Raw genomic sequence first — 46,590 nt, 5'->3', positions numbered from 1 at the left:
GCAACCGGCACGCCGAGCGAATTATAGATAAAGGCAAAGAACAGGTTTTCGCGAATATTGCCCATCGTCGCGCGGCTCAGCCGCTGCGCGCGGGCGACACCGCGAAGATCGCCTTTGACCAGGGTGACACTGGCGCTCTCCATGGCCACATCTGTACCGGTTCCCATGGCTATTCCGATATCCGCTTGAGCAAGGGCAGGCGCGTCATTGATGCCGTCGCCGCACATGGCGACGACCGCACCTTTCGATTGGAGTTCGCGCACGATCCGGTTTTTGTCTTCTGGTGACACATCGGCCTCTACCTCATCAATGCCGATTTGGCGTGCAACCGCTTGTGCTGTTGCCAGGCTGTCGCCTGTCAGCATGACGACTTTCATGCCAGCCTTGTGCAAGGCGGCTATGGCTTCAGGGGTCGTTTCTTTGATTGGATCGGCGACACCAATCAGGCCCGCCGGTTTGCCGTCCAGAGCGGCGAACATCACCGTCTGGCCGTCGCGGCGATAGGTTTCAGCATGGGCTTTCAGTGTTTCGTCAAAAGCACCGACCCGGCGCATCATCTTGGCGTTGCCGATGGCGAAAAGCTTTCCATCGACCCGGCCCTGCGCGCCTTCTCCGGTGACTGATTCAAAATCGGTCGACTTCAGGCGCGCTGCGCCGCGCTCTTCGGCCCCGTTGACGATGGCTTGCGCAAGAGGGTGCTCGCTCCCGCGTTCAATCGCGGCAGCGTAAGCCAGGAAGTCTGCTTCTGCGAGACCACTCGCAGGCTCGACTGTCACAAGTTTGGGGTGGCCCTCTGTCAAAGTGCCGGTCTTATCGACGACGATCGTGTCGACTTTTTCAAACGTCTCGAGCGCTTCAGCATTTTTGATCAGAATGCCGCTCTGTGCGCCCTTTCCTGTGGCGACCATAATTGACATCGGCGTTGCAAGGCCAAGCGCGCAGGGACACGCAATAATTAACACAGCCACGGCGTTGACGATCGCAAAAGCCATGGCCGGGTGAGGCCCAAAAATCGCCCAGACGATGAAAGTGATAATCGCGATCACGACGACGGCCGGGACAAACAGGCCGGCCACTGTGTCGGCGAGCTTCTGGATGGGCGCGCGTGAGCGCTGAGCTTCGGCGACCATGCGTACGATTTGCGATAGCATTGTATCTTCGCCGACGCGCGTCGCGGCCATGACGAGTGATCCGGTGCCGTTAACTGTACCGCCGGTAATCGGATCCCCTGCTGCTTTCTCGACTGGAATAGGTTCTCCAGTGATCATGGACTCGTCGACATTCGAACGCCCTTCAACAACTTCGCCGTCGACAGGTACTTTTTCGCCTGGCCGGACCCGTAGCCGGTCACCGCTCTGGACATCGTCGACGGAAACCTCTTCTTCCTGTCCGTCCGCCACGATTCGGTTTGCTGTCGGCGGGGTGAGTTCCAGGAGCGCGCGGATTGCTCCCGATGTTGCGCTTCGGGCTCGCAGCTCAAGAACCTGCCCGAGCAATACGAGCGTCGTGATCACCGCGGCCGCTTCATAATATACAGCGACTTCGCCAGCCTCATTGCGAAATGCGTGCGGAAAGATGCCTGGCAAAGCTGTTGCAACAAGCGAGAAGACAAAAGCAACGCCTACGCCGAGAGAGATAAGGGTGAACATGTTGAGGTTCATCGTCCGTACCGACCGAACACCACGGACGAAGAATGGCCATCCGCCCCAGAGGACGACAGGAGCCGCCAGCACGAATTGAGCCCATTGGGACCAACCGGCGGGCAAAAGCCCTTCGAGGGGTTTGCCGGAGATCAGGTCACCCATGGCGTAAATGGCAAGCGGGATGGTGAAGATGGCGCTGATCCAGAATCTACGGGTCATATCGTCGAGTTCTGAAGTGTCTTCTTCGCCTACGACAACACCTTCTGGCTCCAGCGCCATGCCGCAGATAGGGCACCCGGAGTTTCGGACGTCGCGAACGTTTGGATGCATCGGGCATGTATAGACCGTGCCTGTGTAGCCCTGCGGGACGAGATCATATTTGCCGTCCGCGCCGGCATCGGCGTCTCCGCCACCATGGCAACAATCATGATCATCCCCGTGGTGGTGATCATGATGTCCATGCTCGTGATGTTTATGATCGGTATTGGTCATATCCGCCCCTCCGGGGTTTGGCTTCAGTGTCACTCTTAAAGGTCAACGCCCGGGTTGGGCGGCTGATCTTTAATGGAGTTCTTGCATTAGGCTTTTTGGCGATTGAACAGCCGGTAGAGCGGTACGAAGACAAGCGCGATATACCAGCCGTAAACGTAGGACTCGATGAGGCCGAGGAAGAAGCTTGAAACCGAAATGAATTCAAATCCGGGTAGGAGCTCTTCCCACGCACCGTGCATGTGGAGACTAGGCGGTGCGACCAACCCCCATGCGATACAGAGCGTAAACGTGATGGCGAGAAAAATGGATAGGGCGTGCCCAGTGGGGATGAGGCGCATGGTGTTTTCCTTCTCTTTGGTTGTTGCCGCCACATAATTCGTGCGACAGCGATGCGTTGCTTCGAAAATGAGTTAATACCCATAGGGGGTATTGGTTACTCCGTATATATACTTAGGGCCCGCATCGTTGTCTTGAGCAAGACAAGCGCGCCGACCAATCCGCGTTGGGTGAGGGATCAGCTGAGATCATCGACGGACACCTCCAAACCCGACAGGCCAATTTTTGGGGTCACCCCGAACCATTGTTGCAGTCGGCGAGTGAAATGCGCCTGGTCAGCAAAACCGCCCGCGGCCGCTGCATCAGCGAGACTGGACGACGCCTCCATTGCCTTAGCGGCGCCGAGCAATTGCAACCATTGCAATAGGTTGCTGGGCGGAACACCGAAGTCCGCCTTGACGATCTCTCGCAGCCGAGTTGGAGACAGCGCGAGCTCGCGCGCCAGAGCGGCGGGATTGGCGAGTGCGCGAACGTTGCCAAGGGCTTTTTGTAGGCGTGAATCTATGGCCGAACCAGGCAACCGGCCCGCGAACCTTTTCGCCCAATCGCGCGCCTGATTAGTGTCGGTGATGTGCTCCAGAGCGGCTGATAGATCATCCGAAAGGCAGGCAGGCTGATTGCATTGCTGATCGTTTCGAATTCCGGAAAAGCGCGGGTCAATATAGATCGAGCGCGTCAGGCGTCCCTCAGGACCGATGGAATGGGTCTGCCCAGTAGGGATGTGAATAGCCTTGCCGGTCGGGGCTACTATCTCTGAGTTTGTCGTCACCACGACTGCGCCATCCAGCCCGAGTATGGCCTGATGTGCCAAATGAGCATGTGCCGTGTTCTTGCCAAGGCGAGCGTCGAGCGCGGCCCAGCCGACCCCGATGGCCAACGCGCCAGACCAGGGCGCCGCGCTCATTTCAATCTCCCCTGAGTGTCAGGCTCGGTTGCTTTAAGAAAAGCGTAGATCGCTGTTTCGCATTGACCGCACGCGGTCCCGAGCCTGTTCGGGCTGTTGCTCGTCGTTTCCAGCGAGGCTCTTTCAAGGCCTCTGAAAATACCTGCCATCGCTCGTAGTGCCCTGAGGAGATTTTCTCGGCGGTGTTCGATCGACTTCGCAAATGCCTCAGAAAGAAGAATGCACACCTCGGCCGTCATGAATGCCATTTCTGCAAACTTAGTTGCGGGTGTGTTTTCAGATGCGCTGCTTATAAGCTTCTCAAATTGGCTTTGAGCCCGAAGCAATGTTTCAATCAGTGAATGCGACGCGGAGGTCATGCGGCCACCTCCGGCGATACGGTTTTTTGGTTTATCGAGCGGGCGCGCAGCTTCAGAGCAAGCACTGGCTTTTCGATGACATGCCACGAAGTGGCCGCGACGAGCAGAATGAGCGGCGCGGTCATTATAGCCAGGACAGCGGGGCTAACATCTGGTTGTCCAACCAGAAATACCTGCAAAAGCGGGTAGTGCCAGATATAAATCCCGTACGAATAGTCCGGAATTTTGGCGATGCGGACGGACGCACGTTTTGGCAATCCAGCTCGAAGCATTAGGCTTGTGAGGGCAAGGGTCGCAAACAATTCGCCGAGGGGGCCGCCGCCAAGGAGCGCGAACGCTGCAATCAGACCTGCGACCGCCAAGAGGGGCGGTCTGCGCAAAATAGGCCACTGCCAAAGCGTCATTCCGAGCAGAAAGGCCGATGAGAGGCGGAGCAAGGACATCACGCTCGGCGGGAGCGCACTCGTATCGATGAACAAAGGCGCGCTAAGATAGACCGATTGCACAAGCAAGAAGACGCTAAGAACACGCCATGGGCCGTTGACGGTGCCAAACATGAACGCGATGCCCGCTAGGATGTACGCTGCTAGCTCGAACCGAATGGTCCAGAGCGGCCCGTTAAAGTCGGTTTCCAAATTCTGAGAGAATATCTGTGCGGGCGCGCTGTCGGGATCGCCAAGCGCCAAGACTTTGTAGGTGTATTGCCAGGTCTCCGGCTGAAACAATGATCCGCCGCCCTCGGCCGAATAGACAGGCGCGAAGACGAGGACAAAAGCCGCAAGTATAATCACCAGAGCTGGGTAGATCCGCAGAAACCGTGAAACTGCATAAGCCTTCATATCGCGCCTTGTATGAAGACTCTTGGCAATCAAGAGGCCTGACAGGACGAAGAACCCGTTCACGGCCATATAGCTGGCAGTCCATTCGTGGATGCGAAACGGTTCGAACCCTGTCGTGAGGAGCCAGATATGACCGAGTACTACAGCGATCGCCAACACCCACCGCACCGCGGTGAAGTGGTTTTGACCCATCAGCGGGTCCGCAAGCTGTGTTTGGCCACCCCCAGCCATTTATCAGTGCTCGTGATCTTCGGTGATCGGCGCGGATGACCAATGGACATGGTGAATCTTCCAGACCCCAGCGTCGCGTTTGAGAACCATGGTTTCCATAGCTTGGCGGTGCACGGGCTCGCCTCTATAGGCGCCATTAATCTCCGATTGAGAGATCACCGTAGCGATATCGCTATTCTCGAGAATGTTTCGGTCTTTGAGATCGAATGAAACCGCGGCTGTATAAGCCATGTCTGCGGGCATATGATGGCCGGCATACTCTTCGAATGAGCGCTCGGCGCCGCCGCCCTCAGCGATCACGACGTCGGGGGAAAACAGCGCGCGCAGCGCCGCCTCATCACCTGCTTTTAACGCTTCGCCGAAAGCGTCAGCGACGCTCGCCGGCGATCCAGCTTGTGGCGCGGGTGTTGTGGACGGGCTGTCTCCATCATGGTGCCCATCACTATTGTCATGACTGATTGGAGCGACGTCGTGATGGCCATCGGAGTTTTCATGGGCAGCCGCGGTCGGCGCTAAATCTGGCATGGGATCCATATCATGATCTGCCGTGACGCCGCCGCCGCCATGATCATGGTCGTGGCCATCTCCTGTCACCTGCGGCAGGCTTTTGACCCCAAGGCCGTAGCCATAGACGATTTTGCCGCCCCACCAGGCCGTGACGGTTAAGGCGAGCGCGGCCGCAGCCAAGCCTGTGACGAAAATGCCTGAGGCGGCTTTTGCTCTTCCCGTCCATCGCCAGGCCGCCAATAGGAGGATGGCGAGGCCGGATGGTACAGCCCAGTTGCGGTGGGTGGTCATCGCTGCATGCGACGGCGCGTCATGATCTACCGTGTAATAGGCTTGAAATCCTGCCGCGATTGTCAGCACGATTGCGATCGCACTAAAGGCCAGCATCCAGTCCGCGGCCGGGCGCAGAGTCTCTCGCCATCGCTCGACAGGCGAAAAGGCGGCCAACACATAAGAGGCCAAAGCCGTGAGGCTAAGCGCATAGGCAAAATGCACCAGAATCGGATGCAGGTTCGGTTCAATCAAATCGCCCAAAAGCGCCTCCCAGTTAGCCATATGCGTGAGCGTCGCTATCTTCAGCGACTGGCATTGTCTGGGTGATACGCCGGACACTTGCCTGACCCCTCAAGAATTGTGGGGTCTGCAAGCGGCGTTAGCTCAGGTCTTTCATGCGACGATCAAATTCTTCCTTGTCTATTTCGCCGCGCGCATATCGTCGCCGGAGGATATCGACCGGGTCGTTGGACTTGGAGTCCGCCCCGTCCCGATTGATGGTCGCACGCACAGCGACATAGATCAGCAATGCCAGGACGCCCCAAAAAATCAGCGCGCCAAGATTGCCGAAAATCATATGCCCCATATCGGCCAATTTAGATCTCCATCATGTTTAGAACCAGGTTCGCACACCGACGAGCAATGCCGTTTGATCTTTTTCGCCTCCAGACGCCTCAATGAAGTCTGCGGTATCGCCAATAGCGCTTTGCCATTCGACGCCAATATATGGCGCGAATTCGCGAACAATTTCGTAGCGAAGGCGCAGGCCGGCATCAACGCTGGTTAAACCAGAACTGAGTTGCAGGTCAGGCATATCCTGAGCAGAAAGGCTCGCTTCTAAGCGGGGTTGAAGGATCAGACGCTGGGTTAGCAGCAACTCATATTCGGCCTCGACCCGTGCCGTGACGTCGCCTTCGGTGCTCACAAAAGCAGCAGCGTCAGCTTCAAACCAATGTCCAGCCCGCACTTTATGGGCCAGTTTGAAGTAGGGTTTCTGGGGGAAGGACAGGACAGTCATGACCTAATACCCATATGGGGTATACTCAATATCATCGCCGCTTGCCGATTGCATTTCAACTTGGCCAGCACGCGGCAGTTTGGATTTCCTCCTTATCGCGGCGCACGAGAGGACGAGTGCGTGTGAATGACCTGCCAGGTGCCGGCGACCTTGCGGAACAGCACCGTTTGTTTCCCGATACGCTCCAGGCGTTCGCCATTGGAGCTGAACGTTCCACTGATCGCTGTGTCCGCGACAGCCCATGCAAAGTCACTTCCCTCGAATTGCACGTCTATATTCGAGAAGTCGAGTTCGAGATCCGGAATGGTATCTTTTTCGGGCTCGACATGATTTTCGACAAGGTCGAGCAGGCCAGTATTCTCGCCGCCTGACTCAAAGTACCGGGCGCCTGACCAGTCGAGAAAGTTCTGTCGGAACAGTTCGCCATCGCCGGTCTCCCAACCGGTTTCGATCGCGGCCATGATATCCAGGATCGCCTGTTCATCAGTCGAGACCGGTTTGGTGTCGTGATGGCCGTCGGAGTTGTCGTGTCCGGCGGGGACCGTGCCTGACATTTCTCGATCAGCTGCACCGTCGGTATGGTCGTGATCATGTCCATCGCCGCTCGCCGATGATCCATCCATCGTGTCGGATGGAGGCGCTCCGTGAGCGTCTTGATGATCGTCTGTTGAATTTACGGTGCCTTGGTCGCCATGACCGGCTCCGCCGCCATGATCATGATCGTGGCCTGGCCCGCTGGCTTCAGGAAGGGTCTGCACGCCAAGTCCGTACTTGTAGACAATTGTGCCTCCCCACCACGCTGTAACCGTCAAAAGACCTGCCACCGCCAGGGCACTGATCGCAAATACCGGGCCGGGCGACGAGGCCCTTCTCAGCCAGCGCCAACCGGCGAGGGCCAGTAATGCGAGGCCCGTGGGAACAGCCCAGTTGCGATGGGTTGTCATCGCTTCATGGGACGGCGCATCGTGAGCAACGCTGTAATAGGCCTGAAACCCGGCCGCGATGGTGGCCAGAACCGCCAAGGCAGCCAATGCCAGCATCCAGTCGGCGGCCGGTCGAAGGCTGTCGCGCCAGCGGCCTGCAGGTACGAGGAGGCCAGCCACATATGCCAAGGCTGCAGATGTGCCGAGGGCATAGGTAAAATGCACCAGCACGGGGTGAATATTGGGTTCTATGAAACCGCCCATTTTGTTCTCCTAATACCAGGTCCGCAGGCCCACGAGAAAGACGATATCGTCGCCTTCACCGCCTGCGGCTTTGATCATGTCGCGTGTCTCACCGAAGGCGCTTTGCCATTCGACGCCGACATAAGGCGCAAACTCCCTCCTGATTTCATAACGAAGCCGCAAGCCGGCATCGAGTGTGCTAAGTCCCGCGCCCGTTTCCCTTTCCGGTATGTCCTGCGCGGAAAGATTTGCTTCGATCCGAGGCTGCAAGATCAACCGCTGGGTCAGGAGCAACTCATATTCAGCCTCGATGCGGGCCGTTACATCGCCTTTTTCACTGAGAAAGGCGGAAGCGTCGACTTCGAACCAGTAGGGCGCCAGACCATTCAGTGCGACGACCCCATGCGCGAGACTATCCGGTTCGATGTCGTAGCGAACGCCCGCCTGAACATTCCAGAAAGGCGCAACCGCGCGGGAATAGAGCGCCTGGATCTCGGCATCATCCACGCCCTCTCCATTCAGAGAGGCGCGGCCCTCGCTCTTGAACCAGAGCTTGTTGATATCGCCCCCATACCAAGCCTGTCCGTTCCAGTACAAACTGTCGCCCTCGTCAGACATCTGAGCCTCGAGCTGGTTGAAGAGGATGTAGAAGCTCTTCTGGTCTCCGCCTTCCGCAAGAACGTCCCGGCGAGCGTCCGCCATTGCATCCTCGCCGTAGATGGCGTCGGCCTGATCCCAGGGCGGGGTTTGATTTGTGTCTTCCGCGAACGCGCTGCCGGTCGCGTAGAGCGCGAAGCCGAGGAGGAGAGGGGCTGCCAAATTCGGTTTCATCATGATTTTCCCTCCCCATGGTTCATGCCGTGATGGTCCATGGGCATATTCATCTGACCTGCCGGCATTTTTTCAGCTGGTGTCGTATCGTCTGCTGGCGGAATGACGCTGACGACCTGCATCATGCCAGCGTGCATGTGGTAAAGCAGATGGCAGTGGAACGCCCAGTCACCGACATGTTCTGCGGTGATGTCGACGCTGACCCTGTCTGCAGGCTTGACCGTTACTGTGTGCTTTCGAGGCATGTGATGACCACCGCCATTCACGAGATCGAAAAACATGCCGTGCAAATGGATCGGGTGTGGCATCATTGTATCGTTTACGAGCGTCAGGCGAACACGTTCACCCTCGTAGAACTTGATTGACTCGGTTACCTCGGAGAATTTTACACCGTCGAACGACCACATGTAGCGTTCCATGTTCGACGTCAGATGAATGACAATTTCGCGGCCAGGCGGGCGATGGTCCTCATTCATGTCGAGCGCGCGAAGCTGGTTGTAGGTGAGCGTGCGGTGGGGGACATCATCAAGCCCGAGACCGGGTTCGCCCAAGCGGCTCATCGTCATGCCTGATACTTTTGCGACACCGGGGCCGCGCTCTATATCTGCTTCAATCTTGACGGGCTGGACCGCCGGACCATGAGGATCGGGCATCATCGACATGGCACCCATGTCGTGGCCTTTCATGTCGTCCCCGGCCGTCGCGGTGTCCGGACCATGATCCATTCTCCCCATGCCTGACATGCCCGCCATGTCTCCATGGGCCATTCCCATGTCCCGCATGGTCAGCATCGGCACAGCTCGAAGCGCAGGCGCATCGACCCGCATACCGGCACGCGGGCCGAGCGTGGCGACGGCCTGGCCGGAGCGGTCGATCGATTCGGCAACAAAGGCGTAGGCGCGCGCTTCGGTCGGCGCGATGATGACATCATACGTCTCGGCCACGCCCATCTGGAACTCGTCGGTCTCAACCGGCTGGACATTCAGACCGTCGGCCTGGACCACCGTCATCGGCAAGCCCGGGAGGCGGACATTGAAGAGGGTCATGGCGGAGGCGTTGATAATGCGCAGGCGAACCCGCTCGCCCGGCTGGAAGACCATATTGAAATTATCGGCCGTCGAATGGCCATTGATCAGGTAGGTGTAGGTTTCGCCGGTCACGTCTGCGAGATCGCGCGGGCTCATTCGCATCTGCCCCCACATGCCGCCAAGTCCGGTTGGGTTCGACAGGGTCGGGCGGTTGAAATTCAGGCTCTCGGCATTCTTCTTGAGCTTGTCGAAGATCCGGTGCGGATGCGTGAAACTCCAGTCGCTGAGGACGAGCACATATTCCCGGTCATAAGCCACTGGGTCTGTACCTGCCGGATCTATGACGATCGGACCGTAATGGCCGAGTTGTTCCTGCAGACCAGAATGGGAGTGATACCAGTAAGTGCCATTTTGCGGCACCTTGAACTGATATTTGAACGTTTCGCCCGGTTTGATGCCCGGGAAGCTGACGCCCGGCACGCCGTCCATATGGAAGGGGACAAGCAGTCCGTGCCAATGGATCGAAGTGTCTTCGGCAAGCCGGTTGGTGACGTTCATTGTAACGTCATCGCCCTCGCGCAACCGCAAGAGCGGACCGGGAAGTGTGCCATTGATTCCGGTTGCCATACCGACTTTGCCGTTGAGCCTGACCGGGAACTGCCCGATTTCGAGGTCGAAGCGCGTGCCCGAAAGTGAGGGCACACCAAGGTTTCCGTTGCTGGAAGATTTTGCCCAAGCGGGCAGGAGGCTGCTTGCCCCCAAGGTTGCGCCGGTGCCGAGCACCGTCTGCAACATACGTCGTCTGTTCAACATAATCGTCTCCATGAGGTGAATTTATGCAATCGGGCTGCTAATGCAGCGACGCACGAAATCAGCTCAGGGAACGCACCTTCAATGTGACTGGCGTTTGTTGCAGCAGGTAACTTCGGACCTCAGGCCAGGGCGTGCGGACATTGACGACGCGCTTCCATGCGTGTTGCCATGAGGGTGTAGCAAGCCCGATGGGCGTCGTATCGCCTAATACGTGCTGGACCGGGTTCGCCGTCTTGTCGGCTTGGGCGACCGTTGCTGTCTGAAGCTTGCAGTGATCAGTCTCATCATTGCAGGGCGCCTCAGGCCCATCGGCGGGCGCCTGGTGAGAATGAGCGGTGAACTCGGTTGCCATGCTATTCGTCGCCGACATATCGACGGGACACGCGCAGAGCACCTGCGACAGGCTGAAAAATACCGTCACGAGAGTTGCGACAACAAAGTTCATGACTACCACTTATACCCCATAGGGGTTTAAATCAAGAAAGAACCTCTGAGCACTCAAGGTTTGTCGTAACGGAGCAGGATCAACCCAGACCCGCGGGTCAGTCCCGAGCGAAAAGTTGCATGGCTACGCTCCAGCGCGAATTTGAACGGCCAGCAAATCATGTTAGCGATGTGAATGTCGTTGATAGGCAGCGTCGAACTTTGACAACACGAAAGGGCTGCACCACAGTTTGCACTACAAATTGCAAACAATCTGCACAACAAGCGAAGTTTTGAGTGCCATAGTGCGTTGAATTAATTTAATTTCAAGCACGATTACTGGGCGCGTCACTCGCGGTTCGGAATCCATTGTCGGCTCTTGGCGAAAGGGCAACCTGGTTTCGCTGCGTACGAGCTTCAATTCATAAATAAATTGGACCCCAGACCCTTTTGTTTAGTACGGATTGTGCCATTCCGGTGATTAAGAGACCTGCTTCCTCATTCTATAAAACATCGTAAAATCAATATCTTGCACCTGTGTCGAGAGTATTTATTGTCTTTGTTGTGCATGACTTTTTAATAAGAAATGTTGCATAATATGGAGCATGACCCCTATATTGTGGGTGATGGAGACAGAACATGACCGCGCTTGCAAAACTAAAAAGGAAATTGCGCCCCGGACAGGTGTACCGGCGCAAGGAGCTTGCGACCTGGTCAAACGCTGTCGATCGACATGTTGGACAGCTGCTTGACGAAGGACGCCTCGAAAAGGTTGGGGCAGGGCTCTATATGGCTCCGAAGAAAACTCGGTTCGGGCAGGCACCCGCCAAGCCGGAGAAGCTGGTTGAGTCATTCCTGGGGGATGACCGGTTTCTTATGGTTTCGCCAAACGCCTATAACAGCCTCGAATTGGGAACGACGCAGCTCTACAATGAGCCGGTAGTTTATAATCGCAAACGGCACGGCCATTTCGAGCTGGATGGCCGACGCTATGACTTCCGCATGCGGACCTCTGTTCCTTCAAACCTCAGCGAAGAATTCCTCCTGGTGGATCTGTTGCACAACCTCGATCGGCTTCCCGAGGAAAAGGCAGCAGTGCTTCCCAAGGCACTTAGGCGTGCGCGACGTATGGACCGCGCGCGACTGTCACGTGCGGTGAAGGATTTCGGATCGGCGCGGGCTGCAAGGCTCCTCAAGCCTGTATTGAACCCTGATCAGGCGTCAGCCACGTGACGCTTCTGCACGAGCTGCCTGACTTTGCCGACCTGATCGCTGTTGCTGCGCGAAACAACACCATCGACCCGGGGCTCATCGAAAAGGACTATTGGCTGATGCACTGCCTCTGGGGACTGCAGCAGCTTGACTATAAGTTTGAGCTGAAAGGCGGAACTTCGCTGTCAAAGGGATACGGCCTCATCGACCGTTTTTCGGAAGACATCGACATCCTGATCCACCCAGAGACCGACCTTCAGTATGGTCCAAACCACAATAAGCCTGCGCAGGTACAAGCGCGTCTCGAATTCTTCAACGGTCTGGCCGAAGCCATCAAAATTCCCGGCATTATCGAAGTGGTCCGCGACGAAGAGTTCGACGACACACGCCATTATCGCGGCGCGGGCATTCGATTGAAGTATGAGTCGGTGAATCCACTACCAGAAGGGCTGAAGGCAGGCATCCTGCTCGAAGTCGGGTTCGACCAGGTGGCGCCGAACCGGCCATGTACGATTTCGTCCTGGGCTTACGAACTTGCAGTCGAGAGTGGGATTGCAGACCTGACCGACACCCGCGCGGTCGATGTGCCTTGCTATGAGCCGGGCTATACTTTTGTCGAAAAGCTCCAGACCATCTCAACGAAATTCCGAAAGCAGCAGGCGGACGGCGACATGCCTGTCAATTTCATGCGCCACTATTATGACGTGTACTGCCTGCTCGCTGACGCCTCAGTGAAAGAGTTCATCGGAACAGACGCGTACAAGGACCACAAGGCCAAAAGGTTCCGCAAGGCAGATGAACCGGACCTCACCAGGAACGAAGCCTTTCTGTTGAGCGACGCAGAAACGCGAAAGGCGTACGCGGACGCTTATGCGAAGTCACGAGCGCTTTACTACAGGGAGCCTGCACTCTTTGACGATATTCTGGCGCGCATCAGCGAGCGCCTGCCGGAACTTTGAATGATCGTTGCTTGCAGGGAAATCTCTAACCTTCTGAAATAAAAGGAATTACTAGCTTACTCTTTTGTTGGGTGCGCCCTCCCGCACCCAATAGCGCCCTTGGCTTCGGCCAGGGGCGTTTTCTTTTGCCGGAAATGCCGGACACACCTCACGCCCCTGTGCTAGGCTCACGCCAGTTGCCTGAGTGATAACAAGGAGCGCTGTTGCGATGCCTGCAGATGGAGAGACAGACCTCAAGGAAACAGTTACGGAGCAAGTCCTGCTGGAACGAGCCTCCAACTGGTACGACGAACTTTCCAGCCGCGCCGACGAAATCGAGCAGGGGCGCAAGCTCCCGCAGGATATAGCCGACCGGCTGGCCGCAGACGGCTTCTATGCCATGTGCAACCCGCCCGAATGGGGCGGTGCCGGCGCGTCGCCGCTCGACTATGCCCAAACAATCGAGACGCTCGCGCGCGCAGATGCCTCGGCGGCTTGGTGCGCCTTCATTGCAACGACGGCCGCCTACAGTATGTCTTTCGCGAATACGCAGGCGGTACAGCGGCTGCTGCAAGAGCCCGGTGTGATCGCGGCCGGCATCTTTGCCCCTATAGGCCTTGCCACCCCGACGCTCCACGAGGGCGTTGACGGCTATGTCGTCAATGGCCGCTGGGCCTGGGGGTCTGGTTCGCAGAATGCGCACTGGATCAGTGCGGGGTGCTTCCTTGCGGACGAAAGCGGGAAGATCGTGCCTGATGAGAAAGGCCGTCCGCAGCATCTTTCGGCAATCTTCGCCGCAGACCAGCTGACCTTCATCGATACCTGGACAGTGACCGGATTGCAGGGAACCGGATCGACGGATTTCGAGGTCAGCGATGCCTTTGTTCCCGAAGACAGGATTGTCCGAGGGCTCGGCACGGCCCGCAGCGACGCGCCGATTTTCCGTTTCCCGGCCTTCGGCATGCTTGCCATCGGGATTGGCGCTGTGGCACTTGGCGCTGCGCGCGGCGCGCTCGACGACATCTATGAGCTTGCAGTCGGCAAGGTCCCGGCAGGCTCACGCAGCCCGCTGGCGGAAAAGTCCTCCACACACCGGGATGTCGCGCGCGCTGAGGCCTATTTGCGCCAGGGCCGCGCCTTCCTGCATGAGGCGATCGATGCGGCCTGGTACGAAGCGCAGTCTGGCGCCGTCCCTGTTGCGCTCAAGCGGGATCTCAGGCTGGCGACGACCAGCGCTGTCGAGTCGGCCAAACAATCGGTCGACCTCATCTATGAACTGGCAGGCGGAACGGCCGTTTACCGGACATCTCCCATCCAGCGCCGCTTTCGTGACGTGCACGTCGCAACCCAGCACATGATGGTCAAGCAGCAGACCTATGAACTCGCCGGCCGGCTGTTCATGAACCAGCCCACCGATACCTCGCAGCTCTGAGAGGCGGCGCGGTCATTCCTCGCGGTCGCTTTGCTTTGCGTCTTCCTGTCCCTCGCCCTCAGGCTGTGAGGGCTGATCGCTTTGGGCGTCCGGAGGGCTGTCCGTCCCGTTGCCCGGCCCGGTCGTATTGCCCGAAATGCCGGGGAAGACACCGTCATCGAAATCGCGCTTCCACTGGATGGAGATATGCTGGCCATCTTCAGTACTGGTCGCCGCTTCGACTTCGATATTTGTGACCGGTTCCCACTCGATCGCGACGCCGGGCGCGCCCGTCGCGCCCGAGCGGACTTCAAGATAGACGTCTTCCGTCAGATACTTGCCGCTCGTCACCTGCACGTCGCCATTTGTGCCGGAGCCGACATCGAACGTATCGAGGCCGAGCGCCCTCTCCAGCCCGCCAAGCAGGTCGAACCCGCCGCCACCAGACAGCTGTGCCAGCGCGGCCGCAAGCCGGGCGGCCTCGAGCCCGCTCAGCTGGGTCGGGGAACGCCCGAAGAGGACCCGCGAGAGCACCTCGTCCTCGGGCAGGGCCGGATCTGATGTAAGGGAGACTTCCGGACGGTTGATCGTGCCGTCCACGTTGAGAATTGCGGTGATATCGTCGCGCGTCTCATGTGTGGCGGAAATATCGAGCGGGGATGCGCCGATATCGGGCGACAGCCGTACGGTGCTGTCGGCAAACTGGAAGCGCTTGCCGATCAGGTCGAAACGTCCGCGAACAATCGACGCCGACCCGGTAATGACGGGCTTGCCCAGCGAACCGCGGATCTCTGCGTCCATGGACAGCTCAGCATTGACGCCGCGCCCGCGCACGTCGATCCGGCCGGGCGCTGTGAGCTGGATATCGAGCCGGGTAGCCGCCTCGTCTTCTTCCTCATCGGCCGGTGCGACCGGCTCGGAGAAATTGACGTCCAGGGTTGGCGGGCCGCCGGTCGGCAGATTCTCGATATTGATCTCGCCTTTGTCGACGGTGAGATCGCCGATGATCTCCAGGAGATCTGGCTGCTGGCGCAGCTGCATCGTGCCGCTGACGGTAGCGCGTCCCTCGCGCCGTTCAGTCACGACAAGCTGGCGCGCTTCGATGCTGACATCGCTTTGCGCGGACCCATCGACAGCCATCGTGCCGCTGCCGGTCAGCGTACCGCCTGAACGGCCTTTGGCGCTGAGGCTTGTCAGATCGACCGTGCCGCCGCCGAGCTTCGCGGCTGCATCGATCTGATTGAGCACCATGCCGAGGTCGCCATGCTCGAACTGGCCGTCGGAGAAGGCGAGAGAACCGGTGAAGCTTTCATTGAGGTCCGGCAGGCGGCCCGACATTTCGAGGTCCACGATGCCGCGCAGCAGCATGTTCGGCGGAACGATCAGTGCAGAAACGGCTTCGATCTGGCCATTGACGGACGCCTGAAAGGGAATCTCAGCATTGTCCTGCAGCTGGATGAGCGGTGCTGCCGGCATCGTCCGTACCGGGATGGTGAAATCCCACGCCGCTTCCAGGCTCTCATTGTCGCCCGCACGAATATCCGTCACGAGTTCGGTCGGGTGCAGATCTCCGGAAAGGATGAGGTCGATCGGTGGAAGCTGAGAATCAGGGCGGCCGACCGATATCAGTTCTGCGCTGAACGGCCCGGCAAGACCGCCGTCCACCTCGTCGAAGGCAACATCGATATTTAGGGTGCCATCCAGGCCGGGGCGGCCTGCAATGATGAGCAGTGGCGCAATCTTGAGATTTTCCCCGTTCAGGCGGATGGCCGTCTCGCCGCGTGCAGTCACATTGGGGCTGAGCGTTCCGCCGAGTGCGGCGAAGCGGGCGCTGGCTTCGAAACCATCGTCATATTGCGTATACCGGATCGGATCCTGCGTGGTCAGTCCGATATCGCCAAGAACGGCCGACAGGGACGTTGTAAGATCGAGTTGTCCGCTTGTCAGTCCGCTCAGCTTGCCGTCCATGTTGAAAGCTGTCTCATAGCTCAGCGCATCAATCCTGGTACTGCCCTCGAGCTCGGCGACAAAGTCGATATCGTCCGGTGTCCCGTTGGCGCGCAGAACGAAGGCATCAGCTTCTGTCGGCCCGAAGGCAACGGTCTGGAGCGAGGCATCGAGGACCAGCTGTTCGCCGGCGATTTGCGCATCGGCGGATACAGACCGTGCCGGCAGGCCCGGTGGCAGGTCCCCGCTAAGGGCCAGCTCGCCGCGAATCTCCCCAATCCTGCCACCGCGTCCCGACAGGTTCGCAACGGCTTCAAGTTCGCCCCACTGGCCTTCAAACCCGCTGACTTGCCAGCGGGCACCGTCGAGCGAGAAGGCGGTCGATAGCGATATCGGTCCATTGTTGGAGGTCTCCGACTCCAGCTCTGCATCGGCTGACAGCTTTCCTTGGCCATAGCGCCCGTCGGCCAGCAGGCTGATATTGCTGAACCGGATACTGGAGTTCGCCAGAGAAGGCGCCGTGAGGCGGGTGTCGAAGGCGAGGTCCGAGAACGGACCGTTGAGGCTTGTACGCCCGCTCACGCTCTCCAGCCGCAGCCCGGCGAAACTGGCCTCGCCCGCACTCAGGTCGGCATCGGCTGAGAGGACGCCTCCGCTCAGCTGGCCGGCACCATCGAGCCGCAGCGTGCCCGAGCGCAGCGAAAAGGCAGACAGTTGCACGCCGCCGCCGGCGAACGCCCCGCGCGCGGAAATACGGGCCGTTCCGTCGCTCCACTGGTTGAGCGGCGTTGGCAGGGAGCCAAACCGGGTCAGCTGCGAGTTCAGCGAGAAACCTGTGCGTCCGGGGCCAGCCCGGTCCGCCTTGAACTGGCCATTCAGCTTGACCGGTCTTGCGAGATTGGCGGCGGCGCCATCGATGGAAAAACTCCCGGCAAGATTTGCCGTGAAGGCCGGGCTGAACCGCAGCGTGCCCGCAGCGCTCACCCGGCCGGCCTTGCCGTTGACAATGGTCTCGCGCAGGTCGAGCGAGCGGTTTTCGAGGCTGTACAGCGCGTTCAGCTTGAGCGTTGGCTGCGCGCCGGCAACCCGCCCCGCGACGCCCGGAAGGACGGCGCTCTCGCCGGATAGCGTGGAGCGGATGAGAACGGTGGGCCTGTCGTAAACCGCGCTCAGAGGACCTGACACCATATCGGCTTCGAAGGACGGCACATCGACGCCCGTCGCCTCGATATTGCCCTCGAACCGGGCCGCGCCGTCGCCATAGACCAAGACGCCGTCCAGTAGGGCCCGGTCGACCTTGATGCTTTCGCGCCCGGCATAACGTGTTGGCTCGTCGACGGTCAGCTGTACATCGGCGCTGTAGGCGCCGTCCTGGGGCGGGCCAGCCTGGGCGCGCAGCTTCAGGCCCTCGGCACTGGCAGTGAGGTCCAGCAAGGCGCGGTCCTCCTCATCTCTGAGCAGGCTGCCTTCAATTGTCAGCGTATCGCCGAGCGTGTTCGAAATCGCGCGGGCAAGCGGATGGCGGCCGGGATAGGCGACCAGGTCAAACGCAATCGCGTCCTCCTGGGTGCCAGCGTCTGCCGTGATCGCCGGTTCATCATCGATTGTGATCCTCGCATCGCCCGACCAGTCGTCGCGCGTGCCATTCGCGGTCAGCTGCGCAGCGATGGATTGGCCGGGCTCAAGCCGGGCGAGGGATGCGAACAGTCCTCCGGCCGGTCCGTCCAGGTCCAGCGTGCCCTGCAGGCGCAGATCGTGCGACCAGGTCAGGTCCGCAGTCAGCGTATCCCCGTCTCCCTCGGTCGGCAGGACAGAGAGTTTTGTGTTGCCGCCATCCTGGCCGACTCGGCCCTGGCCATTGATTTCGAGGCTGAGCGCGCGCGGCAGGACACCGGCCTCGGTGCGCAATTCACCGATCCGCAGCTTGTCCAGCTCGCCAGCACGTAGCGGCATCGACCCACCGCCGTCGGATGATGATCCGCTGGAGACAATGTGCGGGCGCCGCTGGACATGGATAAGATCAGCTTCCAGCGTTTCGACAAGCAGGGCTCGCTTGCGCAGGGCGAGTGGTTTCCAGTCCGCCAGGACATTCTCGGCGACCAGCCACACGCCTTCATCATCAGAAACTGACAGACGCCTGATCCTGAACGTGCCGAGCAGGTCCCCGGAAAGGCCTTCGAGTTCGATATCCTGGCCGGAGGGATCGGCGGCTTCGATACGTTTCTCGACAAACTGGCGGCCGAACTCCGATTGTGCAGCAAAGCGCAGGGCGAGCAGGAAGGCCAGCACAAGGCCAAGCAGCGCGCCAAGGGCGATCAGGCTCCATTTCAGGATGGGCCTGCGCTTTCTGTCCTTGGTGGGGGCGGTCTCGTCGCTCATCAGAAGGCCTGCCCGAATGAGATGTAGATCTGGACCGGGTCATCGAAGTCCGACGGGTTGAGCGGGGCCGCGATATCCAGACGGATCGGACCTGCAGGCGTGTTGTAGCGAAGCCCGATACCGGCGCCGAACTTCGCGTCGTCGAAATTGGAGAACTCGTCGGTTGAAACGCTGCCGGCATCAACGAAGGCCACGAGGCCTATGTTCTTTCGCCAGGCAAAGCGTGCTTCCAGCGATGCCTCGACGACCGACTTGCCGCCCAGCGGCGTGTTGTCCGCTCCGCGCGGGCCAATCGCCTGGTAGGCAAAACCCCGAACGCTGCCGCCGCCGCCGGAATAGAAACGGTCGTCCACCGGAATGTCGGCCGCGTTCGCACCGAGCACGGCGCCCGCCTTGAATCGTCCGGCGAGGACAAAACGCTTGTCCTCGTCGAAAGGAACATAAGCGCTGACCTGACCGACCGAGCGCACATAGGGATTGGACTCGTCGCCAAAGGTATAGCTCGGCTCTACCCGGCCATTGATCCGCCAGCCTTCGCGTGGGTCCAGTACGCTGTCGCTCTTGTCGAGGCGCGCATCGGTGAAGACAGAGAAAATCTGAAGGTCGCGTTCGCCCAGCTCGTCCTGCTCGCGCACCAACTCGGCATTGACGCCATAGGAATAGGTGAAGTCGGTGCTTCTGGCGACTTCGAAACTCGCGCCGAGCATTACGGCTTCGCGCTCATAGGCGTCGGTCGTTTCGGCAATCAGGCCGCCATTCAGGACGAGCCCGCGGCCATAACCGAATTCGTTCGGACGGCGCCAGAGGACGTTGAGCGACTGTTCAAGCTCGGCCAGGGTCAGGCTGGTAATCAGCGAGTCGCCACGCCGGCTGAGGTTGCGGCGGGCGTACTCCGCCTGCAGGCCGTAGCCTTCGGCGGTGGAATAGCTTGTCCCCAGGGCGATCGTATTGCGCTGGCGCTCAGCGACGGTCACGATCACGTCTCGCGTTTCGGTGCCATCTTCGTCGATCGCGCTCGGCTCATCAGCGAGGGACGCACGCGCCACGCGGAACAGACGCGTTTCGACCAGGCGTGTGTTGAAGGAGGAGAGCTTGCCCGGACTGTAGATCTCGCCAGCTTTATAGGGGATCAGGCGTTCCAGGTACGTCGCCTTGGTGACCATCTCATGCTCGGGCAGGATCGTCTCGCCGATGCGCACGCGCGGACCCGAGCGGACCAGATAGGTTACCTCGATTGTTTCGGCTTCCCGGTCTCCGATGACGCGCTTTTCGCGAATCTCGGCATAGGGATACCCCTGTTCGCGCAGTTGGGAGACGATCCAGCGCTCCGCATCGAGGACCCGGGCCGGAATGGCAGGCTGGCCCTGGCTCACCGGCAGGTCTGCACGGATATCGGTGGCAATCGCTTCAAGTGGGGGTGAGCCGTTGAAATCCACGGCGACCGGACCGAGCGAAAAACGCGGGCCGGGATCGATCCTCAACTGGGCTGAAGGCGGCTCGCTGCTTTCGATCCCAAGGTCGATCCGGGGGGCGTAATGGCCAAGGCTGTTCAGTGTCTTGCGGGCTGCGCTGACGGCGCGGCGGCCTTGTCGGCGGGCTTCAAGAACCGTGGTCGGACTGCTTTCGTCCGGCATGGCGCTGCGCACTTGCGACATGACCTCGTCGCTGGCGTCGTCGCCGACGAATTGCACCTGCACGGGCGCAGCCGCTGCTGGCAATGCCAGCAACGTCACAGCAGCGACAAGGACTGTTGTGCGTATCGTCATCCACTTCGAGCCGTGCTGGCACATCCGTGTTGTCTCATGCAAAATCTGCACGAGATCGGATGCACCCGGACCGGCCATTCTCTACTTCAAACCGAACCTGCCCTCCAACAACGCCTTTTCCAGTCCGGCGTTGCGAAAGGACGCTGCAAATGTAAGGCGCCCACGCGTGTTTCGCCTGCATTATCAGCAGTGAGGCACCGGTTGACCGGGGCGGTTGCGCGCAGTCGTTCATACCGACGGTCTTACGCACAAAGCTGTGTCGAAAGTCTTGAAAACATGGGTCGATTCCAAGGCAGCCGGGATTGAAGGCGTTGCCAGCAGGCCAGCAGGGCGTTAGCGGGGCCACATGACAAGCTTACCTGTCTGGGTCCATTCGGAACGATCGGCGGATGATATCGCATACCAACCGGTGGGCGATAGCGAGCAGGCGCGTGCAGCGCGGCTGATCAGTCCTGAGACCGCCCAGAACTTCCTGCACGCGCGCAATGTGATGCGCAAGCTGGTGGCCGATGAGTGCGGACTCGCGGCCGATGAGGTGCAGCTTCGTGCCTATGACGATGCTCGTTCATCGGTGAAGGGCATTGATAAGATTAGTGTTTCCTGGTCACGATCAGGTCCGCACGCCTTCGCAGCCCTGCTGCGCGACGGACGCGTCGGGGCGGATATCGAACAGCTGCGGCCGCTGAATACCGGACCAGTTTTGCAGATGATTGCAAACGAGGACGAGCGCCGCGTCCTGGAGACGCTGGGCAATGGTGATGCGGCGCTTTGCGGTTTCTACCGCCTCTGGTGCGCCAAGGAAGCGGTACTGAAATGGCGGGGAAAAGGCCTTCGCGGCGGGCCGAAATCCGTCGTGGTGCCGGGGCCTTTCATATCCGGCGAGAAACCAGACATGGATTTTGAAGAGGCGGGCCGGCAAGTGCACCTGAAGGCCATACAGCCTTCAGATGACTGGGTCGCTGTGCTGGCCTTCAGCGGCTGAAAACGGATTTGAACATCCAGCCAGCAAGCGACTTGCCGCTGGTGTGACGCTCATCGCGCATGTCGAACACCATCAGCGCGACCGTTCCGAAGGGCGCTGCCTCAATGCCTTCCTTCATCACGTCGAAGCCCATCGAGGCGTAGAATTCCCGCATGCTTGGCTCGGCCAGGATTGCGATGTAGCGGCGGTTTTCCTGCGCGACGAAGTCGAGGATGGCGCGCATGACAGGGCCGAGGGTCTTGGAGCCGCGCCGATCGGGAGCGGTGACGAGCTTGGACACGATAACCGCCCCATGGTCCGGGCGGGGCAGGGCATGACGAAGATCAAAAACCGAAAATCTTTCAGGGGCCTGCAGCGGATCAACTGGGATGACCTGCGCGCTGGAGACAAGCTCTGCGCCATCGAAAAGCGCGAAGGTGACACCGAGCGTATCGGTCTCGTCATAGAGCATGCGCGCTTCGTGGTCGGCGCCTTTCATGGCGAACTGCTTTTCGGCGCAATAGACCCTGTAGCGCAGGTGCTGAACCAGCGGGCGCGTGCGATCATCCACCACGATCAGTTCGATATTACTCATACGCATCATCCATGACGGCCCATGCGCGGGCTTTGGAATCGAAGCGCAAAGCGTAACGGTGGCGGCCATCCGGTCCAATGGCGAATGGCGGCTCGTAGCGGACTTTGCGCGGGTGGATCCCCCATTTACGGGCGAAATGTTCCTTCACGGCGACGGCCCGGACGAGCTCGCTGCCGGTTAGTCCTTCGCAGCCCCAGGCGGTGGCGACGGTGCCGGGCAGCCAGTCGCAGGCGATGACATCGGCGGGGGAAAGCCGCGTGCATGTCCCGTCAAAGCGGCTCAGCGGGGCGGGATGGTCGTTGCTGGCGCCCGTCAGAAAATCGCGCCGTTCCAGCGGGTTAAGCGTTGCAAGCGGGCCTTTCGGATAGGCCTTCTCGATCAGGTCGAGCCGTGCCCAGAGATCGCTCCCGAGGAAAGCCTCGATCGTCACGGGCAGGTCGCCGGTTGCCGGGTCGCGCTGGCCGGGGACGCCGCGGATGACGAGCGCTCCGGTCTCCGGCAGGTCAGAACAGATGATCAGGCGTTCGATGCGGACGGGATAGATCGCGCAATCCTCCACACCATCGAACCACACTTCCGGGCGCTCATGCGGCGGGCCATGGACCAGCGCATCGAGGATGACGGCGTCGAAGGCATCCCCCGGACTGGCGGCCAGCGACAGGTCCACCACCGCCTCGAATCCCCTGGCGTCACGGCGCATTTCGGTGACCGGCCTGAGGCCGGGCCCATGAAAAAGATCGGCTGTTTCATACGGGTCGGGCAGTGGTTTTCCGTGATCAGCCTCGAGCAGGCGCGGGGCAGACGGACGGGTGCGGCCGACAATTGTTCCAGAGGAGAGAATGCGGAAAGCCTGGTCGGGCTGGTCTGCATCCCGCCCCCTGAGCCGCGCAGCGCCATCCGCGCCAACATGGGCTTCGACAAACAGGCCAGCCTCCGTCACATTCGCCCACTGGCGAGGCGAAAAGCCATTGATTTCAATGGGGTAGGATTTGACGTTCCTTGTCCAGGCTTGCCGCAGCAGCATGCCGGCCTGTGAGAGAAGCGGAAGGGCCGGGACTGTATGGGTTGGGCGATGGGCACCGACCCAGGCCGGATAGGAGGGTCTTAAAACAGTACAATTCCGGTATGATTCCAGTCTGGTTCTGGCGCGAAGGCGGACGCTCATGCCGCGCATCTCGTAAATCCGCAGACCATCGACCCAGAGAGATCCCGTCCCGAGGATGATCGTCTCTTCATCCCCCGTTTCGACCCTGTCGATTTCCACGGTTGCCGTCACCTGTTTCGCCGTGGGTGTAACCTGGCCGCGATAGGTCCAGGTGACTTCTTCACCGGGCGCGATCGGTTCCCAGACGGGATGGTCGAAACGCTCCCCCAGCCCTTTCAGGTCACCGGCACGGGCGAGCAGCTGAACGAGCATGTCGAGGCCGAGAGAACCCGGCTGGACAGGATCGGAGAAGAAGTGCGCCCTGAAATACCACGCATACGGATCAACGCTCTGGCGCGCGCGGATGCGGCCGAGGCCGCTGGCCCCGCCGTCAGCCTCGAACCGGTCGATCAGGTCGAACAGGGCCAGCCGGCCGGACGAGACCGGCAGGCGGGTCGCTTCCTCGCTGGGCGGATCGGCCGGCGCGTCGAGGAAGGCCCGGGCCTCGTCGCTTGATTTCAGGCCCGCCTGTGCGGCGAGCGAGGCCTTGGTGAAGAATCCGAAGCTCGTCTCCAGCGACACCACGGGCGTTCCGTCGGCGAGCGTCGCCTCCAGCTCGAAGAAAACGATCGTCATCGGCCCGACGCGCGAGCAGCGGGTTAGTGTCGTCCGGGTGCGGATTGTCCCGTCGCCGGGTTTGATGTGCCGGGCCGTTGTGCCCCTGCCGTCGAGGTTGCGGAACCGCGTTTCGCCTGAAAGGGCAAAGCCTGAATAGGAGGCCAGCCAGCCGCAGGGCTGCAGGATGACCTCGGTCAGCACCGAGAAGGGCATCGTGCCCGAACCGCCGTCGAGGAAGTACCAGGCGTCGGGCGGCACATCGTATTCGGCAATCGCCGTCAGCCCGGCTTTCTGCTGGCCGGACGGGCCTGTGACAGAGAGGACGCGGCTGACCATGTGGTAGGGCGGTTGAGGCAAGCGTGGCACGGCGCCGCGCGTGTCGAATGGCGCATACATCGAGCCGAAGGCGTTGCTTGGTGCACCGGAGCCGCATTCGATCATGGCCGCCTCGTCACCGCGCACATCGCACTCGTCATTGACGTAGTGCGGGATGTTGGCCGCCTTTTTCATCTGCGGCCAGGCGCGGCGCAGGCGTACGCCAAAGCGCGGGCAGTAGAACACTTTCCGACCATCGGACCGTGCCAGAAGGCTTGCGAAAACAACAGGTTCTTCGCCATCGATCACCTCGTCCACAAAGACCTCATAGGTCACGTCATGGTCGGCATCGGGGATCACCTGGCCGCGGCAATAGAAGGTTGCCGCCTCGCCGGGCATGGGCTCGAAGACATGGCTGTCGCGGTCGATGGTCAGGCCCATGGCGGCGGCGGTGAATTCCAGCGCCTGTACGGCGGCTTCGGCCATCAGCGTGCCCGGCATGCAGGGGTCTTCATGGAAATGCCCGTCATAGAACCAGGCGTCCTTAGGGACCGATTGGTCCGCTTTGAGGTAACCGCGCTCCCACGGCCCGCCCTCCGGCTCGAAGGTCTCGACTGTGTCGAACAGGGCAAGCCGGCCACCCGGCAGGCGGGCTGGCCGGGTCTGCGGCGCGGCGCGCTCGAAGCCATCACCGAAGCAGCGGAAGGTATCGCCGGCACGAAAGGCCGCCACATCGGCGGCGCTGAAGGTGCGTTTCGCGCTCGGGGCCGTCCGGTCCAGAACGGGGTCTGCCGTTGGTGCTCCGTCGGTGCCGGCATCCCAGAGCACGCCCTTCGAATTGGCCAGTTCCTCATCAGTGAAGAAGCCGGCCTGGCCGTTGCGGACGGACAGCACCAGCCGGTCATCGGCATAGCCGTCATATTCGAAGAAGAACATGCGAACGCCAGAGAGTTCCGCATGCCCCTTGATCGATATCTGGAAGCGGACCGTTTCGCCGACCTTTGGCAGGCCGCCCTCATGGAAGGTCAGCTCGCAGCCGAGCAGGCGGTAAACGCGGTCCGAACAGTTCAGCATGTCCGCGCCCATCCATGAGATGAGGGCGAGATCCGCCTGTCCGGCCTCGATCAGTGGGCCGGGGCGCAGGCGCCCATCGCTGACGGCCCAGTGACCCGCGGTGACGTCGGTTTCGGTCCAGATCGTGCCCTTGCCCTGCACCAGCGCTTCGGCGTCGATGCCGGTAATCCGGTCGCAGAGCAGCAGCGGCGGGCGCGGCATGCGCACCTGCCTGCGGAACCCGTCCTGCGCTGCGAACTGGTCGCCGAAGACCTCGGAGATATTGCCCGCTGCGGCCTGTTCCAGCTCGGCGCGTGAGAAGGCAGGGCCGGTTGGCGTGCGGCGCTCAAGCGGTTGGACCGGGCGTTTTGCGACCGGTGCAGGCTTGGGGGCCACGCGGCGTAGCGGCGCGCGGTCTGGCCGGTCGAGGACCGCCGTCCCGGCGCCGCCTGCCGGGCGCGGAGCGGTCCAGTCTGTGCCGGGTGCAGGCGGCAGCACGCGGCCTGTCATGGGTTTGACCGGCGGCGGCATGAAGGGCTTCAGCGCTGTCTTTGGTGCGAGCGGCAGTTGCCTCTGGCCACCCCGCCGCCTGGGCAGGACAGGTGCGGTCGGATGCGCCGGGAAGGTCAACTCGTCTAACGCCTTTGTCCGAAGACGGATGGCATTGTTGCGGGCATCGCTGAGGCGCGTTTTCAGCCAGTCTATGTCGACACCATGCCCGGCAGCGAAGACCGTCGCCGCAACGGCTGCGATGTCGTTCTGCGCGGGCTGGCCGAACCGGTCCATGGCGACGGCCTGAACGCCCTCACCCAGCGTCTCGCGGATGGCGCCGGTCAGCGTGTCGCGCGGGCCGATCTCGATGAATGTTCGCACGCCGTCCGCATGGGCCTGCGCAAGCGTCTTCGGGAAGTTGACCTCCGCAACGGCCTGCCCGGTCAGCATGTCTGCGACCATGTCCGCGTCAGGCGTGTAGGCGCCATTGATTGCGTTGGCATAGAATCGCACGCCCTTCGGCGCCTTCGTCCTGCGATGGTGCAGCCGGCGCCAGGTCTGCTCGTAAGAAGCCATCATCGGCGTATGCACGACAAGGTCATGCGGCACGCGGATGGCCTGTCCGCCGAGCTGTTTCAGCACGCGCTGGCAGGCGCCCGCATCGCCGGCGATGACGCCGTCGCTCGGGCTGTAGAGGATGGTGAGGTCGCAGCGCGGCTCGCTCGCGAGGGCCGCACGGAAATCACGCTCGGCGGCGCGGACGCGCCACGTCTCCCAATGAACCGGTGCGTCATCCTTCCAGGCCGCCTGCGCTGTTTTGAAGGCGCCGGCGAGATCGTCGGTGTACATGCCGCTCTCGCCAATCGTGCCCATCAGCCCGTCGGCATCGGCCCACGCCCCGAAGGCGATGAGCGAATTGGTCTCGCCGGAGGAAAGCCCCATCGCAACGGATGGCTTCATGCCAAGCAGCCTGGTCAGCAAGAGATGCTGGGCCTGGGAGATCAGCGTGGTGGCGCGCAGCTGGTCGTAGGCGGGCGCGAGGTCGCTGGCGAGCAGGCGGGCAACATGCTGCGCAGCCGGGAACTTCGCCGTCATCATGGGGCCAAGCTCGGGGACACCGGCAAACAGGCCCTGACCCATTCCGGAATAGGCCGCCGCTGCGCCGGTAAAGACGAAGGCGAGATCGCCAGCCGGCTTGCCCGCGCCATAATGTATGCCATCGCCAGACGGGTCGTGCCCAGCCTTGAGAGCGGCAATAGCCTTGCTGCGCTGGTCGGCGAGGGCTGTTTCATCGTTTGCGATCAAGGCGATGCGGCACGCTCCCGATGTGCCCTGTTGGCCAATATCTATTGCCTTGGCCAGCGCTTCAGGCGTCGCGGCGCCATAGGTTTCCAGCAGCGGTGCCGGGCGCAGCAGGTCGGGGGCGGGCTTGGGGCTCGCCTTGAGCTTGAGCTTGCCGCCGGACAGCTCGATGCCGCGTGCGTCGCGGTAGAGTTCCGGGGCAAGGCCGTCGCTCTCCAGCCGGTGGCCGCGCGCGGCGAGTTCCGTTTCCACGGCCAGCCGCGCAAGCCCGCCTGCTGCATGTGAATGGCCGTAGAGCCGCTCGAGCAAAGTGTCCGGGGCCGGTTTGCCGGTGAGCTTGAGCGCCTTGAGGGTGACACCGTCCGCTTCGCCAACGCGTTTCAGGATCAGCGCCGCCGCCGCGTCTCCGCCGCTCTCGCCTGTGGCCGCTTCGTGCACCGGGTCCGCCGAGAGGTCGGCCGCAGCGACAATCGCGGCATCGATCTCTCCCGCCTCAAGCGCCCGCATGGCCAGCTCCAGCGCGCGCAGGCCGGAGGCCTCTTCCTCCATCACGGCAAAGCCCTGGGCGCGCCAGTCGCCGCGTACATTGATGCGGTTGGCCGAGACATTCGGCATCGCGCCCAGCACGTCGCCAGCCTTGAGCGGCGGGGCGACGCCATTGCGCGCGGCATCCGTCTCCGGCGTCTGCGGGTCGAGGCCGAGCCGTTTGGCAATCCGCGCGCGCAGCATCCAGCGGGCCGCTTCCGGCGCGCAGGCAAAGCCGGTGAACACGCCGACGCGAGCGCCGTCTTCCAACGGATGGCGGGCGAGGGCTTCGTCGACGGCGTCATAGAGCGCAAGCTGCTGGCCTTGTGCCGCGCCAAGCTCTGACGGCGGTGTGCGCAGCGGCTTCGGACGAGCGGTCACCTCGGACATCGGCCCGCGCGGCTGCTTCGGTGGACGCGCGAGGCGTTGCAGCACCGCCGTCACACCCCGGTCAGGCCCCATGCAGAGGCCGGTGGCGCAGATCACGGCTTCGGTCTTTGCGGCCTTGCGCTTGCGGGCCTTCGGGCGCGTGCCGTCATCGGCGGCGAGGATCAGGTGGGCATTGTTGCCGCCAAAGCCGAAATTGCTGATGGCTGCGATGCGTGGGCGATCCTTGGGCCAGGCCGCTTTTTGCGCTGGCACCGTGGTCGAGCCGGCAAACCCGTCCAGCGCTTCGCCATCGAGCCGCGTTGGCGGGATGACGCTCTCATTGATCGCAAAGCTCATCTTGATCAGGCTGGCCAGGCCGGCGGCCGTGATGAGGTGGCCGAGATTGCCTTTCAGGGAGCCGATGGGCAGGCCTTCGACACCTGCAAAATGCTTCGCCGTCGCCATCAGCTCGACCTTGTCGCCCGTCGGCGTTCCGGTGGCATGGGCCTCGATGAGGCCGATGTCGCGGGACGGATCCAAGCCAGACATCGCCCATGCCGCCGCCATCGCTTCGGCCTGTCCGCCTTCATCCGGCGCGAGCAGCGATTTGCGGCGGCCATCATTGGAGAGGCCGATGCCGCGAATGACGCCGTGTATGGTCTCGCCAACCGTGCAGTCGGCCAGCCGTTTCAGGACGACAGCGGCGGCCCCTTCCGCCGGGACGAGGCCATCGGCGCCCTTGACGAAGGGCCGCGAGCGCCCGCTCGGGCTGAGCGCATTCAGCGCCGAGAAACCCTGGTGAAGGATGAGATTGTCGGCCCCGTTCACGGCTGCTGCCACCGCGACATCGAGCGAGCGATCCTGCAGCCGGTCGCAGGCGAGTTTCACCGCATAGAGTGAGGAGGCGCAGGCGGCATCGAGGGCGAAGGCCGGCCCCTTGGCGCCGAGGGCGCGGGCCAGCAGCCGGGCCGGTCCGCCCGTATTGAATCGGTTGAACGGGTCGATGCCGGACGTGCCGTTTTCCCAGACATCGCTCGCAAAATCGCTCAGCGCGCGGCTCGGATACCCGAGATTGCCGGCGATCACACCGAGCTTCTTTCGCTTCACTTTCGGCGCGCCGGCATCAGCCCAGGCCTCGTGTCCGGCATAGAGCAGCCACTGGAAAAGCGGATCGAGACCGGCGGCATCGATCTCGCCGAGGTCAAAGGCGGATGGGTCGAAGACGGTTTCGAAACCGGAGACGAACCCACCGCGATAGCCCATGGCCTGCTGCTCACTGTCGGTGACGCCCCATTTTCCGGGCGGTGCGGGCGAGAGCAGGTCGCGATTGTCGAGGACCGCGTCCCAGAGCGCGGCAGGCGACAGCGCGCCGGGCAGGGCGCAGCCCATGCCGACAATCGCGATCGGTTCGAAGTCCCGATCAGCCATGCGCGATCTCTGATCCGACGATCAGTTCGACCGGGCAGCTGCTACCGGCGAGCACCGCATCGGCGAAGAGCCGCGCACCAGCATCACGCGGGATGAGCGCCACGCCCATTTCGGCGAACTTCGCTTTCAGGCTGTCATCGACCATGCCGCCATCCCAAGGGCCCCAGCCGATCGAGGTGACCGCGGCATCCGGATGCGCAGCCTTCAGCCAGTGCGCCATCCGGTTCAGGATCTCATTGGCCATGGCGTAGTCGGCCTGTCCGGCATTGCCGTAGCGCGCAGCGACCGAGGAAAAGAAGGCGATGGTCTTCAGCTGGCCGGTGTCGAGCACGGACATGAGCGCCTCGAGCCCGGCAATCTTCGGTGCGAACACCGTTTCGACCTGCGCACGCGTCTTCTCGCGGATCAGCTTGTCGGCCAGCACGCCCGCGCCATGGACGAGGCCGGTGACGGGCCCAAGGGTCGACTGAGTATTGTCGAGGGCCGCCTTCAGCGCGGCCGGGTCAGCCACATCCGTTGGAACGTAAAGCGCCTGTCCGCCGGCCTGTTCGATGGCCGTCAGCGTGGCGCGGATTTCGGCGCCCGAGAGCAGGGCGCGGGCTTGCTTGTTCAGGGCAGCAGGCGAGACTTTCTCTCCCTTTGCCTTGGCGCGGGCAGCCAGCGCGCCGCGCAAGGCCTTCTCATCCAGGCCCGCTTCAAGATCGTCTGGCCAGGGCGTAATCGCCGAACGCCCGAGCAGGGCAAAGCGTGCTTTCGTCCGTGCCGCCAGTTCGATGATGCAGGTCGCCGTCACACCGCGCGCGCCGCCGGTCACCAGGATGACATCCTGCGGGCCGATCAGGCCGGGCCGGTTGCCGGGCAGTGTGAGCAGGCCATCGGTGGGGACCAGCCGGCCCTGCGCCGAGAGGCCGACGCAAGGCGCCGCACCACCACTCAGCAACTCCTCGATCAGCCTGTCCGCCGCCGGCTTCAGGCCGAGTCCGGAAATATCGATATCGATGGACCGGACCGTCGCCTTCGGGAATTCGCGCATGGCCGTGCGGGCAAGGCCTGTCAGGCCGCCGCGCCAGGCGCGATGGTCGAGCGGTTGGAAGGCTCCGCCTGTGTCCTGTAGGAGGACCAGCGTGCCACCGCGGGCTTCGAAGCGCTTCGCCTCGGCCGAGAGGGCTTCGAGCGCGCCAGCGTGGCAGTCGAAGGTGGCACCGGCAAGGCCGTGGGCCAGCACCAGCGCGTCTGCTTTTCCGGAGGGCGCTGTGACCTCGCGGACCACCAGTCCGGCTTCGAGCATGGCCTGGACGAAAGCCTGCCCAATCTCGGCGTCATTGCCGACATATTCGATCAGCCGCGCGTCGCGAAGACCGGGGGTTACCCGACCGATGGCGGCTTGCGGCTCATAGTTAACAGCGCGCAGTGCCAGCGCGTCCGCGGGCTTGGCAATGTCTGCGACGGGGCGGGCAGCGCGTTCAGGCGCCGGCGCGCCCCCTAGCCAAAAAAATCGGCGATTTTCCGGATCGACCGGAGCTCTGCAATCTGTTCGGGCTCGACTTCCGGCAGGTTCGGCATCGCCTCGCGCAGGGCTGAGAGGATTTCCACCTGCTTGATGGAATCCACGCCAAGCTCGCCTTCAAGGTCCATGTCGTCTTCCAGCATTTCAGGCGGATAGCCGGTCTTGTCGGCGATCAGGCTGCGGACCAGCTCGGCCATGTCGCCTTGCGGGGCCGCGGCGGGCGCGGGCGATGGCGCGGCAGGGGCTGCTGGCGCCTGGGCCGGCGCGGCGTGGTAACCATTGCCATTCCCGTTGCCATTGGTGTGGTGGCCGTTTCCATTGCCGTTGGGCGCAGGTGCGGCGGGGCTGCCGCCGCCGGGGGCGAGGAAATCGGCAATCTTGCGGATCGTGCGCAGCTCGGCGATCTGCTCAGGCTCGACTTCCGGCAGGTCCGGCATGCTCTCGCGCAGGGCCGAGAGGATTTCGACCTGCTTGATGGAGTCGACGCCAAGCTCGCCTTCTAGATCCATGTCGGGTTCGAGCATGTCGACTGGATAGCCGGTCTTCTCGGCGACGAGGGATGCGACGAGGCCGCTGAAGTCCTGCGCAGGCGCTGCGGCTTGCGGTGCCGGGGCGGCCGCGGCTGGTGCAGCGGGCGCCGGGGCGGGCTGAGGCGTAGGCGCCGGCGGTGTTGGTGCTGGCTCGGGCGCGGCCGCAGCAGGCGCTTGCGGCTGGGCCTGCGGGGCCGGCGTTGGAGCAGGCGCCGCAGCCGGGGCAGGCGGCGGTGCGAGCTGGCGGCGTTGCTGCGGGGCGTGCTCAATGAGTTGTCCCGCCGAGGCCGCGCCAAGGAGGCTTGCACTTGCCTGCAGGTATTGCGCATGAGCCGCACGCAGTGCCTCGATATAGTCGGCATGGGCCGCGGACATATTGGCATGGATGCGCTCTGCAGCGTCGCTGGCGGGAGATGTGGGCTGGGTCACGGTGGTGGCTCCTGAGGGAGAGTGTGTCGGTGTCTGCGGTGTAGCGGCCAGGTCGGGCGAGCCGGGCTGGCTGGGCTGCGGTGCGGGTCTGGAGACCGCTTCTGGCGAGGCGCGTGTTTCAGCCTGGGCGGGCTGTGGCCGGGCCGGATTGGGCGGTGGCAGGTCTGCAGCGCCGCCAGCGGGCGGATAGGGCTTCTTGTAGTTTGCGCCGGTCAGGTCGATTGCATGTTTCGAGCGCGGTGCGCGCGGCTGGGGCGGCGGCATGTTCGCAAACAGCGCCTTGAAGTCGACCTTGTGGCCAAGCACGGCAAGCCTTCCGAGACCGGCGAGGAAGGCGGCGAGCCCGTCGCCCTTGCGGTCATCCAGCGCGACGGCGTTGGCTTTGCCCGGCAGGATCTGCCCAACCAGCGCGGTGAGCACTGTGCCGGGGCCAGCCTCGACAAAGGTCGTCACGCCGTCTTCGGCCATCGCCTCGATAATGGAGCGGAAGCGGACCGGGCTCTCGATCTGTGTCGCCAGCACGTCGCGCTGCTTGGCATAGGCGAGCGGATAGCGCTTTGCCGACACGTTCGCATAGACCGGGAAGCGCGCCTTGGCGAAGTCGACCTTGTCCAGCGCCTTGCGGAACGGATCGACCGCGCCGGCGACAATCGGCGAATGGAAGGCCGAGGCGACCGGCAGGCGGCGCGCCTTGATCCCGGCGGCCTCGATCGCGACACGCGCCGCCTCGATGGCCTGCACGGGGCCGGAGAGGACAGTCTGGGTCGGCGCATTGTCATTGGCGATAACGACGTCCGGATGGCTTTCCAGGATGGGCGCGAGGGTCTCTGCGGCAGCCTGGGTGGCGAGCATTGCGCCTTCATTAGACGCAGCAGCCTTCGCCATCAGGCTGGCGCGCTTGTGGGCGATTGTGAGTGCGTCTTTCGTACTGAGCGTGCCGGCCGCCTGCAGCGCCATGATCTCGCCGAAGCTGTGGCCGGCGGCCATGTCGGGGCTGACCCCGGCCTTGTCGAGCACGGCGAGCACGGCCAGCGATGCGGCGGCGAGGGCAGGCTGCGCGTTTTCCATCGCGGTCAGCCGGTCGGCCTGCTCGACGGCGGCTTCGGGCGTGAACGCCGAGGGCGGGAAGGCGAGATTGTGCAGCGCCTGCTTGCCGGTTTTCTTGTGGCTGGCGGCCATGTCCCAGGCGGCGCGTGCTTCGGGGAAGGCGAGCGCAAGATCCCGGCCCATGCCGACATACTGGCTACCCTGGCCGGGCATCAGGAAGGCCAGCTTGCCCGGCTTTGCAGCAGAAAGTGAGACGCTGACCCCCTTTGGAAGCGGCGCCTTTTCGGCCTGTCCCGAGCTGATTAGCCAGGCGAGCTTTCCGGCCTTCTCGGCATAATCCTCATTGTCGCTCGCGACGATGGCGGCGCGGCAGGCTGCGTCCGGATCGAAGGCGGCGTGCGTCTCCGTAGCGATGATGGCGAGGTCTTCCTCATGCTCGAGGCGCTGGGCCACGGCTTCGAGGCCGGCTTCGAGGCTGGCCGGTGTATCGCCGGAAATCATGAAGAGTTCAGATGACAGGGTGCGCTCGGGCAGCGCGGCATTCGGCCCGTCATACTCTTCAAGGGTGATATGGAAGTTCGAGCCGCCAAAGCCGAATGAGCTGACGGCGGCGCGGCGCTTGTGGTCCGATTTACGAACCCAGGGGCGCAGCTCGCGGTTGGCATAGAAGGGCGAGCCAGCCAGCGCCGGGGCGGGTGCGTCGATCTTCAGTGTTGGCGGATAGGCCTTGCGGTTGAGTGCCATTACGGTCTTCACCAGGCTGGCCGAACCGGCGGCCGCCTTGGTATGGCCGATCTGCGACTTCACAGAGCCGATGGCGCACCAGGGCTCATCGACCGCCTCGCCATCCGGCGAGAAGACGAGTTTCAACCCGGCAAGCTCCGCCGCATCCCCGGCCTTGGTGCCGGTGCCATGCGCTTCGACAAGCTCCACGGTTCGTGGATCGTACCCAGCCTGCTCGTAGGCCCGGCGCAGCGCCCTGGCCTGGCCCTCGGGCAGCGGGGCATAGATCGCGGTGGCGCGCCCGTCCGAACCGGCGCCAATCCCCTTGATGACGGCATGGATGCGGTTGCCATCGCGCTCGGCATCTTCCAGCCGGCGCAGGGCGAGAATGCCGATCCCTTCGCCCAGCATCGTGCCGTCGGCCTTGTCCGAGAACGGCCGGCAGTCTTCGGTGGGCGACAGGGCCGGCGTCTTGGAAAAGCACATATACATCAGGATGTCGTTCAGCGTGTCGACGCCGCCGGCGAGCACCATGTCACTGTCACCCGCATGCAGCTCATGCAGCGCGACCTGCACCGCTGACAGAGATGAGGCGCAGGCTGCATCGGTCACATAGTTTGCCCCGCCAAGATCCATCCGGTTAGCGATGCGTCCGGCGACGACATTGCCGAGCAGGCCCGGAAAGGTGCTTTCCTTCCACTCGGAGAAATTGGACTCGATCCGGCTGGCAATATCCTGGACCTGGTCTTCCGGCAGGCCAGCTTCGCGCAGGCCCTTGATCCAGGCTGGCCGCTGCAGGCGCCCGGACATGTGGCCGACAAGCTCGGTCGCCGAGGCGACGCCCAGCACGCAGCTGGTGCGCGAGCGGTCGATGACGCCGTTCGATGCGGCTTCGGCTTCATCCAGCGCCTGCTGGGCCACGATCAGCGCCAGAAGCTGGGCGGTATCTGTTGCCTCGATCTGGTTCGGTGGAATGCCGAAGGCGAGCGGGTCGAACCCCTTGGGCGAAAGGAAGCCGCCGCGCCGGCCATAGGTGCGGTCCTTCGTGCGCGGGTCAGCGTCGTAATAGTCCTCGATCAGCCAATGGGTCGGCGGAACCGGCCCCAGCGTGTCGACGCCCTCGGCGATATCGCGCCAGAATCCGAGCGTATCACCGCGTCCCGGAAACATGGCGCCCATTCCGACTATCGCGATATCGGCGGGCTTCTTGCTCATGCTGCTCATTCTGACCAGCCTCTCACTAATCAAAGGTTACTCAAATAGGCCTGCCTGGTAACTAAATGCTGACGCAGGCACATCGTGTCCGGTGGCGCGCAAGCCTTGCATCCTCGTTAGATGCGCCGCGCCATCCAGCAGGTTCCAGGCAATCTGGCGGACCGTCCGGTTCTCCAGCGGATCGAGCGGTGTGCCCTTCACCCACTCGTTGAACGCGCCCATGGCCGGGCCGCACCAGATCTGGAAGTCGCGAAGCCGCGCCGTCTTGCCGTCGCGGGCCCATTGCGCCCCGAAGAAGAGATAGCGGCGGAAGACAAGCGCCATCTGGCGGCGCGGGTCTGCTTCGGCGAGCGCCAGTTCCCTGGGATTGGCGCCCTGCATATAGGCTTTCGTTCGTGCCCAGGCGGCCTCGAAACTTTCACCGAGCGCAGTCTCTACAAATTTCCGTTCGTTCGGCGTGCACGCCTCGAAGCCTGCGCGCGTCTTGTAGATTTCCCACATCCGCTTGCCGCGCATCGCGAAGAGCGTACCGCGCTTGAGAACCTGTACTTCGACGCCCTGTTCGAACATGTCAGCGGCGGGCGCCATGGCGACGTCGGCCGGGCCGGCCTCGGCGAGCAGCTTGCGGCCCGCCAGCGACAGGCCGGACTCGACGGCAGCCTGATTGACCGAGCCGGTAAGAATGTAGGCCGCGCCCATCTGGAAAGCGGCGGCGGCCGCCCATGGCGTGCCGATGCCGCCGGCCAGGCCGATCCGGATATCGTTCGCGGATAGCCCATGTTCGGCGCAGACGTCTTCGCGCGTGCGTAGAAGTGACGAGAAGAGCGGCCCGGCAGGGCGGTTGTCGGTATGACCGCCGCTATCGGATTCGCCGGTGATGTCGGCCGCGACAGGGACCTGGCGGGCGAGGTCGACCTGCTCGGCCGTGATGTCGCCGGCTGCGGCGAGGTCCTGCAGCAGCTTGCTTGGTGCAGGCGCCATGAAGTGTTTCGCGACCTCAGCGCGCGACACCTTGGCGAAAACATGCGTCGACCGGGCGATGCGGCCATCGGCGCCGCGCGAAAGCCCGCGCGCACTGTAGCGGACGATCTCTTTCGACAAGGTCATGAAGGCGGATGCCGAGACGCGGGTCACGGCGCGCTCAAGAAATAGATCGACAACGGCGCGCTCATAACCGGGCTGCTGCGGCGAGTGGATGAGATTGGCGCCCCAGGCGGACGCGCCCTTGCCGAGGCCGGCTTCAATCTCGTCAAGGCCGGCGGCAATTGTCTCTGGCCGGAGGCCAGCGCTGCCATAAAAGCCGACAAGCCCGGCCCTGACGGCTTCTACGACCATGTGCGGGGTCGCGATTCCGCGCGCCATTTCGCCGACGACATAGGCAAAGCGGCTACCATGCTGGCGGGTGAAGGTTGGGTCTCCGAGCCACTCCGGGTGAACGGTGTAGGGGCCCGTCATGGCGGCGTCTTCAGCAAATGCGCGCCTGCCTTCAACCTTGCCGGTTGAGCCTTCTTTTCCCGAATGAAGTGACGGTGAGCTGATCACGTGACTTCGATTCCCCTTCTGGTTGCAAACCTATGCTGTTTTGCTGCTGCATAGCAATGCAAATTCCGCACAAGTACGGGCGGGCAGCGCCCAACTGCCGCATTTTCCGGCAGGACTGCCTGAAGGCTGCTGCATTCGTAATATCGATTACAGATTGCAGCTTGATGACACTAATTTGTCGACAAGCCCGTCATTGTTAGCCCCACGCACCGAAGGCGTGACAATTGGCGACCGAAATCCGCCGTACAAGTTCGCCCGAGAGACGAAGCGGTTCGATGATTTCCTTGTGGAGCTGATCGTAGCCGGCCGCGCTTGACCGGGCCTGCTCATAGCCCTGTTCTGACACACCGGAGATCAGGGCTGTATCGTCACGGGACGCAGGATAGATGGTTTCGAGCATGTCCACCGCGTCGTCGATCTGCAGATTGAGCACCAGGCCGACAATATCCTCGAGGCTGGTGTCATGCCGGGTGGAGAGGTTCCGGAGCCGCCCGACCAGGCTGAGCGCATACATCATCACGGCTTGCCGGATGCCATGCAATGCATGGGTTTCCAGACGCGCTTCATGGCGCGCCTCGACGGATGGTGCATCGTCGAGCGAGGCCAGCAGCTGGTCGAAATGAATGAGATCGACCGCCAGCATGTTCGTGATCCGCTTTATGCTGGTATTGGTCTCGTAGCCGGTAAGCGATTGCGCCACGCGGCGCAGCGCGTCGTCATGTTTGATCCGGCCATGCTTGGCGAGGGCCAGCCACACTTCCGGGTCGTAGACATTCGCATAGCCGCGTAGCGAGGGCAGGCTGGTCAGCATGCGGGCCTGCGTCGCCAGCAGGACAAGCGCGTGCAGGCGTGGCGAGGCGTTGATGAGGTCTTTCAGTCGCTCGGTCTCGCGCGGCATGGCCGAACCGATCCCGCAGGCCGAGTTCAGCGGAACGCCGAGCTGCTGCAGCATCGCATTGTGCGAGATGGCGCGAATGGAGGACGGGCCGGAAATCCCGCCTGCGCGCTTGACCGGCCTCGACCCGGCCTTGACCAGGAAACCGGACGCAAAGCCGCCCAGAAGCTTGGCATAGTCGCTTTCGCCGAACAGCGTCTCATGCCAGCTGCGCAGGGCGCGATAGGTGTCCCAGACAAAATCCGTATGTTCGTAGAACGGGTCGTTGCTGGCACTTTCGGTCGGCGAAAGGATGTGTTCGCAGAAGGCGGCATAGGTGGCCTGCGAAAGTTCCGGCGTGCCGAAATGCATGAAGCCGTCGCCGCCCTGAAAGCTGACCTCGTGCATCGGGTGCAGGCCGCGCCGCACGAGGCCCGCCCGGTTCCAGCGGGTCAGGAGGTGATCGAAGCGCTGCTCGAAACTGCCGGGATAGGCCCCGCGGCCCATCGACTCGCCGTGCGTGTTGAAGAAGAGCAGGCCGACGCCAGGCAGCTTTTCACCGAGCGCCCGGCCGATCAGATTGTGAATCCGCTCGATCGCCATGTTGCCGGCGATCTGGCCGATGAAGCGGCCGGAGTCCGAAAAGCCGAGCTGGATGGAGAGATAGCCGCGCGCCTTCACATAGTCGATGAAGGCCGGCTCCTCCAGCAGGCGTTCAACGAACCGTCCGCCGGTTTCAAGCGCTTCCGGCGTCTCGAAGAGTGGTGAGATGTCGAGCGCATGGTCAACACCATACTGGCGGGCCAGATGCAGGGCGCCCATGACGGTTGCGGGATTCTCGCTTTCGGCGATCAGGAACCGGATCGGGGAGTCCGCATCGATATGTTTCAGGATCTGCGCGCACATCATGAACTGGCGGCGCGCGGTCGACTGCTCGAGGAACAGGTCGGCAAAGTTCACCGGGCGGATCTGGTTTGAGCCGGCCATTTCCGACAGCTGGCTCAACGCCTGGCGCCCAAGGTCATTGTCCTCGGTCTCAAGGTTAAGGTCACGCGAGAGGACGGTGCGCACTTGGGCAGCGTTGACCCGCAGGTGGATGCGGGCGGTGCCAAGGTGCAGGGCCTCGACTTCCGCGCGGAGCACCATGAGTTCGGCAGCAGCCGCATCGGGAGTTGCCGCGTCTGCGATCAGCGCATCGAGCGCCCGGGTGATTTCGGCGGAGCTCACCAGCTTGTCGGCGCTCTCGGCGGTGAGGAAGTTTGCGGCATCGACCAGGATTTCCGGATCGAAAAGGTCGCCCTCGAACCGCTTTGCCGCCTCGGCTGTGTGGGCGCGGGCGCTGGCGAGTTTTGCGCGCAGGTCCGAGAGCTTGTCGGCAGCTGCCACCTCGGTAAGGCGCGACTCGTAATAGCCGAGCTGGGCTTCCTTTTCGTGCAGGCGCAGCGCGATGGATTGCGACCAGTGAATGTCGGTCCGGCCGTCCAGGTCATAGCCGACCCAGCTCGCAATCGTCGGCAGCACCGGGCGCAGCGCGCGCCACTGATCCGGGAAGGCCTTCTGCGCGACTTTGAGGACGCGGCCGGCATAACTGCGCGCCGCATCGCGGGCATTGGCGATGGCCAGCTGGGCTTCTTCATGTTCGCTCAGCAGGGTGATCTGGTTCGGCCAGTCCCGGTTCGGATCGTTGGCAGCGGCGCGCAGGTCATCCCGGCTGGTCTCGTCATCGCTGGAGACATACGCGGCGAAGGCTTCCCGCAGGGAGCGGGACAGCGCGAAGGTCGGGTGGGCGGTGAAGACGATCCCGCCATGCGCCTTGCACGCGGCAGCGGTGAAAGCGTCGAGGCCCTCGCTGGCAGCCGCTTCAAGCCGGGCTTCGACGGTGCTCCACGGTGCGCCGCCGCCAACCTCGGCATGCTGCTTTCGGAACCGTTCGGCGCGGTCGCAGAGCAGCTGGAAGTGGATCGTATCGACAAGGCCGGTCAGCTCGTCCAGCGAGTGCGCGCCCGTATCAAGGTCCTGCAGCAGGGCCTGAGCCAGCGAGAAGACGGAATTGGTCAGCGGATCGGTATCGATCTCGCCCGCATAGCCGCGAAGCCTGTCGAGGAAGGCGTCTAGGTCGAGGGGCACGGGCGATGTCGTCTGGCCGTTCACGTCTGGCATCCGGTCTCCATTGAGTTGGTCGGGCAAGCATTGCCGCTACGTGACCCAGCAGTGCGTCGATGAGTGCAAAGCTGTCAAGCGCGGCGCCCGCATGGCTGTCCTGAATAACCGGGTGCGACCAGTTTGGTTGCACGACAAGAGGCTGGTTCGGAGGATTCTGTCTCCTTTCGCGATTGACGCCATGTCAGCATGGCGCTTCAGGCCAATCCATGGCTGTATAGGGTAGAAAAGCCCGCAAAGACGGGGCCGGAAAGGGGAGGATTAGATGCCCAGGCTGAAGCAGGTCGCCCGCAAGGATGCCGATCCGTTTGCGCAGAAACTCTATGACGTCCTGTTTGGCGACCGCGATCCGGTCGAGCAGCCAGGTACCGCGACAGGCACGCCGGGCAACTGGTGGACGGTGTTCGCCCTGGTCCCCGATGCGTTCAGGCATACGACGGAAGGCTTTCAGTTCTACCGGTCGAAGAACCGCAAGATCGACCCGAAGCTGCGCGAACTCGGCCAGATCCGGGCCGGTTGGGCGCGCGGGTCGCAATTCGTCTTCTCGCAGCATTGCAAGGCCTGCCGCGATGTCGGCCTGTCGGAGGAGCAGATCGAGGCGATCCCCCACTGGCCGGTCGCCGATTGCTGGTCACCCGTCGAGCGGGCCGTGCTGGCCTATACCGATTGTCTGGTCCTGCAGGGCGGACGCGTGCCCGATGGAATTTTTGACGCCCTCAAGGCGAACCTGTCGGACGAGGAAATCCTCGAGCTGACCTATGTGACGGCGACCTATGATATGCATGCGACAATGAGCCGGGCGCTGCGGCTGGAATATGACGATGTCGATGAGCGCATTGTCGAAGTCCCCGCGCCGGACGGATCGAGCGACGATGTGATGAGCATGGTCGACGACAAGAAGAAAAGGGAGGACTGAAATGGGCTATCATCACCTCGCGCTGGCGGCGCGTGACATCAAGAAGCTGCACGCCTTCTATGAGGGCGTGATGGGTTTTGAGCTTGTGAAGGTCGAGGTCGGCCCGTCACCGGGCGGCGGCTGGGCCAAGCACTTCTTCTACCGGATGGAAGACGACAACAAGTTCATCGCCTTCTGGGAAATGCACGACATGCCCGGGACGGAGAATTTCGAGTCCAACATCTCGAAAGCCGCCGGCCTGCCGGACCATATCAACCACATCTCCTTCGACGTGGCTGATGAGGCCGACTATGAGCGCCGCAAGCAGCAATGGCTCGGCGCCGGGCTGGATGTGATGGAAGTCGACCACAACTGGTGCAAGTCGATCTACACCAAGGACCCGAACGACAATCTCGTCGAATTCTGCCTGACCACGGGCAGCTTCAGCGAAGAGGACCGCAAGACGGCCCTGGCCGAGCTGGAGACCAAGGCCCCGAACTTCTCAAAGCCGCCGGCGAGCATGCAGGTTCACAAGGCAGAAAAGGCGGACGCCTAGAGCGACAGCCCGCCATCGACGATGAGCGTATGGCCGCACACATAGGCGGCGAGCGGTGACGCCAGGAAGATCGCCGCGCCCGCCATGTCGGACGGCTCACCGGCCCGGCCAACCGGTATGGCCCGCAGGGCACCTTCCATGCGCTTGGGGTTTTCCGTCGTCACCTTGGTGAGCTTGGTATCGACCAGCCCCGGCGCGAGGCCGTTCACGCGGATGCCGTCGCGCGCCCAGGCCTGGCCCAGTGTCTTGGTCAGGCTGATCGCCGCAGCTTTCGAGGCGGCATAGGCCGGGTTGCCAATATTGGCGCTGAGGCCGGAGATCGAGCTCACGATGATGATCGAGCCTTTGGTCTTCATGAGCATGTCGTGAAACTTGCGGGAGATGTGCATCAGGCTGTCGATATTGACGCTCATCACCTTGTCCCAGCCCGGCCGCTCGAATTCGGCGCGCTTGTAGGCCACGATACCCTGGCTCTGCACGAGCACATCGAGCGTGTCGAAGGTTGCCTTGGCCGCTTCGATCTGGTCGGGGTCGCCGACATCGACCTGCGTATAGGTGAGGCCTGACAGGTCGCTGCCGTCTTCGGCGCTATAGTCGCTTGCGCTGGCCCGCGTGCCCCAGACGTGCACATCGGCGCCGCGCGCCTTGAAGCCATGCGCGATACCGTTGCCGATGCCGCTCGAGCCGCCCACGACAAGCACAGTCTTTCCGGTGAAATCGGTATCCTCAACCATGTCTGGCCTCCCTGATTATCCTTTTTTTTGAAGTCGTAGCGTGTGTAGCCGTGGCTGACAGCCCGTCCCGCAGGGGCAGGGTCCGCTAGACTGCCCCCTCGATCTCCACACGCCGGCCGTCCACGCGCGCCTGCACACCATAGATCTCGGCCATGCGCGCGGCAGTCAGTGTCTCTTCCGGTGCACCATCGGCGACAATCCGGCCTTGCTTCATCCAGATCATGCGCGAGGCATATCGCGCCGCGAGCGTGATATCGTGCAAGACGACAAGCGCTCCGCCACCGGCGGCGACGAAGTCGGCGATGATATCCATGATGCGGAACTGGTGACGCGGATCGAGGGCTGCGACCGGCTCGTCGGCGATGAGTAGCGGGGCCTCGGCGGCAAAGGCGCGAGCGCAGTGGACGCGGGCAAGCTCACCGCCGGAAAGCGTATCGGTCTGGCGCTGGGCGAGGGCGGTGAGGTCGCAGCGCGCTATAGCGGCGTCGACGGCGGCGGCGTCCTCGGCGCTCAGCCGGCCCGGCGCGGCGCCATAGGCGTAACGGCCGAGCGAGACGACATCGCGCACCGTATTCGGCCAGGCCAGCGGGCGCTGCTGTGGCAGGTAGGCTATGTGACGGGCGCGCTGCATGGGCGAGAGGGCGGCCGTGTCGGAACCGTCAATCGTGGCGCGGCCGATGACTTTTTTCTCCAGGCCGAGACTGGCCCTCAGCAAGCTGGTCTTGCCCGCGCCATTTGGGCCGAGCAAGGCGACGAACTCACCCGGAACGAGGCGGATGCTGGCGCCGTCGACCAGGCGCTGGTTGCCAGCCTCGACGCTGAGGCCATGGGTGCAGAGCTCAGCCATTCAGCGCGCGCCTCCTCATCGCGATCCAGACGAAGGCGGGTGCGCCGATCAGGGCGGCCACCACGCCGAGCTTCAGCTCGTTCGTCGTTGGCATGAGGCGCACACCAATATCGGCAAGGACGAGGATCAGCCCGGCCAGCAGGGCGGACGGGACAAGCGAGCGGGCCGGGTCGTGGCCGACGAAGGGGCGGACAATGTGCGGCGCGACAATGCCGACAAAGCCGATGGCACCCGCGAGCGCGACCGATCCGCCAGTTGCGATCCCCGCGCCGAGGACGGTGAGGATGCGCTGGCGGCGAAGGTCTAGACCGATGCCGCTGGCCGCTTCCTCTCCAAGGGTGAGGGCAGACAGGCCGCGCCGCGACGCAAGCAGGATGACCGCGCCAGCGAGCAGGAAAGGCGCGGCAAAGCCGATCTCCCGGAAGCTGCGATTGGCGACCGAGCCGAGCATCCAGTTGATCATGTCGGACAGGGTGAAGGGCGTCGGAGCGAGGTTCATGAGCAGGCTCATCGCCGCGCCCGCGAAGGACGAGATACCGACGCCGATCAGGATCAGCGTGACGACCGACCGGGTGGCGATGGCGGCAACGGCGATGAGGGCCGTCGCGATCAGAGCGCCGATGATGGCCGCGAGCGGCAGGACCCAGGGCGAAAGCGCTGCGAGGCCGTAATAGAGCGAGAAGGTCGCGACCAGCGAGGCTGAGGCCGACACGCCGAGTACGCCCGGTTCGGCGAGCGGATTGCGTAACAGGCCCTGTAGCGCGGCCCCGCTGAGGCCGAGCGCGGCACCGGCGACGTAAGCCGCCAGAGCGCGCGGCAGGCGGATCGACCAGACGACCAGTTCGTCGCTGGCATCGGCGGCGCCGAACAGGGCGGCCAGGACGCGCCCGGCCGGCATCGGCGTCGAGCCGAGCAGGCAGGCGGCGAAGATCGCCAGAATGGATGCGCCGATCAGGCCGGGCAGAAGAAGGCGGGAAAGGCTCATGGCGCGCCGCCTTCCGAGAGCGCTTCGATGGCATCAATCAGGAACCAGCCGCCGCAGGCTGTCCAGGCGCCCTCCAGCTTGACGACCGGCCTTTGCTCTAGCTGCGCGCGCGCAATCGGATGCTTGGCGGGGCTCCAGGCGTCCGGCGTCTCCAGCCCGTTGCCGAAGAGGGCCGGGGCGACGAGGTCTGGCTGCTCATGCGCAAGGCGTTCAAGCGGGATAGGGTGCCAGCCGGGCGCCTGCTGGAAGTTCTCGTAACCGGCAGCCTGCAGCATCTGGTGGACGAGCGAACCGGGGCCGGTGGTGACCCCGCCTGTCGTCATGTAGAGCGCCGAGCGGCCCTCGCCTTGCGGCTCGATGGCGGCGAGACGGGCCTTGAAGTCGGCGACGAGCGCTTCGCCGCGTTTACCCTGGGCAAGCCCGTCAGCCATGTGCTGGATGACGCCGGGGATGGACGTCATCCCGGCGCCATCGATACTCGACGTCCAGCCGACATTCAGCACGGGGATGCCGGCCCGCTCGAAGAAGGCTTGCGCATTCGGTCCGCCGCCATAGGAGCGCACGATCAGGTCCGGCTTCAGGACAAGGACGTTCTCCGCCGTCGGCCGCACAGTCGGCAGCCCTTTGGCGGCATCGCGCATATAGGAGAAGTCCTTCGATGCGTCTGGCGACAGGGCAAGGACCTGCTCGCGGTCGGCAAGATTCAGGACGTACTGGTCGGCACAATAGTCGAGACTGACGATCCGCATCGGCTTGTCATTGGCCCGCACCTGCTCGGCCCGCGTTGCGCCGCAGGCAGCAAGCCCGATCAGGCCAAGGATGAGGAGCGCCAGTCTCGCCATCGCCTATCTTAGCCTCAAGCCGATAAAGGCGCCTGCGCCCGGCCCGCGATAGCCAAAGACGTCGGTGACCTCCTCGTCGAACAGGTTTTCCCCGCGCAGCGTGATGGCCAGGCGCTCGCTGACCGGGATTTGCGCCGTCAGCGAGGCCAGGACGTAGGCGTCCAGCGTCTCGCGGGTAGACGGGAAGGTGCCGAAATTGAAATCGTCCTGCTCGCCAACATAGTCGAACGCGGCGCCAATACGCAGGCCGCTGTCATTCACCGCCCAGTCAGCTGCGAGGCTGGCCGTGTTTTCGGGTACGCGGATCTCGTCGCTGCCATCATCGGACTCGCTGGAGAGGCTGGTGAACTGGCCGGAAACCGAGAGGCTATCTGTCGGCGTCCAGCGCGCAGCGAATTCGAGGCCGGAGCGCTTGCTGTCGCCGGCCCGGTTGGCTGCCGTCGACCGGAAGTCCGGCGTGTAGGCAGTGTAGATTTCGTCTTCAAGCTCGGCCTCGAACCAGGTGATGGAGCCGCTGAACGTCTCCCAGTCCTGGTCCCAGCCTATTTCCCAGCTGGTCGACTTTTCCGGCGTCAGGTCCGGATTGCCGACAAAGCTGTCGGGATAGAAGCCGAAGAGTTCAGTGAAGGTCGGGTTCTTTACCCCGGTTCCGACAGAGGCCCGCGCGCGGCCGCCGAAGTCGAAGAGCCAGGCCGCCCCGGCCCGCCAGGTCTCAGCATCGTCGAAACGGCCATCATTGTCGTCGAACCGCGCGGAAACCTTGGCCCGCAACCGGTCCAGCTGCAGCCGGTACTCGCCGGCCACGCCGAGAGTTTCGAAGCTCTGGCTCTGGTTCGGGTCGCCAAAGGCAAGGTCAGTGGAGCGGCGCTCATAGTCTTCCTGCTCATAATCGAGCAGGGCGCTGAAGGTCTGGGTGAAGCTTTCGCTGCCGGTCGAGACCGAGGGGCTCCAGGACAGTTTGGTCCGTTCGCCAAGGGTTGAGTCCGTATAGGTGCCATCGGCGCGGTTGGTCCGGTCGACGCGGTTGAAACTGGCGCCGAAGCGGTGGCTGACCGGGCCGGTCTCGCCCGAAAGAGAGGCGCCGAGGATCGACTGTTCGCTGTCGGTTTCGCGGTCGACATTGTCCAGGAGACCGTCGAAATCGGTGTCGCTGTCGAACTGGGAGTCCGACTCCCGGTAGGTCGCGAGGAGCGAAAGGTCCCAGTCATCCGGCAGGGCGATGGCGCCGCGCAGCAGCGCCGAGCCGCTGGCCGAGCCGTCTTTCTCGCCATCGAGGCCGGCGCTGTCGACGCCGTCGGTTGCGAAGCCGGCGACCGAGCCGCCGACGCGGAACGGGCCATCGCCCGCGCTGAAGCCGGCTGATCCGCGGACGGTCCCGCGTGAGCCAGCTTCGGCTTCGGCGTCGAGGCCGTCCTGACCGGAGGTGTAAATGCCGATGACGCCACCAATCGCGTCCGAGCCATAAAGCGAGGACTGTTCTCCGCGCAGAACTTCGATGCGGGCAATGTCGAGCCCTGACAGCAGGCCGAAATCGGTCTCGCCGGTCACCGGGTCGGAGAACTCGATACCGTCAAGGAAGACAAGGGTGTGATTTGCCTCGGCGCCGCGGATGCGGACCTGCGTCAGCCCGCCGACCGAGCCGGATCGCGAAACGCCAATGCCGGGCGCGGCGCGCAGCTGATCGACCGCGAAAGGCGTGGCGCGAATGGCAAGATCGTCTTCATCGAGGACGGTGACATCTTCGGTCAGGCTGTCATCGGCGACGGGCCTGAGCCCAGATACGGTCACCGTGTCCAGCCTTGTTTCGGCCAGCGTCTGGGCTGAGGCAGTTCCGGAAAGGACAAGCATGGCCGATCCGGCCAATAATGAGGATCTGAACAATCTTCATACTCCGTTTTGCGCGCCTTGCGGGCGCGCCTGATGCAATGCGTGACTGGACCTCATGAGGGCGCAGCCGGCGAATTGTCGTGAAACGGAGAGTGCTCCGCCGCCCGCTGGCTATCCCCGGCCTTGGGCAAACGACGCGATGGCAGGTCTCCTGGCTCGCCGATCAACGCTTTCTGGCCGCCTTCCCGGAGCATGGGGCTCCAGTGGCATGAGTGGCCATCAGCTCCTGGCTGACAGTTGCGGGTACAGCGCCGGATTCGAACCGGCTTCCCTCTTAGCCCGCTGTCGGGCGGGCACCATCTGATCTGCCTGATGTTTCAGGCGGGCGGTTGTGTCAATAGAGTGCCGCAAGGGAAGCGACTTCGCCAGCGCCCGTCGACCGATGCTCTGCGTCTTGGAAATTAGATTAAAATTCATCCATTCAACTGAACCATAACTCCATCTCTGTGTGCCATATCGGGTCGTAGCGAAATGACCCAAACGGGCGGCAACACGGGTG

31 protein-coding genes and 1 riboswitch are annotated in these 46,590 nt (G+C 62.8%); of the genes, 6 read left to right on the top strand and 25 right to left on the bottom strand.

Features of this window, described 5'->3' with window-relative positions:
* The 12 genes from D1227_RS09065 to D1227_RS09010 all read right to left on the bottom strand — a co-directional run.
* The coding region (locus D1227_RS09065) for a copper-transporting P-type ATPase (protein WP_147373292.1) at positions 1-2,135 on the bottom strand (2,135 nt) is incomplete at its 3' end.
* Positions 2,136-2,221: 86 nt separating this feature from the next.
* Positions 2,222-2,473, bottom strand: coding sequence for a DUF5676 family membrane protein (locus D1227_RS09060; protein ID WP_084396990.1), 252 nt, complete (start codon positions 2,471-2,473; stop codon positions 2,222-2,224).
* 176 nt (positions 2,474-2,649) lie between these two features.
* Positions 2,650-3,375, bottom strand: coding sequence for a helix-turn-helix domain-containing protein (locus D1227_RS09055; RefSeq protein WP_119404568.1), 726 nt, complete (start codon positions 3,373-3,375; stop codon positions 2,650-2,652).
* Positions 3,372-3,734 (bottom strand): hypothetical protein, encoded by a 363-nt coding sequence (locus tag D1227_RS09050; RefSeq protein WP_084396995.1) that lies wholly within the window; start codon positions 3,732-3,734, stop codon positions 3,372-3,374. The genes D1227_RS09055 and D1227_RS09050 overlap by 4 nt, the downstream gene beginning before the upstream one ends.
* A complete protein-coding gene (locus D1227_RS09045) occupies positions 3,731-4,765 on the bottom strand; it encodes an acyltransferase family protein (protein WP_233350154.1) in 1,035 nt (344 codons plus the stop codon). The genes D1227_RS09050 and D1227_RS09045 overlap by 4 nt, the downstream gene beginning before the upstream one ends.
* Before the next feature lie 42 nt (positions 4,766-4,807).
* Complete coding sequence (locus D1227_RS09040; protein WP_143435347.1) at positions 4,808-5,923, bottom strand: nuclear transport factor 2 family protein; 1,116 nt, start codon at positions 5,921-5,923, stop codon at positions 4,808-4,810.
* A 40-nt stretch (positions 5,924-5,963) separates the two neighbouring features.
* On the bottom strand, positions 5,964-6,170 hold the full coding sequence (locus D1227_RS09035; protein ID WP_084397002.1) for an SHOCT domain-containing protein: 207 nt from the start codon (positions 6,168-6,170) through the stop codon (positions 5,964-5,966).
* 27 nt (positions 6,171-6,197) lie between these two features.
* A complete protein-coding gene (locus D1227_RS09030) occupies positions 6,198-6,602 on the bottom strand; it encodes a copper resistance protein B (RefSeq protein WP_084397004.1) in 405 nt (134 codons plus the stop codon).
* Positions 6,603-6,694: 92 nt separating this feature from the next.
* Complete coding sequence (locus D1227_RS09025; protein ID WP_034827457.1) at positions 6,695-7,789, bottom strand: DUF2231 domain-containing protein; 1,095 nt, start codon at positions 7,787-7,789, stop codon at positions 6,695-6,697.
* Positions 7,790-7,798: 9 nt separating this feature from the next.
* Positions 7,799-8,602, bottom strand: coding sequence for a copper resistance protein B (locus tag D1227_RS09020; RefSeq protein ID WP_034813580.1), 804 nt, complete (start codon positions 8,600-8,602; stop codon positions 7,799-7,801).
* Positions 8,599-10,440: a copper resistance system multicopper oxidase gene (locus D1227_RS09015; RefSeq protein WP_034827486.1), complete on the bottom strand. Its 1,842-nt coding sequence runs from the start codon at positions 10,438-10,440 to the stop codon at positions 8,599-8,601. Before D1227_RS09015 ends, D1227_RS09020 begins: the two co-directional genes overlap by 4 nt.
* Positions 10,441-10,498: 58 nt before the next feature.
* Entirely contained in the window at positions 10,499-10,885 is a 387-nt protein-coding gene (locus tag D1227_RS09010) for a hypothetical protein (RefSeq protein ID WP_013301474.1), read from the bottom strand.
* A 617-nt stretch (positions 10,886-11,502) separates the two neighbouring features.
* Between D1227_RS09010 and D1227_RS09005 the strand changes: the two genes are divergently transcribed.
* From D1227_RS09005 to D1227_RS08995, 3 genes are all read left to right on the top strand, one after another.
* On the top strand, positions 11,503-12,096 hold the full coding sequence (locus D1227_RS09005; RefSeq protein ID WP_119404565.1) for a hypothetical protein: 594 nt from the start codon (positions 11,503-11,505) through the stop codon (positions 12,094-12,096).
* Entirely contained in the window at positions 12,093-13,034 is a 942-nt protein-coding gene (locus D1227_RS09000) for a nucleotidyl transferase AbiEii/AbiGii toxin family protein (RefSeq protein ID WP_119404564.1), read from the top strand. The genes D1227_RS09005 and D1227_RS09000 overlap by 4 nt, the downstream gene beginning before the upstream one ends.
* Positions 13,035-13,242: 208 nt before the next feature.
* Positions 13,243-14,445: an acyl-CoA dehydrogenase family protein gene (locus D1227_RS08995; protein WP_119404563.1), complete on the top strand. Its 1,203-nt coding sequence runs from the start codon at positions 13,243-13,245 to the stop codon at positions 14,443-14,445.
* A 12-nt stretch (positions 14,446-14,457) separates the two neighbouring features.
* Here D1227_RS08995 and D1227_RS08990 read toward each other — a convergent pair whose 3' ends face one another.
* Both D1227_RS08990 and D1227_RS08985 read right to left on the bottom strand, forming a co-directional pair.
* A complete protein-coding gene (locus tag D1227_RS08990) occupies positions 14,458-18,750 on the bottom strand; it encodes a translocation/assembly module TamB domain-containing protein (protein ID WP_119404562.1) in 4,293 nt (1,430 codons plus the stop codon).
* Complete coding sequence (locus D1227_RS08985) at positions 18,750-20,594, bottom strand: autotransporter assembly complex protein TamA (protein ID WP_233350156.1); 1,845 nt, start codon at positions 20,592-20,594, stop codon at positions 18,750-18,752. The genes D1227_RS08990 and D1227_RS08985 overlap by 1 nt, the downstream gene beginning before the upstream one ends.
* Positions 20,595-20,862: 268 nt before the next feature.
* Between D1227_RS08985 and D1227_RS08980 the strand changes: the two genes are divergently transcribed.
* On the top strand, positions 20,863-21,498 hold the full coding sequence (locus tag D1227_RS08980; RefSeq protein ID WP_119377413.1) for a 4'-phosphopantetheinyl transferase family protein: 636 nt from the start codon (positions 20,863-20,865) through the stop codon (positions 21,496-21,498).
* Here D1227_RS08980 and D1227_RS08975 read toward each other — a convergent pair.
* The 6 genes from D1227_RS08975 to D1227_RS08945 all read right to left on the bottom strand — a co-directional run bounded on the left by D1227_RS08975 (position 21,488) and on the right by D1227_RS08945 (position 39,345).
* Positions 21,488-22,072 (bottom strand): N-acyl amino acid synthase FeeM domain-containing protein, encoded by a 585-nt coding sequence (locus D1227_RS08975; protein ID WP_119377412.1) that lies wholly within the window; start codon positions 22,070-22,072, stop codon positions 21,488-21,490. The genes D1227_RS08980 and D1227_RS08975 overlap by 11 nt on opposite strands.
* The gene (locus D1227_RS08970) at positions 22,065-29,318 is read right to left on the bottom strand and encodes a beta-ketoacyl synthase N-terminal-like domain-containing protein (RefSeq protein ID WP_119377411.1); all 7,254 of its coding nucleotides are present in this window, start codon (positions 29,316-29,318) and stop codon (positions 22,065-22,067) included. Before D1227_RS08970 ends, D1227_RS08975 begins: the two co-directional genes overlap by 8 nt.
* On the bottom strand, positions 29,311-30,606 hold the full coding sequence (locus D1227_RS08965; protein WP_147372877.1) for an SDR family NAD(P)-dependent oxidoreductase: 1,296 nt from the start codon (positions 30,604-30,606) through the stop codon (positions 29,311-29,313). Before D1227_RS08965 ends, D1227_RS08970 begins: the two co-directional genes overlap by 8 nt.
* A gap of 194 nt (positions 30,607-30,800) precedes the next feature.
* The gene (locus tag D1227_RS08955) at positions 30,801-34,769 is read right to left on the bottom strand and encodes a type I polyketide synthase (protein ID WP_158586611.1); all 3,969 of its coding nucleotides are present in this window, start codon (positions 34,767-34,769) and stop codon (positions 30,801-30,803) included.
* Positions 34,770-34,805: 36 nt separating this feature from the next.
* The gene (locus tag D1227_RS08950) at positions 34,806-36,224 is read right to left on the bottom strand and encodes a PfaD family polyunsaturated fatty acid/polyketide biosynthesis protein (protein ID WP_119404560.1); all 1,419 of its coding nucleotides are present in this window, start codon (positions 36,222-36,224) and stop codon (positions 34,806-34,808) included.
* A 283-nt stretch (positions 36,225-36,507) separates the two neighbouring features.
* Entirely contained in the window at positions 36,508-39,345 is a 2,838-nt protein-coding gene (locus D1227_RS08945; RefSeq protein WP_119404559.1) for a phosphoenolpyruvate carboxylase, read from the bottom strand.
* A gap of 265 nt (positions 39,346-39,610) precedes the next feature.
* On the opposite strand from D1227_RS08945, the gene D1227_RS08940 reads away from it, so the two are divergent.
* Both D1227_RS08940 and D1227_RS08935 read left to right on the top strand, forming a co-directional pair.
* Positions 39,611-40,261, top strand: coding sequence for a carboxymuconolactone decarboxylase family protein (locus D1227_RS08940; protein ID WP_119377405.1), 651 nt, complete (start codon positions 39,611-39,613; stop codon positions 40,259-40,261).
* A gap of 1 nt (position 40,262) precedes the next feature.
* Positions 40,263-40,796: a VOC family protein gene (locus D1227_RS08935; RefSeq protein ID WP_119377404.1), complete on the top strand. Its 534-nt coding sequence runs from the start codon at positions 40,263-40,265 to the stop codon at positions 40,794-40,796.
* Here D1227_RS08935 and D1227_RS08930 read toward each other — a convergent pair.
* The 5 genes from D1227_RS08930 to D1227_RS08910 form a co-directional block, all read right to left on the bottom strand.
* On the bottom strand, positions 40,793-41,530 hold the full coding sequence (locus D1227_RS08930; RefSeq protein ID WP_119377403.1) for an SDR family NAD(P)-dependent oxidoreductase: 738 nt from the start codon (positions 41,528-41,530) through the stop codon (positions 40,793-40,795). The genes D1227_RS08935 and D1227_RS08930 overlap by 4 nt on opposite strands.
* An 85-nt stretch (positions 41,531-41,615) precedes the next feature.
* A complete protein-coding gene (locus tag D1227_RS08925) occupies positions 41,616-42,377 on the bottom strand; it encodes an ABC transporter ATP-binding protein (protein WP_119377402.1) in 762 nt (253 codons plus the stop codon).
* On the bottom strand, positions 42,370-43,362 hold the full coding sequence (locus tag D1227_RS08920) for a FecCD family ABC transporter permease (protein WP_119377401.1): 993 nt from the start codon (positions 43,360-43,362) through the stop codon (positions 42,370-42,372). Before D1227_RS08920 ends, D1227_RS08925 begins: the two co-directional genes overlap by 8 nt.
* Positions 43,359-44,204: an ABC transporter substrate-binding protein gene (locus D1227_RS08915; protein WP_119377400.1), complete on the bottom strand. Its 846-nt coding sequence runs from the start codon at positions 44,202-44,204 to the stop codon at positions 43,359-43,361. The genes D1227_RS08920 and D1227_RS08915 overlap by 4 nt, the downstream gene beginning before the upstream one ends.
* 3 nt (positions 44,205-44,207) lie before the next feature.
* Positions 44,208-46,052, bottom strand: a complete 1,845-nt coding sequence (locus D1227_RS08910) for a TonB-dependent receptor plug domain-containing protein (protein ID WP_233350093.1) — start codon at positions 46,050-46,052, stop codon at positions 44,208-44,210.
* 163 nt (positions 46,053-46,215) lie between these two features.
* Positions 46,216-46,407: riboswitch (cobalamin riboswitch) on the bottom strand.
* Positions 46,408-46,590: the final 183 nt, after the last annotated feature.

This window comes from Henriciella mobilis (genome assembly GCF_003576315.1).
In the GTDB taxonomy this organism is placed as follows: domain Bacteria; phylum Pseudomonadota; class Alphaproteobacteria; order Caulobacterales; family Hyphomonadaceae; genus Henriciella; species Henriciella mobilis.
This window is presented reverse-complemented; position numbering and strand designations above follow the sequence as displayed.

What these genes read in the sequence shown, in the direction of transcription:
- D1227_RS09015 (WP_034827486.1), bottom strand. Translation starts at nt 10,440, where the DNA reads ATGTTGAACAGACGACGTATGTTGCAGACGGTGCTCGGCACCGGCGCA.
- D1227_RS09005 (WP_119404565.1), top strand. Translation starts at nt 11,503, where the DNA reads ATGACCGCGCTTGCAAAACTAAAAAGGAAATTGCGCCCCGGACAGGTG.
- D1227_RS08920 (WP_119377401.1), bottom strand. Translation starts at nt 43,362, where the DNA reads ATGAGCCTTTCCCGCCTTCTTCTGCCCGGCCTGATCGGCGCATCCATT.
- D1227_RS08955 (WP_158586611.1), bottom strand. Translation starts at nt 34,769, where the DNA reads ATGAGCAAGAAGCCCGCCGATATCGCGATAGTCGGAATGGGCGCCATG.
- D1227_RS09055 (WP_119404568.1), bottom strand. Translation starts at nt 3,375, where the DNA reads ATGAGCGCGGCGCCCTGGTCTGGCGCGTTGGCCATCGGGGTCGGCTGG.
- D1227_RS08965 (WP_147372877.1), bottom strand. Translation starts at nt 30,606, where the DNA reads ATGCTCGAAGCCGGACTGGTGGTCCGCGAGGTCACAGCGCCCTCCGGA.
- D1227_RS08935 (WP_119377404.1), top strand. Translation starts at nt 40,263, where the DNA reads ATGGGCTATCATCACCTCGCGCTGGCGGCGCGTGACATCAAGAAGCTG.
- D1227_RS08930 (WP_119377403.1), bottom strand. Translation starts at nt 41,530, where the DNA reads ATGGTTGAGGATACCGATTTCACCGGAAAGACTGTGCTTGTCGTGGGC.
- D1227_RS09020 (WP_034813580.1), bottom strand. Translation starts at nt 8,602, where the DNA reads ATGATGAAACCGAATTTGGCAGCCCCTCTCCTCCTCGGCTTCGCGCTC.
- D1227_RS08980 (WP_119377413.1), top strand. Translation starts at nt 20,863, where the DNA reads ATGACAAGCTTACCTGTCTGGGTCCATTCGGAACGATCGGCGGATGAT.
- D1227_RS09035 (WP_084397002.1), bottom strand. Translation starts at nt 6,170, where the DNA reads ATGGGGCATATGATTTTCGGCAATCTTGGCGCGCTGATTTTTTGGGGC.
- D1227_RS09050 (WP_084396995.1), bottom strand. Translation starts at nt 3,734, where the DNA reads ATGACCTCCGCGTCGCATTCACTGATTGAAACATTGCTTCGGGCTCAA.
- D1227_RS08970 (WP_119377411.1), bottom strand. Translation starts at nt 29,318, where the DNA reads ATGGCTGATCGGGACTTCGAACCGATCGCGATTGTCGGCATGGGCTGC.
- D1227_RS08985 (WP_233350156.1), bottom strand. Translation starts at nt 20,594, where the DNA reads ATGGCCGGTCCGGGTGCATCCGATCTCGTGCAGATTTTGCATGAGACA.
- D1227_RS09030 (WP_084397004.1), bottom strand. Translation starts at nt 6,602, where the DNA reads ATGACTGTCCTGTCCTTCCCCCAGAAACCCTACTTCAAACTGGCCCAT.
- D1227_RS08940 (WP_119377405.1), top strand. Translation starts at nt 39,611, where the DNA reads ATGCCCAGGCTGAAGCAGGTCGCCCGCAAGGATGCCGATCCGTTTGCG.
- D1227_RS08950 (WP_119404560.1), bottom strand. Translation starts at nt 36,224, where the DNA reads ATGACGGGCCCCTACACCGTTCACCCGGAGTGGCTCGGAGACCCAACC.
- D1227_RS08995 (WP_119404563.1), top strand. Translation starts at nt 13,243, where the DNA reads ATGCCTGCAGATGGAGAGACAGACCTCAAGGAAACAGTTACGGAGCAA.
- D1227_RS09010 (WP_013301474.1), bottom strand. Translation starts at nt 10,885, where the DNA reads ATGAACTTTGTTGTCGCAACTCTCGTGACGGTATTTTTCAGCCTGTCG.
- D1227_RS08910 (WP_233350093.1), bottom strand. Translation starts at nt 46,052, where the DNA reads ATGCTTGTCCTTTCCGGAACTGCCTCAGCCCAGACGCTGGCCGAAACA.
- D1227_RS09045 (WP_233350154.1), bottom strand. Translation starts at nt 4,765, where the DNA reads ATGGGTCAAAACCACTTCACCGCGGTGCGGTGGGTGTTGGCGATCGCT.
- D1227_RS08975 (WP_119377412.1), bottom strand. Translation starts at nt 22,072, where the DNA reads ATGAGTAATATCGAACTGATCGTGGTGGATGATCGCACGCGCCCGCTG.
- D1227_RS08915 (WP_119377400.1), bottom strand. Translation starts at nt 44,204, where the DNA reads ATGGCGAGACTGGCGCTCCTCATCCTTGGCCTGATCGGGCTTGCTGCC.
- D1227_RS08945 (WP_119404559.1), bottom strand. Translation starts at nt 39,345, where the DNA reads ATGCCAGACGTGAACGGCCAGACGACATCGCCCGTGCCCCTCGACCTA.
- D1227_RS08925 (WP_119377402.1), bottom strand. Translation starts at nt 42,377, where the DNA reads ATGGCTGAGCTCTGCACCCATGGCCTCAGCGTCGAGGCTGGCAACCAG.
- D1227_RS08990 (WP_119404562.1), bottom strand. Translation starts at nt 18,750, where the DNA reads ATGAGCGACGAGACCGCCCCCACCAAGGACAGAAAGCGCAGGCCCATC.
- D1227_RS09060 (WP_084396990.1), bottom strand. Translation starts at nt 2,473, where the DNA reads ATGCGCCTCATCCCCACTGGGCACGCCCTATCCATTTTTCTCGCCATC.
- D1227_RS09025 (WP_034827457.1), bottom strand. Translation starts at nt 7,789, where the DNA reads ATGGGCGGTTTCATAGAACCCAATATTCACCCCGTGCTGGTGCATTTT.